General features: G+C 54.0%; 42 protein-coding genes (2 of these 42 running past the window's edge). 23 read left to right on the top strand and 19 right to left on the bottom strand.

Annotated elements, in window-relative coordinates; translation table 11 throughout:
• Nucleotides 1-993, top strand: the 3' end of a protein-coding gene (locus R3C20_14435; GenBank protein ID MEZ6041701.1) for an SUMF1/EgtB/PvdO family nonheme iron enzyme. 3546 nt of this gene lie to the left of the window's left edge; 993 of the gene's 4539 nt are visible here — the last part of the coding sequence; its start codon lies beyond the left edge, outside the window; it ends in the stop codon at nucleotides 991-993.
• Nucleotides 994-1082: 89 nt separating this feature from the next.
• On the opposite strand, the gene R3C20_14430 is transcribed toward R3C20_14435, so the two are convergent.
• Entirely contained in the window at nucleotides 1083-2660 is a 1578-nt protein-coding gene (locus tag R3C20_14430) for a sulfatase (GenBank protein MEZ6041700.1), read from the bottom strand.
• A gap of 908 nt (nucleotides 2661-3568) precedes the next feature.
• Between R3C20_14430 and R3C20_14425 the strand changes: the two genes are divergently transcribed.
• Together R3C20_14425 and R3C20_14420 are read left to right on the top strand one after the other, a co-directional pair.
• Nucleotides 3569-4522, top strand: coding sequence for a 3'-5' exonuclease (locus tag R3C20_14425; GenBank protein MEZ6041699.1), 954 nt, complete (start codon nucleotides 3569-3571; stop codon nucleotides 4520-4522).
• 853 nt (nucleotides 4523-5375) lie between these two features.
• Nucleotides 5376-7151, top strand: a complete 1776-nt coding sequence (locus tag R3C20_14420) for a GIY-YIG nuclease family protein (GenBank protein MEZ6041698.1) — start codon at nucleotides 5376-5378, stop codon at nucleotides 7149-7151.
• Nucleotides 7152-7831: 680 nt separating this feature from the next.
• On the opposite strand, the gene R3C20_14415 is transcribed toward R3C20_14420, so the two are convergent.
• The 4 genes from R3C20_14415 to R3C20_14400 all read right to left on the bottom strand — a co-directional run bounded on the left by R3C20_14415 (nucleotide 7832) and on the right by R3C20_14400 (nucleotide 13280).
• Complete coding sequence (locus R3C20_14415) at nucleotides 7832-11029, bottom strand: PAS domain S-box protein (protein ID MEZ6041697.1); 3198 nt, start codon at nucleotides 11027-11029, stop codon at nucleotides 7832-7834.
• Between the two features lie 149 nt (nucleotides 11030-11178).
• Nucleotides 11179-11505: a hypothetical protein gene (locus R3C20_14410; GenBank protein ID MEZ6041696.1), complete on the bottom strand. Its 327-nt coding sequence runs from the start codon at nucleotides 11503-11505 to the stop codon at nucleotides 11179-11181.
• A 216-nt stretch (nucleotides 11506-11721) separates the two neighbouring features.
• Nucleotides 11722-12627, bottom strand: coding sequence for a hypothetical protein (locus R3C20_14405; GenBank protein ID MEZ6041695.1), 906 nt, complete (start codon nucleotides 12625-12627; stop codon nucleotides 11722-11724).
• Between the two features lie 353 nt (nucleotides 12628-12980).
• On the bottom strand, nucleotides 12981-13280 hold the full coding sequence (locus tag R3C20_14400) for an IPT/TIG domain-containing protein (protein ID MEZ6041694.1): 300 nt from the start codon (nucleotides 13278-13280) through the stop codon (nucleotides 12981-12983).
• A gap of 835 nt (nucleotides 13281-14115) precedes the next feature.
• Here R3C20_14400 and R3C20_14395 point away from each other — a divergent pair.
• Complete coding sequence (locus tag R3C20_14395; protein ID MEZ6041693.1) at nucleotides 14116-14628, top strand: cadherin repeat domain-containing protein; 513 nt, start codon at nucleotides 14116-14118, stop codon at nucleotides 14626-14628.
• Nucleotides 14629-14764: 136 nt separating this feature from the next.
• On the opposite strand, the gene R3C20_14390 is transcribed toward R3C20_14395, so the two are convergent.
• From R3C20_14390 to R3C20_14365, 6 genes are all read right to left on the bottom strand, one after another.
• Complete coding sequence (locus tag R3C20_14390; protein MEZ6041692.1) at nucleotides 14765-16285, bottom strand: hypothetical protein; 1521 nt, start codon at nucleotides 16283-16285, stop codon at nucleotides 14765-14767.
• Nucleotides 16282-17523 carry a VCBS repeat-containing protein gene (locus R3C20_14385; protein MEZ6041691.1) on the bottom strand — a complete coding sequence of 414 codons (1242 nt, stop codon included), beginning with the start codon at nucleotides 17521-17523 and terminating at the stop codon, nucleotides 16282-16284. The genes R3C20_14390 and R3C20_14385 overlap by 4 nt, the downstream gene beginning before the upstream one ends.
• A gap of 213 nt (nucleotides 17524-17736) precedes the next feature.
• The gene (locus tag R3C20_14380; protein MEZ6041690.1) at nucleotides 17737-19824 is read right to left on the bottom strand and encodes a DUF4340 domain-containing protein; all 2088 of its coding nucleotides are present in this window, start codon (nucleotides 19822-19824) and stop codon (nucleotides 17737-17739) included.
• Nucleotides 19825-19934: 110 nt separating this feature from the next.
• On the bottom strand, nucleotides 19935-22655 hold the full coding sequence (locus tag R3C20_14375; GenBank protein ID MEZ6041689.1) for a Gldg family protein: 2721 nt from the start codon (nucleotides 22653-22655) through the stop codon (nucleotides 19935-19937).
• Nucleotides 22656-22747: 92 nt separating this feature from the next.
• Complete coding sequence (locus tag R3C20_14370) at nucleotides 22748-23509, bottom strand: ATP-binding cassette domain-containing protein (protein MEZ6041688.1); 762 nt, start codon at nucleotides 23507-23509, stop codon at nucleotides 22748-22750.
• A 406-nt stretch (nucleotides 23510-23915) separates the two neighbouring features.
• Nucleotides 23916-24635: a YggS family pyridoxal phosphate-dependent enzyme gene (locus R3C20_14365; protein ID MEZ6041687.1), complete on the bottom strand. Its 720-nt coding sequence runs from the start codon at nucleotides 24633-24635 to the stop codon at nucleotides 23916-23918.
• A gap of 259 nt (nucleotides 24636-24894) precedes the next feature.
• On the opposite strand from R3C20_14365, the gene R3C20_14360 reads away from it, so the two are divergent.
• The 9 genes from R3C20_14360 to R3C20_14320 all read left to right on the top strand — a co-directional run bounded on the left by R3C20_14360 (nucleotide 24895) and on the right by R3C20_14320 (nucleotide 36247).
• Complete coding sequence (locus R3C20_14360) at nucleotides 24895-26889, top strand: hypothetical protein (GenBank protein ID MEZ6041686.1); 1995 nt, start codon at nucleotides 24895-24897, stop codon at nucleotides 26887-26889.
• Nucleotides 26890-26965: 76 nt separating this feature from the next.
• Nucleotides 26966-27517, top strand: a complete 552-nt coding sequence (locus R3C20_14355) for an NUDIX domain-containing protein (protein MEZ6041685.1) — start codon at nucleotides 26966-26968, stop codon at nucleotides 27515-27517.
• 185 nt (nucleotides 27518-27702) lie between these two features.
• Entirely contained in the window at nucleotides 27703-28428 is a 726-nt protein-coding gene (deoC, locus tag R3C20_14350) for a deoxyribose-phosphate aldolase (GenBank protein MEZ6041684.1), read from the top strand.
• Between the two features lie 283 nt (nucleotides 28429-28711).
• On the top strand, nucleotides 28712-30193 hold the full coding sequence (locus R3C20_14345; GenBank protein ID MEZ6041683.1) for a sulfatase-like hydrolase/transferase: 1482 nt from the start codon (nucleotides 28712-28714) through the stop codon (nucleotides 30191-30193).
• 4 nt (nucleotides 30194-30197) lie between these two features.
• A complete protein-coding gene (locus tag R3C20_14340) occupies nucleotides 30198-31166 on the top strand; it encodes a MoxR family ATPase (protein ID MEZ6041682.1) in 969 nt (322 codons plus the stop codon).
• On the top strand, nucleotides 31163-32977 hold the full coding sequence (locus tag R3C20_14335; GenBank protein ID MEZ6041681.1) for a DUF58 domain-containing protein: 1815 nt from the start codon (nucleotides 31163-31165) through the stop codon (nucleotides 32975-32977). The genes R3C20_14340 and R3C20_14335 overlap by 4 nt, the downstream gene beginning before the upstream one ends.
• Nucleotides 32974-33810 (top strand): hypothetical protein, encoded by an 837-nt coding sequence (locus R3C20_14330; protein MEZ6041680.1) that lies wholly within the window; start codon nucleotides 32974-32976, stop codon nucleotides 33808-33810. The genes R3C20_14335 and R3C20_14330 overlap by 4 nt, the downstream gene beginning before the upstream one ends.
• A gap of 20 nt (nucleotides 33811-33830) precedes the next feature.
• Nucleotides 33831-35207 carry an aminotransferase class I/II-fold pyridoxal phosphate-dependent enzyme gene (locus tag R3C20_14325; protein ID MEZ6041679.1) on the top strand — a complete coding sequence of 459 codons (1377 nt, stop codon included), beginning with the start codon at nucleotides 33831-33833 and terminating at the stop codon, nucleotides 35205-35207.
• A 146-nt stretch (nucleotides 35208-35353) separates the two neighbouring features.
• Nucleotides 35354-36247: a DUF58 domain-containing protein gene (locus tag R3C20_14320; protein MEZ6041678.1), complete on the top strand. Its 894-nt coding sequence runs from the start codon at nucleotides 35354-35356 to the stop codon at nucleotides 36245-36247.
• A gap of 71 nt (nucleotides 36248-36318) precedes the next feature.
• Here the strand turns inward: R3C20_14320 and R3C20_14315 are convergent, their stop codons facing one another.
• From R3C20_14315 to R3C20_14300, 4 genes are all read right to left on the bottom strand, one after another.
• Nucleotides 36319-39513, bottom strand: a complete 3195-nt coding sequence (locus R3C20_14315) for a sigma 54-interacting transcriptional regulator (protein MEZ6041677.1) — start codon at nucleotides 39511-39513, stop codon at nucleotides 36319-36321.
• 587 nt (nucleotides 39514-40100) lie between these two features.
• Nucleotides 40101-40226, bottom strand: coding sequence for a hypothetical protein (locus tag R3C20_14310; protein MEZ6041676.1), 126 nt, complete (start codon nucleotides 40224-40226; stop codon nucleotides 40101-40103).
• A gap of 187 nt (nucleotides 40227-40413) precedes the next feature.
• Entirely contained in the window at nucleotides 40414-41757 is a 1344-nt protein-coding gene (locus tag R3C20_14305) for a DUF1501 domain-containing protein (GenBank protein ID MEZ6041675.1), read from the bottom strand.
• 4 nt (nucleotides 41758-41761) lie between these two features.
• Nucleotides 41762-43996 (bottom strand): DUF1549 and DUF1553 domain-containing protein, encoded by a 2235-nt coding sequence (locus tag R3C20_14300; GenBank protein ID MEZ6041674.1) that lies wholly within the window; start codon nucleotides 43994-43996, stop codon nucleotides 41762-41764.
• Nucleotides 43997-44486: 490 nt separating this feature from the next.
• On the opposite strand from R3C20_14300, the gene rpmF reads away from it, so the two are divergent.
• From rpmF to R3C20_14260, 8 genes are all read left to right on the top strand, one after another.
• Nucleotides 44487-44669 carry a 50S ribosomal protein L32 gene (gene rpmF, locus R3C20_14295; protein MEZ6041673.1) on the top strand — a complete coding sequence of 61 codons (183 nt, stop codon included), beginning with the start codon at nucleotides 44487-44489 and terminating at the stop codon, nucleotides 44667-44669.
• 5 nt (nucleotides 44670-44674) lie between these two features.
• The gene (plsX, locus tag R3C20_14290; GenBank protein ID MEZ6041672.1) at nucleotides 44675-45688 is read left to right on the top strand and encodes a phosphate acyltransferase PlsX; all 1014 of its coding nucleotides are present in this window, start codon (nucleotides 44675-44677) and stop codon (nucleotides 45686-45688) included.
• Between the two features lie 101 nt (nucleotides 45689-45789).
• Nucleotides 45790-46719: an ACP S-malonyltransferase gene (fabD, locus tag R3C20_14285; GenBank protein ID MEZ6041671.1), complete on the top strand. Its 930-nt coding sequence runs from the start codon at nucleotides 45790-45792 to the stop codon at nucleotides 46717-46719.
• 68 nt (nucleotides 46720-46787) lie between these two features.
• Nucleotides 46788-46976, top strand: a complete 189-nt coding sequence (locus R3C20_14280) for a hypothetical protein (protein MEZ6041670.1) — start codon at nucleotides 46788-46790, stop codon at nucleotides 46974-46976.
• The gene (gene acpP, locus R3C20_14275; GenBank protein ID MEZ6041669.1) at nucleotides 46966-47196 is read left to right on the top strand and encodes an acyl carrier protein; all 231 of its coding nucleotides are present in this window, start codon (nucleotides 46966-46968) and stop codon (nucleotides 47194-47196) included. The genes R3C20_14280 and acpP overlap by 11 nt, the downstream gene beginning before the upstream one ends.
• A gap of 192 nt (nucleotides 47197-47388) precedes the next feature.
• Complete coding sequence (fabF, locus tag R3C20_14270) at nucleotides 47389-48636, top strand: beta-ketoacyl-ACP synthase II (protein ID MEZ6041668.1); 1248 nt, start codon at nucleotides 47389-47391, stop codon at nucleotides 48634-48636.
• 263 nt (nucleotides 48637-48899) lie between these two features.
• Complete coding sequence (locus tag R3C20_14265) at nucleotides 48900-50204, top strand: beta-ketoacyl synthase N-terminal-like domain-containing protein (protein ID MEZ6041667.1); 1305 nt, start codon at nucleotides 48900-48902, stop codon at nucleotides 50202-50204.
• 156 nt (nucleotides 50205-50360) lie between these two features.
• A complete protein-coding gene (locus tag R3C20_14260; protein ID MEZ6041666.1) occupies nucleotides 50361-51224 on the top strand; it encodes a metallophosphoesterase family protein in 864 nt (287 codons plus the stop codon).
• 26 nt (nucleotides 51225-51250) lie between these two features.
• Here R3C20_14260 and R3C20_14255 read toward each other — a convergent pair whose 3' ends face one another.
• The gene (locus R3C20_14255; GenBank protein ID MEZ6041665.1) at nucleotides 51251-52552 is read right to left on the bottom strand and encodes a DUF5685 family protein; all 1302 of its coding nucleotides are present in this window, start codon (nucleotides 52550-52552) and stop codon (nucleotides 51251-51253) included.
• Nucleotides 52553-52785: 233 nt separating this feature from the next.
• Here R3C20_14255 and R3C20_14250 point away from each other — a divergent pair, with 233 nt between their 5' ends.
• Complete coding sequence (locus R3C20_14250) at nucleotides 52786-53424, top strand: hypothetical protein (protein ID MEZ6041664.1); 639 nt, start codon at nucleotides 52786-52788, stop codon at nucleotides 53422-53424.
• A 155-nt stretch (nucleotides 53425-53579) separates the two neighbouring features.
• Here the strand turns inward: R3C20_14250 and R3C20_14245 are convergent, their stop codons facing one another.
• From R3C20_14245 to R3C20_14235, 3 genes are all read right to left on the bottom strand, one after another.
• Nucleotides 53580-55724 carry an FAD-dependent oxidoreductase gene (locus R3C20_14245; GenBank protein MEZ6041663.1) on the bottom strand — a complete coding sequence of 715 codons (2145 nt, stop codon included), beginning with the start codon at nucleotides 55722-55724 and terminating at the stop codon, nucleotides 53580-53582.
• A 234-nt stretch (nucleotides 55725-55958) separates the two neighbouring features.
• Nucleotides 55959-56459 carry a DinB family protein gene (locus R3C20_14240; protein ID MEZ6041662.1) on the bottom strand — a complete coding sequence of 167 codons (501 nt, stop codon included), beginning with the start codon at nucleotides 56457-56459 and terminating at the stop codon, nucleotides 55959-55961.
• Between the two features lie 325 nt (nucleotides 56460-56784).
• A complete protein-coding gene (locus R3C20_14235) occupies nucleotides 56785-57408 on the bottom strand; it encodes a TetR/AcrR family transcriptional regulator (protein ID MEZ6041661.1) in 624 nt (207 codons plus the stop codon).
• A gap of 192 nt (nucleotides 57409-57600) precedes the next feature.
• Between R3C20_14235 and R3C20_14230 the strand changes: the two genes are divergently transcribed.
• Nucleotides 57601-57671, top strand: the beginning of a protein-coding gene (locus tag R3C20_14230; GenBank protein ID MEZ6041660.1) for a hypothetical protein. It continues 436 nt past the right edge of the window; the window shows 71 of its 507 coding nt (coding positions 1-71); its start codon is at nucleotides 57601-57603; its stop codon lies off the right edge, out of view.

The following is a 57671-nucleotide window of genomic DNA, read 5'->3' as shown; positions in this document are numbered from 1 at the left end:
CTCGTCGAAAAAATTGCCCGCTGGTATGCAAGTGATCCCAGCTCCGGTATTCACGGTGCAGCAGGGTGGCTGCTGAGACGCTGGGGCCAGAATAAACATGTTGAACAAGTCGATCACCATGTCGTGCCCTACGATCCCGATGGACGAAGACAATGGTTCGTCGAAGAGCTCGCAGGAGAATTCCTCACGTGGATTGTGTTCCGACCAGGCGTCGCCGGAATTGGTTCGCGATCAGGTGAGCCTGGTCGCAAAGAAGATGAAACTCTGCACGATGTGGAATTCACGCGCCCCTACGCCCTGTGTCAGTCCGAAGTGACCGTTCATCTCTGGAAGAAATTTCAGGAAGACACCGGACGCACCGACGGATATTTTGAAGAGCACAGTCCTTCGTCAGATGTACCAGTCTGTGGTCCGACATGGTATACCTCCATCCTGTTGTGTCGCTGGCTGACAGAGAAGCAGGGACTGCCGGAGAATCAGTGTTACGTCGCAGCCAGCACTGTGCCGGAAGAAGAATCTGTCCAGCTGGATGATGGAAATACCTTTCCCCGCAGCTGGCCCTTTCGGCCTGAAAAATCGGGCTATCGACTGCCAACCGAAGCTGAGTGGGAACGGGCCTGCCGTGCTGGTACCGACACCGCGTTTTCTTTTGGAAACGACGAATCTTTATTCGGCCACTATGCCTGGTGGAATGCAAATTCGTCCCGACATTCCCACCCTCCCGGGACCGTTCGGCCGAATCTGAGTGGCATGTACGACATGCATGGAAACATCTTTGAGTGGTGTCACGACTGGTATGGTCCATTCCCGGATGGATCCAACCCTACCGGAAACGACGACGGTACCGACCGCATTGTTCGGGGAGGTGGCTGGTTCAACTCGGCAGTCATTTCTCGTTCATCGGCCAGACACCACGAACAACCCAGCTACCGAGTTTATTACAGCGGTTGTCGTCTCGCCCGAACCCTTCCACCGATGGAAGACAACAGGTAGTCGCTCTTGTCGTTGTGCCGTTATCCATTCGTGGCCACGAATCATCGAGGGACAATCGCCTGTTGAGACGATCCCTGACTGTGAATCGCTTACTTTGATGATCTCTTCCCCGGTCGCTTTTTGGATGCGGTCGATTCTGAAAGGATTTCTTTCATCGAGGGTCCGTTCCGGGCAACCAATTCGTCGCAACGTTTTCGCATCGATTGCAGTGCCTCGACTACGGACGGTGAAGAAGTGGATTCCTCCGTTGATGCGAGGTTCACCAGTTCGTCCGGATCATTCTGCAGGTCATGCAGAAACTCGAACGGAGTTTCATCCTTTCCGTCAACAAAGTACCGAGCGTAAACCCAGCGATCGCTGCGCACGCCTTCCCATTCAGGAATGGTTGCCGGTACGGCCAGAAATTCACACAGGAAATCCGTCCGCCATCCTTCTGGCTTTTGGTTCTGCAGCAGCGGCAGCAGGCTGTGTCCGGTGTGCGCGGATTGTGCTTTCAGCCCGGCCAAGTCGATAATCGTTGGGCCGAGATCGCTATTGAGCACCATTGATGGCTCGACACGTCCGCGGTTTGATTGGGTGGCTCGCGGATCGTAGATGACAAGGGGTACCCGCAGTGATTCCTCATAGTGTGTCCATTTTCCGGCGAAACCGCGATCACCCAGATAGTAGCCATTATCGGCTGTGTAGATGATGATTGTGTTGTCGGCGATGCCCAGTTCACTCAGCTTGTTTCTCAGACGCCCAACGACATTGTCAATTCCCGACAGCATCCGCAGATAAGCTCGCATGTTGGTTTGATACTTTTCCGGGGTGTCCCAGCGCCAGAAAAATCGTTGACGGTTAATGGACGCTTTCAGGAAGTCAGGTTGAGCGTCATAGATCGAATCGGCCCGCAATCGCGGCAGCGGCATTGTCTGGTCTTCGTACATACCGTCCGTGGATTGCGGCCACGGGTAATGTCCGATACCCGGGCGGCGGTCGCCGTCTTCAGCATGAGGCGCATTGAAGCTCAGCTGCAGACAGAAGGGCTTTGCCGAAGGTTGCTGGTCGAGAAACTCGCACGCCCAGTCGCCAATGATATCGGTCTCATGCCGCTGACTACCATCGGGCTGCTCTTTGAAATAGGGATTGCGACCCAGTCGACGCCGAACGTCAAACATCTCTTCTGCTGAAACATCGCTCAGAGTCACATGTTCCTTTCCCAGATGGCCGGTTCGATAGCCAGCCGCCTTCAACACAGAGAAATGAGACGAACGACACAGGTCAGGGTCGAGTGGTCCTGGTTGTTTTCGATAAAGGTGTCGTCGCTCATAGCAACCGGTAAACAAACACGCTCGGCTGACCCAGCAGGTCGAGGTTGAGACGAATGCGTTCTCGAAACGCACTCCCGAAGTGGCCAGGCTGTCAACGTGAGGTGTCCGGACCACAGGATGGCCCGAACAGCCCATCGTGGTATTGCGCTGGTCATCCGTGAAAATGAACAAAATATTCGGCGGTTTCGCCGCGACGGCTGGTGTCAGAATTCGTGTCGCCAGAAGAAACACCAACACCACCCGCAGCGATGTACGTAAACTACTGGCATCACGCCATTCCATCGCTGTTTCGTGATCAGACCTGACGAAGGCAAGCCGAAGAGATGAATCGTGACTGGCGAATAATTGCAACATACGGATTGGCCTTCCGGGATTTTTTGGACGGTTCTTTTCGGGACACCAGTCTGGCCGCCCGCCGATCCATTCAGGAACGATCACTGCGCAATCAGACACCCACGGGCGGAGAACACTTTAACTGAAAGAAAGATCGATCGCGACGGACGGATCCAAACGCACACGATCCGGTGATACTCAAGGGCAGGCAAGAACGGTGAGACATGCGACCTGTACGCCTTGGTTTACGGAAAATGCTGGGTCGCACAGCTTGGCCCCGCCTACCTGCCTGATTGGTCAGTAGTGAGTCCTGGGTATTCAGGGGTGACTTTGGGCAAACCTCGCCTAATCCGAGCGACATGGAATTCTGTCGCAGTCGCACAATGTCGGGTGTATTGAAGAGTGCTTCGCCCTCATTGCGTTCGTGTTCATACCGGAGCAGTGCACCTGCTGGTACCTGCCAAAACGAATGATGCCAGAATCGGTTGCTTACTTGCTCATACGAAACAACCTGCATCCAGACACACTCGGCAACTTCTGGAAGATTTCACACGCTCCCGTGCTCAGTTTCATCCCCGGAAAGGAATCGACCCGGACCTGCCAACGTTGCAGGAACCTGACCCGGAATGGTCTCACCAATCCGGAATTTGCTTCCATTGAAACTCGCACTGGCCGAGCCAGTGGTACACTTCACGTCGCTGTAATCAGATCCCGATCAACATTCGACGTTGCCACCCCGCGGCACACAGCAGCACCTCAGAATCCTGTTTTTTTTTCGTCGTCGTCAGTGGTTCTAGGCTTGCGGCTCACAATCGGATGAACCAGATTGGTCTCGGAATCGAACGAGGACGGAACCACGAGAAGCCCAATTCGCTTACGCGAACGTGTTGCACTCGGGGCGCGATATCAATTCAGCAAGGTGAATCAGCATGGCAACCGGTATTGCGACTCGTCAAATCGAAGACACACCTGTTGCTGTCATCGACTTTGAAACAACCGGACTGACGCCAGGTTACGATCGCGTCGTCGAGGCTTCAGTTGTGCGCATTGATCCTGGTGAAAAACCAAGACTTGTGTTCGACACTCTGGTCAATCCGTCGCGTCCAATGGCTGCAACCGAGATACACGGGATATCGGATGCGGATGTCGCGAATGCTCCACGATTTCACGACATCGCTGGTGAAATGCTTGCCGCAACAAAAGACTGTGTCATCGCAGCGTATAACGTCTACTTTGACATCAAATTCCTCGCCTTCGAATTATCAAATGCAGGTGTTCGCCACGATCCGCCGCACTTCTGTCTTATGTATTTGCGTTCGATGCTTGGTCTTGGTTCTCGCTGCAAGTTGGAGGTTGCATGTCGGCAGCACGGAGTCGACTATTCTGCGTCGCATGTTGCTGCACATGACGCATTGGCTGCAGGGCAATTGTTCTGTAATTACTTGCCAGAAATCCGTCAGCAGAATGTTCGCACCTACGATGAGCTTGCAGCACTGAAGACCTACAAATTCAACAACAGCTTCGACCACGAACCTTTTCCTGACCCGACAGCATTCGGATTGCAACGATTTGATGCAGTGGTTTCAAGGGCAGGGTTCCGTGTTTCTATCGATCCAGTTCGGCAAGCGATTGCGGGATACTGGGATACCTTGAAAACAGTGCTGGCGGACTTGGAGATCACCGACGAAGAATTGGCGTACGTCTTGGCGGAGCGACGGCGTGGGGGCCTCAGGCCAGAACAGATTCGTGTGTTACATGCTCGGGCGTTTGCCAGTGCAATTTCACAATTCGCAAGTGACGAATGGGTCGATGACCGGGAAGTCAGGAGGTTACGTCGTCTTCACCATTGTCTTGCAAAGCTCGGCTGGGCACCGGGACAATGAGGACGAACAAGGCAGCAAATCGGGCGGCGATTTTCTTTAGGTGTTTGTCCGCCGCCAGGTTTACTGCGATTTTCCTTCAAGCGTCCGCTGACATGACAGTTGCGATGCCCCATTCGTTAAACTTCTGCGCGGGTTCGAATTGAAATGGAGTAGCGCCTCTTCACCATTGGGTTTGGTGTAACCGGCCTTAGCGTTCACTACTGCTGGAATGAGGCTTTTTCCACACGCATCCAGGGAGTAGGAGCGGCAGTAGCCGTAGAAAAAGGCAAGCAATACACTCCAGCGTCTGCAACACGCTAGCAATTCACATTTCAAGAAAGGTCAGCTCATTTTCAGGTTTCATTAATGAAGCCGAATCAATTGTCCCTCGTTCCGCATTCGTCGATTTGCTCCCGAGCCATGGCACGGCCATCGACAATCTCCGTTACCCAATGGTCCATACTCTGAGTGCGCAAGCTCACACTTGCTTGTCCGTGGGTCTCGTGCGTCACTAACCTGACTACGAGAAGGCCAATGCATTGAGAACCGTGGTTCCTACTGCACCCCGTTTGGTTTCTCCGCTGACTAAGTTTCGCAGTCCCTCCATCGTGCGTTTGGAGAACAACTCCCTCCATCGTTATTGCCATGACGTGCGCGTAACTCCGGAAAAGCATCAGGTTTCCATCAATGTCAACCTAATTGAAGCGGTTCATCTGCAGGATCGTTCGGTCAAATTACTGGTGCTCCACCCGGGAACTCAATTCTAGCGCTGAATAACTGCGGCTTAGATTCTTACAGTACCATCTATGATCTGTAACCCGTAGGATTTCGTCCCCTGTAGGCAATATTCTGTGGTTTGGAATGAGTTGCGGCAATGAAGATCATGATCGAGTGTGGTAACTGCAAGAAAAGACTGACAGTCGACCCAAAGTTCGCTGGACGCCGACTGAAATGTCCGAAATGCGAGGCTAAAGTCAAGGTGCCTGCGACAGAAGACAAGTCCGCGCAGGAGTCTTCGAAAGACGATGGAGTGTCACGCAAGGACTCTGAACTCTGGAGTGTTGCCACTGACAAACGAAAGGCTGGAAATCTCACTCGCGGCCAGATTCGCATTGCCCTGGCTGAGAATTCTATTCCTGCGGATGCATACCTGAAGCCGGAAGATGGCACAGCGGATTGGCAGCAGTTGTCGGTTTGCGCTGAGTTCAATGAAGACGCAGAGCAGAGCGATTCACGTTACTGCCGGGAGTGTTCCGCACGAATTTGTGTGCCTCCATCGTTCCATTCAGCCAAGCCACGGTGTCCTGAATGTGGCACTCGAACCGAGTTCATTAACTTCCTTCAAGCTGAACGTCCTCCGATTGACAATGTTCCTGTCGAGCCCTGGGGGAAGTACGACTTCATTGTCGTAACCATGACAGGCGTTCTGGTTTTGCTGTCGATCATCAGTCTTGTGGCTCTCATGACATCGCCATTCCTGGCGGTGCTGTTGAACTTCGCCTTCTTTTCTGGCGGTACATATTTATTTGCTATCACCTATCAACATCGAAGTGATTCCAGCAGGTATCGATCGCGATTGCAGCAGACGGAAAACTTGCTGGCAGAACGGTCCGATTCACTCCGCCGAATCACTCGAAACTACAACACGTTGCAGCGTGACCTCACAGAAATAAAGCAGCAACTGGAGGACGAAACTCGAAGTCGCTGCGAAGAGCTTATGGGCCGGACCCATCAGCTCCTCAAGGATGCGGAAGAAGATCGCGACACTGTGAACCGCGTGGCCAAACGCTATTTGGATGAGCAACTAAAGTGGTGGACCCAGAAGCTACGTGGGGACAACTATCAGATTCAGAAAGGCCGGATTGAAAAGGCCATTCAGTTTATCGAGAAAGAAGCATATATACTTCCTGAGCAGATGAAGAAGGACATATTTGGGCAACTGAAACGGGACTACGAATTAAGAGTTCGGAAAGAGGCCGAGATGGAGCGACAACGTTCTCTGAATCAGCAGATGCGGGCTGAGCAAAAAGCAATCAAGGAAGCTGAAGAAGCAAGAAAACGAGCTGCTGCGGAGCAGAAGGCGATTCAGGAAGCATTGAATGCTGCACTTTCGAAGGCTGGAGCTGAACATTCAGCAGAAGTCGAAGAATTGCAGCGGCAACTGCGAGAGGCAGAAGAGAGGGGGCAGCGTGCTATCGCGCAGGCACAGTTGACCAAAGCTGGTCACGTGTATGTCATTAGCAACATTGGCTCATTCGGTGCCGATGTGTTTAAAGTCGGTCTTACCAGAAGACTGGAGCCGCTGGACCGGGTCAAAGAATTGGGCGACGCTTCTGTTCCGTTCCCGTTCGACGTTCACATGATGATCTTCTCTGAAGACGCTCCCGCACTCGAACACGCACTCCACAAGGCACTCAGCCGTTTTCGCGTTAACCGTGTGAATTTCCGAAAGGAGTATTTTCGAGTCGCTTTAGAGACTATCCATCAATCGGTTCTCGAACTTCATGGGAACGTAGAATACATCGCTGATGCTGAAGCTCTGGAATATCATCGCACCATGGAAATGCCCGAAGAAGAGTTTGCAGACATGGAACAGATGGCAGACGCTCAGGGGATTGACTACGAATCCGACGAAGAAGACGTGGATTAAAATGGCTGAGGCGTCAGGCGAAGAATCCATAAAGGGCGTATTCACCACGTCTCCTTTTCCGATGCCCGATTCTGGGCGGCCAGGGTTGGATTGCAGCCGTTGCGGGGCTGAAGGTCATGAACGTTTGGCACTCGTTCAGCTCAGGCAGCCATTGCAGGCGTGGCCCGTGCCTTTCTCGGCGGGGTGGCCCGGTCCAACTTCGGTCGAAAGTGAATCATGCGGCCTAATGTGTGCCACTGGCTTTGCCGGTGTTTGTGTTTCCGTGAGTTTGATACGCTGGTGAGATGACAGATCCCAGCCACAATACCAATCGTCGTTTTGAAGACCGACGGCATTTGCATGAGCTCACATTCTCCTGCTCTCGTCGTCTGCCTCTGCTCACGAATAACGGCTGGAGGAGAACCCTGTCGTAGTCGCACAATGTCGGGTGGATTGAAGAGTGCTTCGCCCTCATTGTGTTCGTGTTCATACCGGAGCAGTGCACCTGCTGGTTCCTGCCAAAACGAATGATGCCAGAATCGGCCGCTTAGTTGCTCGTATCCTGCGAAAGACCTTCAAACACACCGGCAGACAAGCTTCGAATCGGAATTTCTGTCACTTGACATGGATGTCATTGAGGAAGAACTCCGCAGGGACAAACGCCGGAAGTGATGTCCCGACCTGATTTGGATGCAGTCCGCTCAGCCCACACCGTCAATCACAGCACGAACCTTCTTCGCCAGACCGACCGGGGTGTAAGGCTTCTGAATATAGGCGTCCGTTGCTACTCGAACTCCATGCAGCAGAACAGCATCGTCGGTATAGCCGCTGCAATACAGCACACGAATTTTCGGGGCGATGATTCGTACCTTGTCGGCCAGTTCCCGCCCGCTCATCTCCGGCATCACAACATCTGTGATCAGTATGTCGGGCTGCAGATCCTGCTGCAGCAAATCAATTGCCTCGGGGCCGTTTGATGCGGTAACGACGGTGTAACCAAATGACTGCAACACCACCGTTGTGATCCTGCGTACCGAATCGTCATCCTCTACCAGCAGAATTCGCTCGTCACCTTTTCCGGCGTTTTGATCCTGTTCTCCAGCAACACGATCCGCTTTCCATGACGTTTCCGGCTGTTCCGCCGCAGGCAGCAAAACCCGAACAACAGTGCCGCGTCCAACCTGACTCTCCACTTCAAGATGGCCGCCTGCCTGCTGAATGATGCCGTACGCGGTTGCCAGTCCCAGTCCTGTTCCCTTTCCCACTTCCTTTGTGGTGAAGAATGGCTCAAACAACTTGCTTCGGATCTCCTCCGGAATCCCAACACCGTCATCCGAGACAGAAAGCTGGATGAAGTCTCGATTTCCGGATGAACCCGACAGGCCGGACTGTCCTCCGTTAGTGCTGCAGATGCGTTGAGTCTTTAGACAAATCTGTCCGCCGTTCGGCATCGCATCCCGCGCATTGAGCACGAGATTCATAATCACCTGGCCAATCTGATTCGCATCTACGTAAACAAAGCAGTGAGAATCCGCCACCACTTTCACGTCGATGTTTTCACTAATCAGTCGCCGAAGAAGCTGATGTGACTGTGCGACAATTTCATTGAGATCAAGAACCACCGGCGCGATGACCGTTCGTCGACTGAAAGCCAGCAGCTGCGAAGTCACAGACGCCGCTCTGGTACCAGCATCCAGTATTGCAGAGACAGCATTTCGGTCAGGATCATTTGATTCCATGTCGGCAAGCAGGAGATCGGCGTAACCATTGATGACCGTAAGCAGGTTATTGAAATCATGGGCCACTCCGCTGGCCAGTCGACCGACCGCATCCATCTTCTGTATATGCAGCAACTGCGTCTCCAGTCGCTTGCGAGAAGTGAGGTCTCGGACAACACCGGTGAAATGCTGATCACCGCTCAGTAGGAACTCGGTGACCGTCAACTCCACGGGAAAACGGGATCCGTCTTTTCGATGTCCCTCAAACTCATGCTCTTTTGCAACCGCAACCGTTTCGTTCACCGCACTTACAAAGTCCCCGATACTTTTGTTAGCCTGTCCAACAGCTGGCAACAAAAGTGAAATATGTTGACCAAGCAGCTCTTCCACGGAATATTGAAAGAACCGCTCCGCCGTGGGATTGGCCGAACGAATGATGCCCTGCAAATCAATCGTAAATATCGCATCCGTCACACTTCCCAACACCGAACGCAGCAGGTTCATGGTTCGCTCGCGCTCACTGATATCGCGCAAACAAACCAGCACGGCATCTTCGCCGACATCACTAATCGAGGCAGATGTCACCGTCACCGAGCTGCAACTGCCGTCCAGGCGAAAGATCGTTCGAAGAACGTCCTCAGTCGGCTGGCACTGTGACACGAACGGGCTGGATTCAGCCTGCTCAGCTTCATCATGTTCAATCTCAACCAGGTCCCTTGTCGGCTTTTGAAGAAGCTGCGACGGAGAATCCGCACGAAACAATCGGACACTGGCAGGATTGCAAAAAACGACCCGTCCCTGAGCGCAGACCAGGATTGCTTCCGGAAGAAACTCCATCAATCGTCGATAACGTTCTTCACTCGTGCGCAACGATTGCTCAGTGCTCTTGCGATCTGTAATGTCCAGATTGGTTCCCACAACAGCAACCGGCTTTCCCGTTGCGTCGACATCAACCACCTCCGTTGCCTGAATGAATCTCAACTGGCCATCACGATGACGACGAATCCGAAACTCTCGACGACTCTGTCCTATCCTCTCAATGGTGTCGTTCAGTATTCGCTCCTGCTCCGGAAGATCTTCCGGATGAACACTTGAGCTCCATGTCCTGTAGTCCACAATTCGCTCGCCGGTTACCTCCAACCCGTAGATTTGAAACATCTGTTCGTCCCAGCGAACCGCGTTTGTATGCAGATTCCACTCCCAAATCCCCACACCAGTGGTCACGGTCGCAAGGCGAGTCACCTGCTGGCTTTCCGTGAGCCTCACAAGATTCTGATTTCTCTCCGAAATCACGATGTTGGGTACCAGCGCCGTGAGTACCGCCACGGCAAGAAATGACTGCAGTGTTCGAACATGCAGCCCGTCAGCCATTTGATCAGGTGACAATCCCTGCAGAAAATGGGTCGTTAAGAATGCGGAAAGAATTGCCATACTGAGAATCAAAACGGACACACTCCGCAGGCTCATTCGAATGGCTGCCCAAAGAGGAAACAGCAGCAGCAGCGATTTGCTCGGCATCAAAACTCCTCCACCCGGAACAAAGACGTACCAGGTAGCAACCGCCATCGCTGTCCAAAGAAGTGCGAACTCAAGAAGGCGTTTCCGCGAGAAGCCGCTGTTGCCGGAACGAAACGGATAAATCCATGCAATAGCCAGCGGGACAACCAACAGATTGGCCATCGCTCCATTGGCAGACCATGTAACCCACGAATCCAGGAAGGAAGTGCTCCATCCGGACTGGACCAGAGTGAAAGCGCCTCCTGCAGCTCCAATAGCGGGCGCAATGACGCCACAAACGGCCACGAACCAAAGAAACTCCCTCAGGCAATGGAACTTTGTTTGCTGACCGTTAAACCTGGCCAACAGAAAGACCCCAACGACAACCTGAATTAAGTTGGACAGGTAGAAACCGACAAGAGTCAGGAATGGGGTGCCTATGGAAAGATCAAACGCTGCGTTTCCGACAAATGCCGCAAACATCAGTCGGTGCCACGATCGGATCGACATCACCATCGATACAGCGAGCCACGCAGCCGACGGCAGCCAGAAAGGTATGTAAGAACTGTCGGACAGCGACAACTGCCTGCTCAGCCACGCCAGCCCCCAAAAAACAAAACCGAAATAAACAGCAAGCTGCCAGTCGGCCTCACGAGATTCATGCATGCTTGCGGATGAGTCCATCGAAACACTCATTGAATCTGTGGATGCACGTGCATCCGGACGGCCCGCATCCAGCATTGCATCAGATTCCGAAGGAAGGAGAAATTGGAGGGACAGTCCATTCCACGGTAAATGAAATGCCCGATGTGTACCTCATTCTAAGCCCGGATTCAGACTGTGCTCAAGCCATCACACTCAGGGTTAAACTCACTCCACCCCCAGCTATGGACCCTGCCAACCCTGCAGGAACCAGACCCGGAATTCGCTTCCATTAAAACCCATACCGGCAGGGCCAGTGGCACACCGGCGATGGCATCTTCCAGATAGGCTCGTATCCGGGGATCCGTCGTCTCGTCCATTTCCACCCGCAGACGTGCCCGTTGTATGTGACGTTCCCGATATTCGGCCAGAATGGCTTCCAAACTTCGCAGTCCGTTGAGCCCATGGGCATTCGGGTTCAGCAGTTCCTCAGTACTGGCCACATCATTAAACAACACATCAAATGGTCAGGGCTGCCGAAACACTCAGTCGTGCCGGTCAATCCGGCTGTTCATGAACAGTTGGCCGAATGGCGGGACGATATGCTGCTGAATCCCGCTTGGGCAGGATTGGCGGAACGGGCCAGCGACCTGCTATGAAATAGAAAAAAGCCGTCAGAGCGATTGCATCTGACGGCCTTCAGGATCGTTTGAGAAGTCCGACTCAAGCGATATTCAGCGGGCAGCGATCTGATTGCTGGCTGCTGGTGCAAACATCACGTCGACATGGTTCGCGACCTGACCGCTGGCAGTAACAATTTCCAGGCGAACCTGCACCGCTTCTGCGATCTGCAATGCTGGAAGTGTGGCGGTGACTTGAGCGTCAGACCATTGGCTGATTTGAGCATTGAGTCGCAAGCCACCAACCGTCAGTTGTACCAGGCCAGGAGTTGTGCCGAGGTTCGCTGCGTCCAGCGTAATATCCTGACCGGGCGATACCACGGGAAGTTGTGGTTCTGTTGCCGGACCACCGATCACGGGACCTGCTGGTCCGCGGGATGGCAGGAGTTCGATATCCAGTCGGGCCACCACTTTGTCTGTCGAGGTCCGTACGACAACGGTTGCCTGAACGGCATCCGTCAGTGGCAGCACAGGAAGCACGGCTTTGGCCTGAGTGGACGTCCAGTTTGTTACCTGAGCATGCATCACCAGACCGCTGATCTGCAGGGAAACAGCCCCCGGCCTTGGCCCGAGGTACTGCCCGTCGATTGTCACTGTCTGACCAGATTCCAATTGCGGCAACTGAACCGGGGCAGGTGCTGGAGGAGCAAGTTCGTGCCGTTGCACCGGGCGAATGGAACATGCTGGTTGCGAACTCTGAACCGGTGGAGGGCTGATGGGACGCCATTCGGGCTGATGAATCGGCTGGTGAATCGGCTGATGAATTGGCTGGTGAATCGGCTGATGAATTGGCTGATGAATCGGCTGGTGAATTGGTCGGCAGACAGGCTCTTTCACCTTGTATACGGGTGCCGGAATTCCCACGTGACCTGCTCCTGGTCGGCCGCAGTTACCGGCGAAAGTGACGTTCTGAAGAAGGGAGACGATAACCATCGTGACTGAAAGAATGACGTTTTTCATTGCTTTGGCCTTATCTGAATTTCGCAGAAAGCTGGACTTCACACCTCCTCATTTGCGCCAGATCGAATGTGTTACAGATGGAGAAGAGAAATTCGGAGAATTCCCCGGAGGTTTCTTCGTTGTGATGGGCTGGTCCCCCAAAAACCGCGTGTTTTTCGTGGCAGAATTCGATCGTCCGAGATGTAGACGAGGATCGCTGCACTTTGGTTGGGCGTTGCAGAGTGCGACCCGTGGCGTGTTTGAAGAGTCACAAAAAAAATCCGCCCGGTGATTCACCGGGCGGACTTTGCAGTCACAACGCGAACTTGCTTCAGTTGTCGGCGGACTTTTATCGGGAATCCTCTGAAGGATGTCTATCGAGAAGCCAGGGCCTGAAACGCGGGTTGTACTGATGGAACGAGTTGAGCTGTCAATTGATTGGCAACATTTCCATCGGCTCGCAGCACAACAACTGTCGCATTGGCTGCTGCCGCGATCGGGAGTTGCGGTATGACGGCCCGAACCTGCTCGTTCGTCCAGTTGGTCACCTGGGCGTCCAGTTGCATTCCACCGACCGCCACAATCACTCGACCAGGCTGGAAACCGAAAGCTGAGCCGTCGATCGTGACTTCCTGTCCGGCTGGAATTTCTACAGAAGGGGCAGGTGGTTCCACAGGATAAACAGGCTGTGGTGGAACGCAGGTGATCCTGCAGGTTTTCTGGCAGTGGCATTCGCCATGGCAGTGGCACGTGGGCTGATAGACGGGTTCACAGGGTCGAATTGTGCAAACAGGCCGATAGACCGGTTCACAGGGTCGAATGACGCAGACTGGCGGATGCACCGGCTCACAAGGGCGAATGACGCAAACCGGAGGACGAACTGATTCACAGGGTCGAATATGGCACACCGGCGGTGACGGAAGAGAGACTTCGCAGTGAATCGGTCGGTGAAAGGGTTCGCAGGGACGGATGTGACAAACAGGTGGTGGTGGAAGTTCACAGTGAATGGGTGGAAAAACAGGGCGAACATAGCAATCAGTCGGCGGGTGAACCGGGCGAATGCGGCAGTCTCCTGCAGAACTTTCAACAGCGGAGAAAGCGGACAGAGCGATCGTGGCAGCAAGTATGAGTTTCTTCATTGTTCTGATTCCTTGATACTTGTGAGAGTGAGTTTGAGAAGGTCTTGTCTTCACACACACTCATTTGCCTTGTTCGTGAAGTGTTACAACGATTTTTGGAATAGATCTCCAAAAGGCTTTCCCTGAACAAAATACCGCTTCAGCCACAGTGTGCTGAGGATTCTGCCTCGCCACTTCCATCACCAGGCATGCCAGCGGACAAATGCGGATCGGGATATCTTGAGCCCGGCTGTTGCGAATGAATGGCCATCTGGCGATGCACTGTTGGTGCGATGCGACAAGACGCCAGCAAACCGCGTCCTGCTCCACAGTCGTACCGTCATCGAAACCGAGGAATCCTGCTCGACAAGGCCGAAGGTCCACCGATAGGGTGACCGGGCCAAAAACAACCGTTGCCGCCTCACTGGATTTCGAGTCCCGGGCATCACATTCATTGGTGGTTCGCGTTTCCGATCGCGACGATGCAACGTTGACGGACGAAGCCATCGTTGCCATTTATGTCAATGATGTTGCAGAACCCGTTCTGATGATAACGACACCCATCAAAGCTGGTGCGACATCCGTTTCCCTTGCCATCCTGTCGGATAGTTTGTTCGATGCAACGACCGACCTGAATATCGCCGATCTTCAACTTCGCATGGGTGACGTGCAACTGAGCCCAAAGTCTCGCGGAAAGAAAGGCCCGGTTGTCAGCTACACTGATGTCAACGGGGATGGTCGACTCGATCTTGTGGTCACCTTTGAAGTCACGAGTGGATCGTTTGCAGAACAGACGGATGCAGAGATCACGCTGCAGGGAAGCCTGACGAACGGTTCGTTGTTCTCTTCTTATTCTTCCGTTGACATTTTGCCCGGGAAAGGAAACGGGAGAGGAAAGAAGTAGAAAATCCAGCCCCGGGGCATTCAAGACAGCCTTGGGGCCGGATGGGTTTACTGACTGCATGGCCAGCGACATGGAACTCGCACACGCGACAGATCGGTGGGTACCCGTGTCGAACGGAGCAGTGCGCATGACCCGATCAGCCTGTTCCCAGCCCGCGATCGAAAGCGTCAAGCTCGCGGGAGTAGGCCTCCATCGTAGTTTCAAGGGTTGATCGGCCGATCTTCCATGATGGTTCGTCTTCGGTAAATCGATTGCAGTGCTCGGTCAGTAATCGATAAAGAAAACGAAACAGGTGTCTTGGAACACGAAGTCGGCCAAATCGTGAAATCAAATCTTCCCGCGTGACATCATCGGCGAACAGCGACGCAATCGTGACGCCGTTGTTGTGGTCCTGACGCTCCGCATCACCCTTCATGCACGCTCGGATGCGATTGGTGGCCATGTCGAACAGAGATTCGCCAGTCCATTCCAGTGACTTAATCAGGTTTTGTTTATCCAGTCGGGATCGCTCGTAGAATTCACGTTCCTCGCGGTTCAGAAAGTACACAACATCGCGTGGCAGCAACATCTTGAAGCCAATGCCGGGATGCTTGAGAAACTTATTGTCGAACATAGACCAAAGAAAATCCCGCATCCGCTGAGCGGAACCATTGATCAGGTGCGGTTCGTCAACGCGGTCAACCAGGACAAATATACTGGTAAATCCAAGAGGCTTCAGGATCCTCTGAAGTTTGGACATCAGTTCGTACCGATCATCACTTCGGTCTCGCGAGGGCATGGGCTGCCCATCAATTTCTCCTGCGGGGAAGCTACTTAGTATCTGATGAAGTGATGCGGTTCCATGCTCCAGAATACGTACCTGTTTTGCAATCTGGCGGGCCTTCCACCAGAGTGAAGCCGATCTTTTCAGCCAGGGAAACCACCCGGCAAAGAGTGCCAGCAGGAACCATGGTGAAACAAAATTTTCGACCACAGATATACCGTCACGTGAAATGTTTCGCAGGGCGAACGCCAGCACAAGAAGTGAAACGAAGATGCCGACGGCGAATCTCCATCGAGCTGTGATATTCAGGAATCCGATGTTCTTACGGATACGCGACCAGCGGCTCCAGTGAGATTGATCTGACGACTGATCATAGAACGCGGCCAGCATCAGCAGATCACGTTTTCGCATTCGTGGCAGCTCACATAGCTGCTTCAGGTGGATGTCCGGATCTGAGGCATTTGGATCGGCGATTACGTTGCAAAGCCGCCGCGTACTGAGTGCCAGTAAGGCGTCCATATGATCCCAGAGACGCCATTCCTGCAGAGCATGATCCGGATGACGGCGCCGGCCCCGCAGGCGGTCCTGAAAATTGTCCAGAAACGGATTCAGGTCATCGTAGCTGATGATAAACGCACGCTCTTCCGGATGCCGCCTGTTGTGTTCGCGCAGGGAATTAATCAGCTGCAGTCGAATGGCGGTCTTACCTGCGCCTTTTTCACCAAACACAATTGAGGTGCTTGGATTGCTGCAGTCTCCCAGGATCTTGTCCCATGCCGCATGGTAAAGAGACTCAGAACAATGCTGTCGGAAGATGTGATCCGACTGAGCATCCTCCTGGCTGAAAGGATTGATTCCGATGCCGTAGTGTTCAAGAAACTGCTGAATCTTCATCGCGTATTTACGTAGAGTTTGACGTTATGGGTCGCTCGTCCACCAGCCACGATGTCGGGGCGTCCATCTCCCGTCAAATCGGCAACGACCAGATCTTCGGTTGCCATACCACCTGCGTCGACGACGTACTTCTTCCAGGACGTTAAAATATTCTGCGAACAATCATACACAATGACCCCGAACGTATCCGGCGTATCACTGTGCCCAAATACGATCTCATCAGACCCATCGCCATCCATGTCTTCAGTCCATAGTGCATGACCTCGCTGAAAACCCGTATCGATCACATTTCTCTGCCATAAGTCTGTGAATTTGCCCGATTCAGGCAGCTGGTAGAGCACCAGACTATGTCCATGCATAGGTTCGACCGTGACAATAAATGGTGTCCCGTCGAGCAGATGCCCGATTTTAATCTCCCCTGCGCCCTGATCTGTGTTCGCGTCGCCTGATGCACCGTGGCCGAGTCGAGTGGCCTTCCATTCCTCATGAATTCTCTGAACGAGCGTGATTCCTTCCTGGCTGGCCGTCAGCGTGTCCATCTTCTGATCCTGATCAAGATCCAGATGCCAGTGATTGTGCATCCTGTTGAATTCGCTGTTCAACTCCGTGGACATCCATCGGTCGTTTACAGGGTCCGTCGGTACCTCAAACGCGAGTAGTCGAGCACCGTTTTCAGCAGAGCCGTTCAGAGCAGATATGACTAACTGCGATTGCCCGCGGCCAAGCACGTCGGACCACCTTGCGCGATGCAGCCAAAGCTCTTTGCCAATGGAGTGAACTTTCCAGGGTTGTTCCAGCGAATCTGCTCGTTCGATCCAATGCAGTGTGCCGGACTTTGTCCAGCCCGCTCCCACTGCAAAATCGATGTGGCCGTCACCATTGATATCCCGGGGCGCGATGCAAACGTTGTCGCGCGGAGTCTGATCTTCAATCATCACATGCGATTGCCAGGATGGGTTCTCGTACCACAGTACCCGATTCTCGCTCACAGCGACAATATCCTGCTGCCCATCTTCATTGATATCTGCCAGTGTGACCGCGTAACAGACTTTGCCAATTTGTGAGTCGATGATACGCTCTGTGAACTGCGGGAATGGCTTCGTTCCGGCCGGGAGTCGCTTTGCTAAAGGTTCGTCTGCGAAAACGCAGTTTCCAAAGAACAGGCAGATAATCACGAAGCAGAATCGGCATGACGCGGGAACCCCTCTTCGACGATACAGGTTGGATTCTTGATGCACTGGGGACCTCCGGTTCGTTGCACGCCTGCAGATTCGGGTGTGATTTCGAAACATTGATGATCGAGCGAACTAACCTGATGGTAGTGATGCGACCCCGGACTTCAAAACCATACGTCCGGCAACTGCTTCAGGCCGAATGAAACAGCCCTGATCGACCGGGGGTCACCCGATGAATCAGGGCTGTATTATGTGTCAGTTGACGGAAACGGCAGATCAGTTCTGGCCTGGAATCGAGGACGCATCTGCCGGCGTGGCAGCATCTTCGGTCGCATCAGCTGCTTTCAGGCTTACGACATCCTTCCGCTCAATCCGAAACTTTTCCAGGCTGTCGGAAGTAATCACGTAATACCAGCGAGAGAAACGCTGAGACAATTCGTCTGCCTTCTTCTTTCCCTCTTCGACTTTGGTCGCTCTGGTTTTGACGTCTCTTTCCCAGGCTGTCTTTTTCGACTGGTATTCGGCCATGGCCTTGTCGAACTCCTGCTGAGCTGCGGCTTTAGGATCAACGGGCTCGGCAGCAGGAGCTTCGCCCTCTTTCGGAGCAATGACCGGGTCCGGAGTGTTGTCACCCGCGGGCGGTGTCGAAGGCTTCGACTCGTCTGTGGTTTCAGGTTCTGGGGAGCTCTTTTCATCCTCAACCACAGCCGACTTCGCGGGCTCATCCTTTGCTGTCTCATCGGCAGCGGTTTCGGAGCTGGCGGGAGGATCGGCAGGCTGTTGTGTGTTTTCATCCTGGCCCGGTCCGCATTCACTTTCGTCTGCTGGCTCAGAAGGAGATTCTTCCTTCGCGTCATTTGCCTCTTCGCTGCCGCTCGCTTCGGTGTCAGACTTGGGTGCTGACTCGTTGGCCCCAGCCTCTTTGGCGGGCTCTTCCCCGGACGGAGGATCTGATTTCTGAGCGTTTCCCTGGTCTGCGTCTGCATCGTCCTTAGGGGAACCGTCTGCACCTTCGGCTGCTGGCTTCGCGTCGGCGGCTGGCTTCGCATCAGCTGCTGGCTTCGCGTCGGCTGCAGCAGGTTCGTTCAGGATCGCGGGTATCTCGGGTGCAACAGGCTCTTCCGGGGCTGGCCCAAGGAGCTCTTCATTAAATTCAACCTTGACCAGCAGGTAGCGTCGAGGCCCGGCTTCTTCACCCGCCTGATTCTCGTCTTGCTCCTCCGGTTTGGCGGATGCTTCGTTATCCTTTTCGTCGCCCTCACCGTCACCCGCCGCGTCGTTCGCGAATCCGATTTCGATATCTTTTTCCGAACCACGAGCGACTTCGCCGAAGTAAAGCGTGTACTGCACGCCGGCACTTGTGCCTGCCTGCAACTCGCCTTCGTTGGAAACAAGACGCATACCTTCATCGCCGACACGAGCAATGTAGAAGCCCTGCTTCTGCATATCCCGCTGCAGGTATTCCTGCAGCAAAGGGTTTTGTGCGACTTCTCGAGACACGGTCAGATCCGCGTTCAGACCTTCTGGCTTCGGTCGGACACCCACGATCTTCAGCTGATCGAGGTTTGAGGCAATGGAAGTCACGGGGCTTTCGTCGAGCTTTTCAATCGCATCGTCCAGATCGGTCAGTTGCCACTTTCCAGTTGTCTTGAGATCTTCCTTGCGGAAAGTCAGCTTTTCACCTTCTTTGATTCGCCCTTCCTGCTCGTCGATGGAGTAGTTATCGACGACGATATTGACGAGATCCGTCTGATTGATCTTGAGCAAATCGGGCTCAATCCAGTCGCTGAACTTCACAGACAAGTCAGGCTGAAGCTGAGCGATATAAGTTGTCGACTTTTCGGGTTCCCGGACGTAGTAGTGATTTTCGCGGCCTTCAACGGCTTTACCTACGATCAGGTCCACCAGGGCATTTCCGCTTCCATCTCGAAGTGTGACTCGTGTTCCTCGTTCATCGACTGTTGCAGACCCTTCTGCGGCCGGATCAACAACTGAATAGTTCTTCCAGTCGTCTTTGGAACGACTCTGCACGGCCGTCTTCTTGACACCGATCATCGACGCAGCCGTCTTTGCAAGTCGGTCCTGTGCCTCTGCAGGGTAGTTGTGGTGTGACGGAATCACCCATTGTCCATCGTCATTCTGCTGAACCGAAAACGTTTGCGCTTCAGACGTCTTGTCGTTGAACCGTGAGACAGTCAACGATTTCGCCGTCAGCGGATCATTGAATTCAGCAAAGAATGCCTGGCCGACGTCGGCGTATCCATCGATCGATGCAGGACGAGATCCGTACCATGCTGAGACGGCCGCCAATGCGGAAACACCGGCAATCGCGGTGAAAGTCAGAGTGCGTTTTGTCGCATTCATGGGTTGACCTGAATTATCTGTGAGGAAGGACCTTTGAGATTCTGTGAGTGCGGTGGCATCGCGTCCGCCACCAGCAATTCTAATCCGAAGAACCACCAGCCGTTTCGAAACTACCGACGACGGTTAGGTGAGATCGTTTGTTGTTCAGCGAGGTTTCTCATGCCCAGAAACAGCAAACCGAAACACATCGGCAACAACGCAGGAACAGAATAGGCAAACAGTCGCACTCCGTTTTCGACGCGACGAATCTGTCGTTTCATTTCCAGACCCGCCTTCCGGATGCGAGCATTCTTTTCTCGTTCCAGTTCCTGCTCATCCAGTTCCAGCTTGCGATTCAGCTCTTCGGTTTTTTGCCGAAGCTGAACCTGCTTGCTGTTTTCGTCCAGTTCGTCGTTATCTCGAACTTCATCAATCTTCGCCTGCAGTTCTTCTCTTGCTGCGTCCAGACGGGAGTCCTTCATTTCCTCGGCTTCTTTTTCTTCGGTTGCCAGCTTCTTTCGCAAATCGCGAGTCTGCTGTTCAACGTAACGAAGTGTTCGCAGAGTCTCTCTTCTGGAACGCAGTGAAATAAACGCATCGTCTCCTGCAAGCTGATCCACCGCGTTCAGGACGAACGTCACATTGTCGAAGGCGATATCCAGATTGCCCCGATTACGCTCGAAAAAGAACCAGTCACTAATCATGTCAATGTCGGAACAGAAGATGACGTTCAGAGGTTCTTCTTTGGATTTGCTCGTGATATGAGCCGCAATAATGTGTGCATACTGATCGTCGGCACGTCGCGGGTTGGGTTTGGGCACCGCGGTTTGTGACATCGTGAAGGGGCTGAAAGAAGACGTAATGTAATCTTCCCATTTCAGCAGTCCCGATTCACCGCTGGTCTGCAGCAGTGATACAAACTCCTGATCACTCTTGCGATCCCGATCCACCATCGTGCCGGTATACAGGGCCACGATGTCATGCAGATCGCGAGTCACAGGGCTTTCTTCGTTGAAAGCGTTTTTCGAGTTTCCGGATCGTGAAATGAAAACATACTCCGGCGGAAGCGACGCGAACTGCCCATGAGGGTTCATCCGATCATAGACAATCTGGCCATTATCCCAGGAAATGTCGAGCAGGTTCATGAGTGATCGGAGTTCGCCATTGTCTGCTTTCTGTTCAGGAGGTGCGCCGCCGAACATAGGATTTCCCTGGCTGGGCTTAGCCAGCCTGGGAGCCATCGAAATGCCTCCCTGACCCTGAAAATTAATCGGGCAGGGATCGTCGAAGATGAGGGCTGGCTTGCCAGCCCGCACATATGCAAGCAGATTGTCCATCTGAGGCTGAGTCAATGCAGAGGGCATAATGGCCAGCAGAACATCGAAGGGTTCAGCGGCTTCTCCATCACTCTCCGCCGACTTCTCTGCAAGAATTGGCCGCGATGGATTCACGGAGATGACCTGATACTGCTTTCGGAGTTCGCGAACGATTTCCCAGTCGCGGCCTGAACCTGCATCACCGATGACATTGGCATCCGTCTGAAGGACGCCTACAGTCAAACGTTCTTTCTGCGATACTGTTCGAAGAGACCGAGTCAATTCATATTCAATGGGCAGGCCTTTGCCGAAGAACGGAATCTCAACGTTGTCAGTGATGCTCTGGACCACCGCACCCAGAAAGACTTCCGCTTCTTCAAACTTGCCGTCCTGCTCATACTGGATACGAACAGGGCTTACTCCCAGCGCGCGGGCTTCTTCCGCTTCTTCACTAAATGGCTCCACGTCAACAATTCGCACATCCAGCTGACCACCACCCTGCAGATCAAATGTCCGCAGCAAACCAAGAAGCTGGCGTCGAGTTTCGCTGTATTCCCTTGGCACTTCGGGACTTACAAAAGCCTGAATCGTGATCTGCTGGTCACTCGGAATTTCATCCAGTGTCGCCTTCGTTGCAGGGGTGAGTGTGAACAGATTTTCCGAGGTCAGATCCGCTCGAGCAGGGAACAAATTGAAGATGACCAGCAAACTGACAAACGTGACCAGCAAACTGACGGATCGCACAGCGAACTGGAACTCCATGTTGGTCTTCTGGCCCGCAGACCAGCGGCGCCGTGAAATCACGACCATGTTCAGGTAGAGCATGAACGCGGTCAGAAAGCTGAAATAGCAGACGCTGGAAAATGGCACGACGCCGATACTGAAGTCCTGCATCTGCTGAGGAAGGCTCAAGCTCTGAAGCGCTGTTCGAACGGTGTACAGACTGCCCTCGTAGCCCAGCATTCGGCTGCACCATTCAATCGCATCCACAGCACTTCCGATAAAGACCGGAACACAGCAGAAGACGACTCCGAGAACAAATGCCACCGTCGAGCTGTTCGTCAGTGCAGATGCCAGCATCCCGACGCTCAGTAGTGCCGCGCCGGAAATCCAGTATCCAACATAACTGCTGACGATCAGTCCCTGATCCGGCTCTCCCAGTGTGTACAGGATGAAAACATTCACAAGTGAGAACAGAATCGCAACCGTGTACACGCCAAGAACTGCCAGGTATTTGCCCAGCAGAATCTCGAATTCACTGGCTGGTAAGGTGAACAACAGCTCGTCCGTGCCCAGCTTCCTTTCATCTGACCATGTGGTCATGGTGATGGCAGGAACCAGGAACAACAGCAGAATATGAAACTGCTGACTCAGCTGATCCAGATTTGCCTGATTGGCAGTAAAGAAACGTGGGCTGAAGGCAAATACAGAGCCTGCCACACAGAACACAATGATGAACAGATACCCGAGGATACCTGAGAAGTAGCTGCGAAAATTTCGCCTGGCAACTGCAAATACAACGTTTCCGCGAACCATGGTGACCCTTCACCTTTATCGTTGAAACAACGTGAGATGTCTGAATTCGGAAAGCCGAAGAAACACGCCGACTGACACGCCGGGACCAATATCTATGCGGCAGTTAACTCTCGGAACTGCTTTTCCATTTCAACCTCGCTGCTACCGAGATCAGAGGTCGGTCCATCGAAAACGATCCGACCCGCACTGATCAGAATAATCCGATCGCAGACTGCCCGAACCTCCTGCAGGATGTGCGTGCTGAGCAGGATCGTCTTGGTTTTTGCCAGCTCTGTGATCAATTCCCGCACTCCATGGACCTGGTTTGGGTCGAGTCCACTGGTGGGCTCATCAAGAATCAGCACATCAGGATCATGCAGCATCGCATGGGCCATTCCCACACGCTGACGAAATCCGCGCGACAGTTTCGAAATCGGCTTTCGCCAGACTTCATTCAGCGAACACTTATCCGCAACCCAATTTAAACGTGCGGCCAGTTTTTCACCGCTGAGGCCTCGCACTGCACCAATGTACTCCAGCAGCGATTTTGGCGTCATTTCCACGTACAGCGGACCATTTTCAGGCAGGTAGCCCAACTGACCGCTCGCTGCAATTCGATCCGTCGCTATGTTCTTGCCAGCGATGAACGCTTCTCCCGCACTCGGCGAAAGGAAACCCGTCAGCATTTTCATTGTCGTGCTTTTTCCGGCGCCGTTCGGGCCAAGAAAAGCGCACACCTGACCGGCTGGTACCGAAAACGTCACATCACGCGTGGCTGCAAAATCAGCGTAAAATTTTGAAAGTCCCCGAGCTTCAATCATGGCGCTGCCCGTTGATGCATCGCCAGACACTTCTTTCTCCAAAGACACACTCATAGCAATAGTCTCTGTCTTCTTCAAAAATCTGTCTTTTTGAAAACACTGCCAACTTGTGGTCGACAGCTGCCTTTCGAAGATTCAGGCACCTGTTCTCCCATTCTGAAAAGGGAAATCCATCAACTTCCCTCGCGGGAACGCTTCCAGGCAAACCCAACGCGCGCAAACGCTGCCACAACGGCAGTTGCGTGTCGCTTCACGCGTGGTGGAAGCAAACAGTGTTCCAATTTCTCCCGACCGCGCATCATACGTTCGCTGGTAATCGGTTACCCAGTCAAAATCAGAGTGAAATGCAGATTCGACTCAACACCATGTCGTTCCGAAAATGATTCGTTCCCGCATGAGAGCGCTGAGGGGGGAGCGCTTTGCTGCGAAGCACGCGGACCGGCGTACTGACGGGGAAATCTCACTCAAGCCCCTGAAAGAGTCGACTGCCAATGCGGACCAGAGTTGCACCTTCTTCGACGGCGGGAACGAAATCCCCACTCATTCCCATCGAAAGGTGTGGCAGTGGGAGTGCGGTGCCGGAGCTGTTGGAGCGTTCGGCCAATTCATCTCGCAGCAGTCTCAATGCGGTGAACGCGGGCCGGGCTTCGCCGGGGTCGTCGGTGTCTTCGGCCATCGTCATGAGTCCGACGATCGGGACGCTTCCGGAAAACGCCAGGATTTCATCCCATGTGGATCGCAATTCATCAGGCGAGAAACCCGATTTGCTGGCTTCGCCGGTAACATTCACCTGCAGCAGTAACGACGGACACGATTCCGACCTGTTTTCGGACGCGATTTCAACGATACGCGCCAGAAGCCGGATGGAATCAATGGAATGAATCACGGATGCATGGCTCACCGCAAGTCGAGCCTTGTTGCGCTGCAACTGACCGATCAAATGCCACTGCATGCGCGGCATGAGATTCTGTCGTTCGGCCAGTTGTTGAGGTCGGTTTTCGCCAAAGACATCATGAAGAGACGAAAGGGCCTGCACCCAATCCCAGTTCGCGTACTTGGTCACAGCCACCACCTGAACGACGTCGGCTGCGTTCTCGCTGCGGGCTTGGGCAGCCGCGATTTGACCTCGAACATCACGAAGGTTGGTTTCAATTACGCTTCTTATCGTCTCGGGCGTCATGATGCGACTTTCCGCCGGGCAAGTTGCGGCACGAAAATGATGCAGGACCTGTCACTGAAGTCGGCAAATAAAACTCAGAATATACGTCCCGGAGCGAATTCCGGCAGGAGGTCGTGTGGAACCGACCTCAGAAATTCTCTCAAACGAATCCCCGGCAATCGGCGGATCCAGGCAAAGTCAGTACAACTCACGACTCAAACTTCGGGAATTAAGTTCTGGATCGTGCAGTCGATTTGCTTTGAACGGAAGGCATTGAAGCATGAATTACATCCATCACACCGCGGGACTGCTGTTGCTGGCCGTCATTTCCACTGCCAGCACCGGTGCTGCACAGGATGCAACTGCAGCACGAAAGCTTGCGGCAAAGCCAATCGTGGTGATCCGTTCGGGGCGACTCAACGCCAGAGGGATGAGAGACTACCTGATTGAACTCAACCAGGAGTTGAACATCGGCGAACGGCTTCTCGAAGCATTCAAAACTGAAGAAGCTGAACTTGCGATTTCGAAACATCCGAATCCCGTCACCGGCCAGATGGTCTTCATGGTCCAGGGGCTGGTTCCGGGTGTGGAATCCATTCAGTTCTCACAGGTGCTGGACGAAGCCGACTTCGAACGGCTGGTCCGGGCAGGGACTCGATCTCAGGAGGCCGGCAATGTCTCGCTGGAAGGGGCGAAAGGTAAATACAGGAAAACGATCAAAACCAGCTGGCGTGAAGATATCACAGATGCAGCAGAGGATTCAGAAACAGAATCAACGCAGGTCACAATTGGATTTGGAACCAAAGGAGCGGCTGTCGAAGTCAGGGATCTCGATGATGAAGGAGAAATCATCGAAGAGGGCGGCCGGCGTTTTCGTGAACGCAAATTTACGGTGACTCAATACATGCGTTACCATGACGGATTCATGTTCACCAGCAGTTATGAGGATCTGTTCAATACAGAGTTGCCAACCGCCGAAGCTTTGATTGGTGCAGCAGCAGAAGGTATGGATGGTGAAGTAGATTTCTATGTCGATCGAATTCCGGTTGGCTTCAAACACCTGTTCTGGAGCACCATTGGCGGCGCTGCTTCCGCCGGACTGCAACAACGGGACGAGGAAGATCCGATTGATTATGCCCTGCGGCGATCTGCCGGAGATATCGGACTCGAAGCGATTCACACGATGATTTTCGATGTGGAACATTTGTCCGGCCGACTTACCCTGGCCGATACGAATCAGCCGCTTCTCGGAGAACTTCGACTACAGGCACGCAACAACAGCAATTTTTCGAAGCGACTGGACGATTACACCTCCGGCCGGAGTCGTTTCGCGCCGATTCTCTCTGACGATGCTGCTTTCACGTTCCACACATGCGTACATTTTCCGGAAGAGACAGAAAAGGTCATCAATGCTGCCGCTGTCTGGCTGAAGAACCGCATCATTGAGGCATCGCAGGGTAACGTTGATGTTGCGATTGCAGGCAGTGAGTTTGGCGAATCCATGGAATCGCTGGCGACGCGTCGCGACCTCGAACTGCTGATGAAAGTGGGTTGGAATGCGTCCGCCGGGGCAGTGGTTTATGGTGGGCTGCAGGTCGACGACAATCCGGAGATGCTGAAGTCTCTGTTTGACCTGCTGACCAGTCCGCAATTACCACCAGACTTCACCGATCGCATCGCCATGTCAAAGTTGGGGGAGCATTCCATGATTATGATGCGACTCCCCGATTCAAAACCCGCATCACCGATTCACCTGACGCACCTCTACATCACACACGTCAATTCCAGCCTGTGGTTCGCGGCCGGCGGCGAAACCTCACATGAGATTCTTCGGCAATCGATCGAAAAATGCGGTGGATCGTCGCTCCGCACGAAAACACCACTTCTGACAGGAAAACTGGATCTGCAGAAATGGACCGCATGGCCACAAGACGAACCAACAGGGCTCGCCAGTCTGCCGATGTGGCTCGATGGGCAATTCGGTCGTGCTTTGAGCAACTCCGCGCGAGCCAGCGTCAATGGTCAAACAGTACCGGCGGCCAGTACGAGTGATCAACCCAGTCCGGATCTCATGAAGAGAGTCATCGACCTGGGAGGCAGTCAGGACGCCGAACTCTACGTGGACGCCGATTCCTCCGGCATACAGATGAGCGGAAAGCTTGGAGCGGCGACAGCCCGGTATTTTGCAGCACGCTGGCTTATGACCATGGAAGCACTCGTGTCGAATGCGACACTGCCAGGAGAATCGCCGACAGTTGAAGCTGTCACTGAGTAGTCAGCCAACACAAAGCTGATAACAATCCAGTGGTCATGTGACCGCTGTTTACCCCTTATTTCATTCGAACAAAATCATGGCACCATCTAAAGCTGATCAACCTCTTTTCAAGACCTGGACCTGTTGCCCAAAATGTGGTGCGAAGGCAAAGAAGCGCGGGACAAATCCTTTCCGCTGTTCCGAATGCCATTACACACACTTCTTCAGTCCCTGTTCGGCCGTTGGCGCAATTATTACGGATGTCGATGGACAGGTGCTTTTGCTGGTGCGAGCGAAAGATCCCGGCAAAGGGATGTATGGGCTGCCCGGCGGATTCGTCGATCCGGGTGAAACAGCAGAAGAAGCCCTCATCCGGGAAGTTCGGGAGGAAACGCAGCTTAAAGTGATGGACTATCACTATCTGGTGTCGTACCCCAATCAGTACGCCTACGGCGGTGCGATTCTGCCTGTCACGGATCTGTTCTTTGCTGTGACCGTCCGATCATTCGATAAAATGAAACTTCAGGAAGGTGAGATCGAAGCGTGGCACTTTTGTCACCCCACGACGAAAGAACTGAAGAACATGGCCTTCGAATCCAACCGCAAAGCACTGCAAATGTTTCTCAAACTGCGAAAGCAGAAAAAATAGACGACGATCGTTACAGTGCCCGATGATCCGGATGTCGCAACGTACCGGGATCGCCAGCACGGATTTTCTAATGCCAGGAGCGATGATCGTCTTCCGGAGCAACCGGGGCCTGAAAGTCCGGTGCTGCGGAGAATCAGGTCAATCCTCCCTCCAGCTTTAACCTCTGACAAATCAAACTTTCCCCAATGAACTATACCTACGAAGACATCTCACGCATGATTGACCATTCACTGTTGAAACCAACAATGACGGTCGATGATTTTGAAATTGGTTGCCAGCTTGCCGTGGCATACAAAGCGGGCAGCGTTTGTATTCAGCCGTATTACCTGAAACGCTGCGCTGAAATTCTCGCTGGCAGCGGCTGCAAAGCGAGTACGGTGATTGGTTTTCCACATGGCGGTCACACGACATCCATCAAAGAGGCGGAAGCCATCCGGGCTCTGAATGACGGTGGCGAAGAACTCGACATGGTCGTCAACATCAGCAAGGTTCTGAGCGGTGACTGGGACTACGTCCGGACTGATATCAAAGCAGTCATCGATGTCGCACACGCCGCAGGTCAAAAGGTCAAAGTGATCTTTGAGAACTGTTATCTGAGTGAAAATCACAAGATTCGGCTTTGTGAAATCTGCAGCGAATTAAGTGCAGACTGGGTCAAGACATCGACGGGCTATGGCACTGGCGGAGCGACCATCGACGACCTCAAACTGATGCGGAAGCATTCCGCTCCGGCGGTTCAGGTCAAGGCGGCGGGTGGCGTCAGAGACATGGACACCCTGCTACAGTGTCGCGAGATCGGCGTGAGTCGCATCGGCGCCAGTGCTACCCAGGCCATGCTGGACGACTGCCGCCAGCGTCTCGGACTGGAACCCATTGTGTTCGACTTCAAGGCTGACTCCAATGGCTATTAACTCATCTGGACTGACCGTAGGCAGGTAGCGAGAGCAATTGGGTTCTCTTCGGATAATTGTCCTGCTCCGACGAATTGACAGAGCATTTGTAACACGTTGACACTGTGGTCCGGCCTTTGACGGAATACAGGGCGGGAGACGTTATCCGTCGTTTTGACGCAATCGAAATCGTAAGAGGAAAATCGAAGAACGCCATGTTCTCTACCCAACCGATTTTATTTGCCTTGCTCAGGCGATAACCTTTGCAACCTGGTTTGATCCACTTTGAACAGGGAACGTGTGAATGAATCGTCGACTCTGGATTTGCAGATTGGTGTTGATGGTCTCCGCCCAGCTTGCATGCCTCGGCAATGCAGAGGCCGACACTCGCCCGGGTATCATCATGATCTTGTGTGATGATCTTGGCTATGGCGATCTGGGTGTCCATGGGCATCCCCACATCCAGACTCCCAATATCGACGCCCTCGCAAATGAGGGGATTCGATTCACGAATTTTTACTCAGCCGCACCGGTTTGTTCGCCTTCGCGCGTGGGCCTGATGACCGGCCGCAGCCCGAATCGGGCCGGAGTCTATGACTGGATCCCTGAAGTACGGGGCAATAAACCACCGCAGAAAGAGGATGCTCGCGAACTTGTCCATATGCGTCGAGAAGAAGTCACCGTGCCACAACTTCTCAGGAGGGCAGGGTATGCAACCTGCATGGCAGGCAAGTGGCACTGCAACAGTCGATTCAATCACGCTGCTCAGCCTCAACCCGGGGATGCTGGTTTCGATCACTGGCTGGCGACCCAGAACAACGCCGGACCGTCGCACGAGAACCCGGCCAACTACGTGCGAAATGGTGAATGGATTGGCAAACAGGAGGGCTTTAGTTGCCAGATTGCAACCACAGAGGCGATGACATGGCTGGAGAAACAAAACAAAGATCACTCAGATCAACCCTTCTTCATTTACCTGGCATTTCACGAACCGCACGAACCGGTGGCGTCACCTCGGGATCTGGTGGAAAAATATCTTCCCGTCTCACAAAACGAAGATCAGGCCCAGTATTACGCCAACGTTCATAACGTCGACCTGGCTGTGGGGCGAGTCATCGAAACGCTCGACAGGCTCAGGCTTCGGGAAAATACACTGGTTGTCTTCAGTGCGGACAATGGCCCCGAGACGCTCAACAGGTACCGAACGGCCAATCGGAGCTGGGGAACGACGGCACATCTTCGCGGAATGAAGCTGCATACGCACGACGGTGGATTTCACGTTGCCGGAATTATGAGCTGGCCGGCTGCGATCAGGTCCGGACGAGTCATCGACGCTCCGGCTTCCGCACTGGATATGCTTCCGACATTTTGTGAGCTGGCCGGCCAGCCACTGCCAGCAGGTCGAAATTTTGATGGCGTCAGTCTGGCATCGCTCATTTCTGACGACAAGTTGCCGGAACGCCCTCGACCACTTCTCTGGGCCTACTACAACGCCATCAACGACGCCCGAGTGGCAATGCGACACGGACCCTGGAAAGTGCTGGCTCGCCTGGATGGCGGCAGCGTACCCAAAATGGAAAACCTGACTCCCGAAGGCCTGAAGACCGTACGCGAAGCCCAGTTGACCGACTTCGAAATCTACAACGTCGAAAACGATCCCGGCGAGACGCGAAACCTCTACCACCGCGATCTGGCGGAACAAAATCATCTGATCGAGCTTTTCGAAAGCCACTATCGTGAACTCGTCGCTGATTCGCCCGCGTGGAAAAATCAGCAGGAACAATAGACTCGTGTCATTCGCTAATACATCAGAGTTGGCTCGCCGTGTCAGCGACCTTCGAAGTCGGACTCGCAAAGCTGTCGATCAGGTTGTTGTCGGGCTCGATGACGTCACCGACCAGATGCTGATGGCATTGCTTGCCGGTGGTCATGTACTGCTGGAAGGCGTGCCCGGTACGGCAAAAACAACGCTTTGTCGAACGTTTTCAGCCGTCCTTGGTCTGCACTACGAACGTGTTCAGTTCACACCCGATTTACTGCCGTCAGACGTGACCGGAACACAGGTGCTGGATCGGCAGACAAGCGACTTTGTCTTGCGGAAAGGGCCCGTGTTTTGCCAACTGCTGCTCGCAGACGAATTGAACCGCGCGCCGGCGCGGACGCAGTCGTCGCTTCTGGAGGCCATGCAGGAACGACAGGTGACCATCGAAGGTCATACATTGCCGTTGCCCCATCCGTTCATGGTCCTTGCCACTCAGAACCCAATCGAACAGGAAGGCGTCTATCGGCTACCAGAAGCACAACTGGACCGTTTTCTTTTCCGCATCCACGTTGGCTATCCCGCGAGGGACCAGGAAGTCAACATGCTGGAGCTGCATAGCCATCAGATTTCGATACCGTCTGCGGTCACGAATGCCGAAGAAATCAGCGGTATTCAGCATCAGATAGACACGGTCTACGGAACTCGCGAGCTCCAGGAATACATTGTCGATCTGGCTCGAAAAAGTCGCGAGCATCCGGACCTGGTTCTGGGAGCCAGCCCGAGGGCGGCGATCAGTCTGATGAAGGCATCGCGAGTTCATGCGCTCATGTGCGGTCGGGAATATTTGACCCACGAAGATATTCAGCGAGTCTGTTTGCCTGTACTGGCCCACCGCCTGATCATGAGACCTGAGGCTGAAATGGACGGACGTTCTGTTGACGAAGTCATTCAGCAGGTCATCCAGTCCGTCCCGGTACTGAAGAGCAGTTTGCAATGATGACCGCACGGGCCAGGTGGTTGGTGCTGCCGGGGGCTGTAGGGCTGTTTCTCGGCATGTTGCGGGGACAGATGGGGCTCGCCACACTTTCACTGTCTGTCCTGATCTGGATTATCACAGAATGGGCCGTCTTCTGCTGGCGCGTCTGGTACCAGTTGCCCGGGCTGCGTGTGAGTCGGACCGTCAACGGTCGATCCGGGACCGGCGGCGTACTCTGGTGTGGACGCCCGGTGCATGTGACTGTTAAGCTGGAATCCGCTTCGGGCTTCATTCATCCCATTCTGCGCATCAAAGATGTCCTTCCCGAAAATGTCGAGCTGCTCAGCGAAAGTCCCCGGGATCCTCAGGTATTCATTGAGTCTGCGGCTGCAGGCCGCGAAATGTCCGCTGCGAATTCAGCGATCGAGGCACGAACGGGTAATCAGCTTTCAGTCATTGTTGGCGTGCCCGAGATTTCGTGGTCGTACACGGCACGAATGCGTGGCGCAGGTAAAATGCTGCTGCCGGGTCTTCGTCTGACTATACAGGATGCACTTGGGTTTTTTCGGGTTGAACGGTTCATCGATCTGCGGCAGGAATTTCGCGTTCTTCCGAATTACGCCGAAACCGATTCACCCCAGTCGATGATCAAACGCACCAACGCCCTGTCGCAGCATGGTATTCACCGACTCCAGCGATCGGGTATGGGTTCAGAATTGCTGGAATTGCGGGAATATGTACCGGGGGATCCGCCAAAGTCCATTGCCTGGAAAGTCTCCGCCCGCAGAGACAAACTGATGACTCGACAGTACGAATCAGAAGTTCCCGTCCGGGTTCAGCTGATACTTGATGGAACCATCGGAACCCGTTTGGGAGGTTTCGGCCGACGGCTGATCGACCAAATGAACTTTGTGGCCTGCAGCGTCGCGAAGTCGGCGATCTCTGCAGGCGACCCGGTCGGGGCCGTTTTGTTTGACGAACGTGGTCAACGCCGGATCAAACCAGGGAATGGCGATAAGGGCTTCTACAGTCTGGTGGAAGCATTTTCTGAGTTCAGTGTTCCGCCACCAGCACCTCCCATCAAACTGACCCCCGAACTGCTGAACACGGCCACCAATGTTTGTGGAGAACGGTTTCCGGAATTGATGGATGATCGTTTCAACCAGGTGCCTTTTGCCTTGTTTCCCATTTCACCGTGGAAACGTCGGATCCATCACGTTCGCAGCATGCTGGCCGGAGCGTTTGCAGAAATCTTTGCGCTCGGGCCTGCAACCCAGGTGAGGCTGATTTATGACGACGCGATGATGGGCCTTTATATGCAGCATTTTCTGGTGCTGACCGGTATGTCGTGGATGGAACCTGTGATCCCGCCGCGTGAACGAGGATTTCATGACGGCATGGCTCGCATGGAACTCCTGAGCGACGCCGTGCGAACAACGGTTGCCCACGCTCGCGACAATGAAGTCCTTGTCATACTTTCGGATCTGCTCGATTGTGCTCCTGCAATCTCACATCTGTTGCCAGCCCTTCGCATGGCGCGAGGGCGGCATCATCGGGTCGCAGTCGTCTGCCCATCGCCCACTTTTGTTCGTCCCGGTCCTGCGAATACCACCCCCCGCAGAGATGATGTGGCAGATTTGCTGTTTGCGGCCGAACAAATTCGAAACCGTGAATTAAAGCAGCGAATGAACCGCGAACTTCGACGGTTGGGAATTGCCGTATCGATGTCCGGCGAATCGAACGCCATTCGAATGGTGATGGCCGAAACAGAACTCGCTCGATCAGGACGAACTGCTGGTTCAAGCGTCCGTGCTGCCGGAGTTCGAACATGACACAAACCCGTACTTCCTCACGCAGCTGTTCGTCCTATGCTGTCAACAAGAGCGGTCTGATGTTTCAACTGATCGCATACGTCCTGCTGACGCTCGGCACAGGAGTTCTGGTTGGAACGTCCAGCTTCGAGGCTTCACGCATTGCTGTGTCGCTGCGACTGATCTTTGCCGCCGTACTACTGCTTTCGGTGAAGCGATGGACGGGCACAATACTGCTGGTCTTCATTCAAATCGATCTTTTCTCCAGTGAATCGCGTCAACTTGGCGGCGGCATGGGCTACCTCGTGTCCGACATGCTGGTGTTGAGCCTTATCCTGTTTGTCAGCCGGTATCGATTACTGCGTCAAACAACAAGTTCGGGTTTGATGGCGATGCTCCGAAGCCTCTGGTTCGACGAACCTGAACCTTCAAGCAGTCCGAGAGCCTCAAACACCAGTGCCAGCGAACAGTCGGCTGCTGCTTCCGCCATTGGCAGGTCGGCGTTGTCCGCAGGGTTTGGCCTGACAAGGTTGCTGGCGGCATGTGTTGCAGCAGTGGTCATCCTGATGATCCTGCCGCCTTCGGCAGGGAGAGCCGAATGGCTGGTCAATTCGTCCGGGAATTCCGTTTTTCTCTGGCCGGGCCCTTTCCTCCTGACCTGCCTGCTGGGCCTGCTCATTTTATTGACCGAAATCACCTGGCGGCAGCAAACAGAATCGCAGTCCAGCCAGTATGCGCGTTCTGCATTTCTTAAGGCTCACAACCCAGACCTGCGCCGAATTGTTGTTCGACGACTGAAACTCCTGACAAAACGTCGGCCAAAAGCCAAAGTTTCGGACAGCGCCGAAAGCTAATGCCAGGAAAGTATCCCTGGATGGCATCGCACGAATTCCTGCGTCGATATAAGATGGCAGGAAAACTCACAGGGAACGGCTGTTTGAAGGTGCGAAACCTCCCGATTCTCTGCCCCAGGCAAAAAATCATGCGAAGCGAATCCGAAGTCCTTTTCGAAGACAACCCGTTCAACATCCCAGTCGCAGAACGCGTCAAACGCCTGCCACCGTATCTGTTCGGAGCGATCAATAAACGCAAATACCAGCTTCGCGTGGCCGGTGTCGATGTTATCGATCTGGGGATGGGAAATCCTACTGATCCGCCAGACCCGCTGATCGTTCAGAAGATTGAGGAAGCTCTTGTTGATCCTCGCAACCATCGGTATTCGGTATCGAATGGTATTGGCAACCTTCGCAAAGAAGTGTCGGCGAGATACTGGAAACGCTACGGTGTTCGGCTCGACCCCAATGACGAAGTGCTCGCCTGTCTGGGCTCGAAAGAAGGCTTCAGCCATATGTGCCTGGCGCTGATGGGTCCAGGCGATACAGCAATTGTCCCCGCACCTTCATTTCCGATTCACGTCTATGCCGTCATGCTGGCTTCCGGCAACGTGATCGCTCTCGACGTGCGTGATCCGGAGAAATTCCTCCGGAATATCGCTTACACCTGCGAACATCTGGTACCTAAACCCAAAGTGGTGGTGGTCAACTTTCCTCACAATCCATCGTCCACGATCATTGAACAGGATTTTTACGTCGAACTTGTGAGACTAGCAAAGAAGCACAATTTCCTTGTGATCAGCGACTTTGCCTATGCAGACATTTGCTATGACGGCTACGTCGCACCGAGTTTTCTCGCGACTCCCGGCGCCCTGGATGTGGGTGTGGAAATGACCTCGATGAGCAAGAGTTACAGCATGGCTGGCTGGCGCATCGGCTTTTGCTGTGGTAATCCTGAAATGGTCCGCGCGCTGGCCACCATTAAAGGCTACTACGACTACGGAATCTTTCAGCCCATCCAGATCGCCGCCATCGTTGCCATGCGACACTGCGACGCCGCCATCGAAAGTCTGGCCACTGAATACCAAAGTCGCAGAGATGTGCTTTGCGAAGGACTGTCTCGCCTGGGCTGGAATGTGACAGTCCCCAAAGCCGGAATGTTCGTTTGGGCGGAGATTCCGGAACCATGGCGGAAGATGGGGTCGATCGAATTCGCGATGAAGCTTTTGAATGAAGGCGGAGTGGCTGTCAGCCCGGGGCGTGGTTTCGGACCCGAAGGTGAGGGCTGTCTGCGACTGGCGATTGTGGAAAATTCACAACGACTTCGTCAGGCTGTCCGCCAGATCGATAAATGTCTTTCAGCCACGAATGTCGACGGCACTACGGCAACGGATGCATCCAGCGATGCGGCGGAATAGACTGTATGGACAACCAGTCCGTTTGTCGGGCGTGCGGCCACTGAAGTTCTGCAAGTCCCGCCCATACTTCGATGCAACTGCCGGTGCGAACAGCGGTTGTCGAAGTCCTGACGAAGCGTGAACAGGTTTGTCCGAACAGGAATCTCATGTCCGCCGAACAATACCTCAAGCCCGAAGTCATTCAGAACATCGCGCGACTCGATCTTCGCGCGAAGTTCATCGTCGAAGGCTTCCTGAGCGGGTTGCATACCAGTCCGTTTCAGGGGTTCAGCGTCGAATTCAGCGAACACCGCCGGTACAACCCGGGAGACGATCCGAAGGATATAGACTGGCTGGTTTTTGCCCGGACAGATCGTATCTACGTCAAGCGTTACCAGGCCGAAACGAACATCACGGGTTACATCCTGATGGACCTGTCTCGAAGTATGGCCTACACCTATCGACAAACACTGACCAAATTTGACTATTCGATTTGCCTTGCCGCCGCGCTCAGCTACTTGATGGTTCATCAGCAGGACCCGATTGGCCTGATGACATTTGACGATCAACTTCGTGCCTGTCTGCCTGCACGAAGTCGTCGATCACAGTTTGGAGATATCCTCGCTGTTCTGCAGAGATGTCAGCCCAGTGGTACAACCGACATTGCAGGCAATCTGCGTCGAATCGCTTCGATGATCCGGCATCGCAGTCTGATGATCCTGCTGTCTGACCTCCTGGCGGAGCCTGAAGAAATTATTGCCAGCCTTCGGATGCTTCGGCACGCGGGACACGACGTCATACTGTTCCACATTCTGGACGAGGCTGAGGTTTCGTTTCCTTTTTCAGGTAGTGTTGATCTGATCGAACCGGAATCTGATGAGCACGAAGTGGTGGATGCGGCCGCCATTCGCGCCGACTACCTGGAAGCACTTGCCGAATTACGCGAACAGTACCGTTCAACCTGTCTGAGCATTGGGGCAGACTACGTCGCTCTGGATACCAGTATGCCCTTTGACAAAGCTCTTCTCGAATACCTCTACCAGCGACAGGCTCGCTTCTGAAGGACAGGCACAATCTCTGTCGAATACCTGCTCCGCCGTTACGGCGAGATTGAGTATCGGAACGAGACGTTCTAGGAAATTCGGTATTTCTTGCACTTGCTGTAAAACGTACTGCGAGGCAGATTCAGGTGGCGGGCAGCAAGCGCTTTGTTGCCAGCTGCATCTCGAAGTGCTTTCTTCAGCAGTGCCGCCTCACCCGCCGGATCAATGTCATCGGGAATGATGACTTTGGCCGAGTACACTTCGTTTACTCGCTCTTTCCCTGATATCGTTTCAGACTGTTCTCGACCAATGACCATCGGTATCGGCTGTTCGTAAACAATACGCTTCCGAGTCGATTTCCGAATCTCCAGTGGAAGATCAGCAAGCGTGACGACGTCACTGTCGGCCATCACCACGGCTCGCTCCATCACGTTTTCCAGTTCGCGGACGTTTCCCGGCCATGTGTGCTGTTCTAAAGCTTCCAGTGCGTCGGGCTCGATCTGTCGAATTTGTTTTCGTGCCTTCTGTGATGACCGGCTGAGGAAAAAGAAGACCAGTTCGATCAGATCTTCTCTGCGTTCGCGAAGTGGCGGCAAAGTGACAGAAACCACGTTGAGCCGATAAAACAGGTCTTCGCGGAAATCCCCCTTTGCAATCATGGCCTCCAGATCTCGATTCGTCGCAGCGATCAGGCGAACGTCAACATGAACAGTCTTGTCGCTTCCCACTGGCTCAAAACAGCGTTCCTGCAATACCCTGAGTAATTTGACCTGTGTTTCGTGCGAAACATCCCCGATTTCATCCAGAAACAACGTTCCTCCGTTCGCAGCCTGAAATCGCCCTTCCTTGTCAGCATGCGCCCCCGTAAATGCGCCCTTCACGTGACCAAAAAGTTCGCTTTCGAGCAATGAACTCGACAACGCCGCACAATTGACACAGATCAGTGGCTTGTCGCGACGATCGCTGTTGCGGTGAATGACTCTCGCCAGAAGTTCTTTACCGGTACCACTTTCTCCCCTCACCAGAACGGTTGAAAGGCTACGTGAAACCTTGCGTACCTGAGTCAGCACTTCTGCCAGCGAGGTGCTGTTTCCGCGAATTCCTTCGCGATCGAAATCTTCGTCACTCGATGTGATCAGTGTTTGGCCCGCATCACGCTGCAACGACGTCAGTTCTGCGCGCAGCATCGCCACCTGGCGCTGCTGTTCTGCAATGCGATCAACCTTGACCTTGAGCTCAGCATCCAGGCGTGCCATCGTCTGATTCGCACGCGAACTATGCAATGCCAGCACGCTCATCTGTCCAATGGCATGAAGAAAAGCAATATCCTCAGCCGTGTACTGCGTACCGCTCTTGCGACGACCAACCAGAATCAAACCATGCAATCCGCCTTCATCCTCCAGAAAACAGGCCAGCTCAGCCTTCAGTTCATGCAGTAGCTGCTGAACGGGTGACATCGATACGCGGGAGATAGACGGTATCCGCTGTACAACCATTTCGTCAGCGCGAGTGATCGGAAGTCGCTCTGCCTTTAAGGTCGACGGCGCGCCGGGGGCTGATCGCACACCAATCAGCCGGTAGGCTCCTGATCCGTCACGCACATACATACATGCGGACGAAGCATCGATGACTTCCTGACAGGTGCGCAACGTGATTTCCGACATCACAGACGGGTCTGCAAGGTAACCAGCCGCGCGGTTGAGTTGCTGAAGGGTTCGGTCCAGCTGATACTTCTCACTGAAGAATCGGCGGTCTACCACGGACTGCAATCGATCGCGTACCCACAGGCTCAGCGAAGCAGCCAACAGCAGGATCAGGAACAGGGAAATCTGCTGAGCCGTCGATGAGTTCAGCGGCAGGTTGTAGGCGTGAGCGGCAACACCACCTATCGCAAGGCAGGTACAGAATCCTCCGGATACAAGAAGAGACATCATGGAGTACCGTCGGCTTTTCTCCAGGGTGTCGTCTGCCAGAATTAACCGATGCCGTAACATCCCGTTCGCATAGGCTGCCATAAAGATCATGCTGGCAGCGAACATTGGTTTATGTGCAGCTCCCAATGCAAAGGCGACGGATTCGAACATCGCCAGGAACAGCGTGTAACCAATGGGGATGGAAGCAATGGCCGCCGCGGCCAGAATGGTCAGTACCTGGCTTCGTTCCCGAGGAGCGTTGATTCGGAACAAACTTGTTGCCAGCACGGCTACCGTCAACATGAAGTAGATTGCAGCAATGCCGATTGCAATATGTACCAGGCATCTCAGGGCGTACAGAAGCCAGGTGGACAGAGTGACCAGGTCAAGGTCGGCTGTACCACCCCACGCAAGATACCTCGCCAGAAGAGTTGTCTTCTGAAGGGCGTTGAGCGTTCCGTCGACACCGGTGGTTCCGTTCAGACACCAGGCTGACCAGTAGACGATCACAAGAGCGACGGTCATGAAGACCGCAGGCCCGAACAAGATCCACTGAAAAGTACGACGACGTTCCCGGATGAATTCCGGTTCCACCGGAAACACCAGAAAGAAATTCAACACCATCGCGGGCAATAGCATGGCACAGATAATGAAAGGAATGTTCAGCAACGGTGAACCTGTGAGGATCCACCAGTGGAATCCCCCGACGAATGCGCCCATTGATGCACAGGACATCAGACAGAAGTTCTGTGCCACCCGGTCAAACGGACGATGCCAGTAAGCCGCCAGCGCAACTCCCAGAATGGCCAGCTGGCAAACAAACCAGAATATCGTCATCGAAATATCAACAATCTCGACTGGGTGCACCGGCAGATAGATACGGTTCGCGAGGGCCATTCCCCCTTTGTTCACACTATCCTGACGGTGGAAGCGGATCTCGACCATCCGCTCCGCTGCTGCATCCGGCTCTGTTCCAAATACCTCGACGATAGGAGGCACTGGCAATTCGCTGGGGTCAGAACCCGGGGAAAGTTGCCCACCCGGGGCAATCTTTGCAGATCGAATTGCGATGAGCTGATCGACAAAGTCCAGAAACGTCGTAACGCGTTTACCGTTCACTTCCACCAACCGATCACCAGGTGACGGCTGGGGTGATACCTCGTCTGGTAACCGCTGTTGTTGGATGGTCACTCCACCCAGACGGTGCTCTGTCGGCAGGGTTGGCAACAAACAACGCAGGCCAATGTCAGGAAATGTTGCGACGTACCACAGCACAACGACACTAAACGTCACAACAGCTCCGGTTGAAATGGCAACTATTGGACGCAGGTCGACTGCGTTCTCAGACAGTCTTGCAGACTTCCAGAGCAATGCAAAATACCCAAATTAGGCGTTTCCCGTCCATTTCGGCGCTCGGCGCCGACAGATTTCAGCGCAATCTTATCCGTTCAGCGCCGACAATTCAATAAATGAGATGTTCGGCGCCGTGATATTCCGCATGAACAACTGGTGGGTTTTCGACAAAAGCTGAGGCCCACAGGAGATCCAGCGGGCGTTTCGGTAATTCTTGCAGAAAAGCCTGGTAGATTGGCATTAATGGCACAATGAATGCAGTGTCCAGAGATACCCAGCTAGCCCTTCGGTCAAGCTGAGCTTAGTGTTGAACGAAGAATACACTTGCGAAGACGGTTGACCCATCCGTTTGAGCTTTCCCCAATTCCTTTCATCGTTCAGTCCCCGCGCTTTGCTCACTAACGAAGGGCTTTCTTTATGCGCATAAGGAAGCCCCTGAGGTTCAATACCGCAGGGGCTTTCTTCGCCGCAGGGGCTTTCTTCGGCTTAGCTATCCATTGAAAAACCGGGACATGCACGCAGGACTGGAAACCATCGTGTCTTCAGGTCTCCTGCTCGAGCCAGTCCCAATTTTTCAACGGACAGTTGGGTTAGGCCAGGCCCGGTTAGTATTCAATCTCACCAAAACACACTTCGAGCAATCGAGCGAATTCCTGAAGCTCCGATCGAATTTCGCTCTGTTCTCGCTGACTATCGTTCTGGCTACTGTTGCTGGTTTGATTCTGAGACATCGTAACTCTCCCGGGGCTTCAAACACCGAACCAAAAAACGGTTTCAACCGTTGACATTGGTTTCCAGGCGTCGTGTTTTCGGTTTTGTTACAGAATGGCGTTGATGCCGTACAGAAATGCTCAGTGCAAAGCCGGGTTGCGGTCGTCAACCATGCCCCCAAACCTCAGATCTGATCAGCTCTGTCGGCTAAATCAGTTCTCTGATCGGATTCGGATCGCTGACCAGGTGTGCCGGGCGACCTTGAGGTGTGTAAAGGACCGTATTGGGATCGATCCCCAACTTCCAGTAGACGGTCGAAACAAAGTTCTCCGGCGCAAGGACGTTCTCGAGAGCTGAGTGACCTTTGCGATCGGTTGAGCCGACTACTGTACCTCCGGGAGTTCCACCGCCGGCCATCAGAACGCTCATCGCATTTGCCCAGTGGTCTCGCCCGGGTGTGTTCTGGCCCGACAATGTTGAGATCGTCGGGGTGCGGCCAAACTCACCTAGTGCGACAACCAGTGTCGAATCGAGCAGCCCTCGTTCTTTCAAATCCTGAATCAAAGTGGCAACACTGTTGTCCCAGTCGGGCAGACGTTTTCGCAATGCCCCAAAGATGTTGGAATGGTGATCCCATCCGCCGTCGTAAACAGTAATGAATGGAACGCCGGCTTCGACGAGTCGTCTTGCCAGAAGGCATCGCTGTCCCAGACCGTTTCGCCCGTATCGATCACGGACTTCATCCGGTTCCTGGCTGATGTCGAAGGCCCGCTGTGCTTCGGGACTGGTGACGAGGTCGTAGCCCTGCTGAAAATAGTCGTCAAAGGATACTGCAGGATCCCCCGATGCTTCGTCGTTGAGACGAACCATTCGATCAATCTTCGATCTTAAATCGGTTCGTGTGGAGAACCGTGCTTCGGCCAGATCACGAGGCAGAGCCACATCTCGAACACGAAACTTGTCTCGGTTCGGATCGTCGCTCACCACGAATGGTGCGTACTTTGCTCCCAGAAAATTCGGTCCGCCTGACCGGCTCATTTGTGGCATGCTGAAGTAGTTTGGAAGTCCATTGTCTCGGCCCAGTTCTCTGGCGACCACTGAGCCCATACTGGGATGGAAACTGACGAATGCGCCGCATCCAACCGGAATCCGTGGCGGAGCTCCTGTCATCATGTAATGATTGCCAGCGCCGTGGTTGCCCTGATTATGCCGGATCGAACGAATCATTGCGTAGTCATCCAGCGTTGCAGCCAGCCTGACCATGTGTTCGGAATAGTTGACCCCCGAAACCGCTGTTTGAATGTGTGTGAATTCGCCGCGATATTCCACCGGCGCGTCGGGCTTGGGGTCGAAGGTTTCGAAATGCGTCGGGCCACCATCCATCCAGATCAGAATACAACTGGTGGCTTTGGCTTTGGGTCCGCCGCCCTTCCGCGTGGCTTCTCCGCGTGCCCTCAGGCTGCCCACCAACCCAGTGCCCAGCAACGCGCCAACGCCAAATTGAAGGCAGTCGCGACGCGTTGCTCCTTCGCAGTTCTTGTGCAAACTCATCAGATCAATCCTGCAGGACAAATTCAGGAGAATTCAACATAGACCACATCACATCTTCGATCACCTGACGTCGGTTGGCTCCCTCAGCTTCCAGCAAAGATCGAATGAACTCGATTTCCTCTGCCGAAGGGTTCCGTCCAAAGACGAGACGATAGATTTCAGTGGTGACTTCTTCCGGCGTTTTCTCGCTGGCAGCGAGTTTCGCGGCATTACTCTGATCGTTCGTCAAATCCCGATGCAGCTCTTCGTTGTTCATCAGGTGCAGGCTTTGGACAACGGTTTGCTCGGTGATTCGCTCACAGGGAGGGTCCTGATTCGGGTCGGGTCGACCGAACGTATCCAGAAACAGGGACGCCGTCCGATGTGTCCAGATTTGTCGGGCGTTCGTGCCCGGCGGCATCGCGGGGAAATCCTGGGGCATTCCCGTAATCTGCGCGAAGGCATCCAGTAGAACTTCAGCTCTCAGTCGCTGTCGGTAATGCCGCGAATAGTACCGCGTGTCCGTGATGTTGCGATCCGAAGGCAGAGAGCTCAGCTGGTACACATGCGAATTGGCGATGGTTCGAACCAGTTCGGCGATCGAGTATCCGGAGTCGCGAAAGTGGTCTCCTAGTGCGGCGATGAGTTCGGGGTTTGACGGAGGATTTGTCGCGCGGAAGTCATCCACCGGTTCAACGATTCCCCGCCCCATCAGGTCTGCCCAGATTCGATTTGCCATCACCTGAGCAAACAAATGATTTTCGGGAGAGGTAATCCATCTGGCCAGCACTGCTCTGGGGTCAGATTCGTCCTCGTTCACTACCGCATTGCCGAAGAGGGGTTTGGGGGTCATCACTTCGCCGGTGATGGGATGTTTGACAGTCCCTTTGGTACCGGGAAAGAAATATTCTTCGGAACCGGAGATCGGTGCAGAGATGCCTGTTCCCTTGCGACCGATTTTCGCGAAGTATGCGGCAAAACTGTAGAAATCGTCTTGTCCCCAGACTTCAAACGGATGGTGATGACACTTTGCGCATTCCAGTCGAACACCGATAAACAACTGGCTAACCAGAGTTGTCTGTTCTTCGGGGGTTCGACGGTCGCGATACATCGTTGGCGCTCCGTCTCGCCAGGTGCTGCCGGTGGATGCGATCAGGTCACGTGCGAACTGATCCCAGGGACGTCGCTCGCGAAACGCCTGTCGAATCCAGTTATCGTAGTTCAAGACTGTCTTGATGCCGACGTGATACGGATTGGGGCGAAGCAGGTCCATCCATTTGTTGGCCCAGTGGTCCGCGAAGTCTGGTTCCTGAAGCAACCGATCGATCAGTTGCGAACGCTTGTCCGTCGATGTGTCGGCCAGAAAGTCTGCAACTTCACTGGACGTAGGCACCCGTCCGCAGATATCCGTGGTGGCTCGCCGCAGAAACGTATGATCATCACAGATTTCTGAGGGCGTAATGTGCAGTCGCTGAAGTTTCTGCCAGACGAGTCCATCGATGAAATTGCGCTGAGGAAGGCTGGCGTATCGCTCTGCATCGACTTCACCCGGCATAGGTACCGCAGCCATGCAAACGGCAAACTGGCCCAGAAACCGCGCCATCAATGCCGCTTCTCCGGTGATTTGGCCAGCTTCGAAATTCCCGTTGTCGTCCACGCTGACGATGGGTGATTCATTGGACTGGAATTGACTCAGTGATGTAACGTCGCGGCTTGTTCCGTCATTGTAATGAGCAGTGACGGTCAGTGTGCCGGTTTCGCCGTTCTTCAGGACGACGGACTCGGGAGAGACCGTAACTCTTTCGAGCGTCGGTGCGTCGGGAGCCCTGCGGGGCATGCCCTGCCGAATCCAGTTGACCAGTACCTCGTGCTCTTTGCCGGAACGATCCAGTCGCCGGCCACCACCGTGGGGAACTTCCCCTGTTGGCTTTTGCAGAAACAAGCTGGAAGCTGGCGACGCCGCAAAGATACGACGCCCTCGCCCTTCTTTTACAATGGCGTCAAAATCGAATTGAGGATCGAAACCCAGAAGCGAAAGCTGCAATCCTCCCTGGCCTCGCGACTTTCCATGGCAGGGGCCGCTATTGCATCCGAATCGCGTCAGTATCGGCACCACTTCATTCTCAAAATCGACCGTTTCAGCAGGCGGATTCTGGAGCGACGGAGTCTCTGCCCCGAAAGATGGTTGAACTGCCACACAGGACATCGCAATGACGACCGCGGCACGGAGTGATGAGATGATGGCTGGGTTTGGCTTCATCGGGCAGACACCCTTGCCTGCAGTTGAGGGATGGGCCAGCAACTGCCAAAAGGCGAACGCTATGGTGGGAGAGATCGGCGGGCGCGGCACTTTACCGGTGAAACCAGATTCCTGACCGGGGCCGGATTCCTGGCGGAGACCAGATTCGTGAACGCAGGGTGACTATACACCCTTTAGTCGGCACTTGCACGTCCTGAGTCTCCTGGAATGGGTGATCCGCGGCCGATTCAGAGACTCGTCCTTGACATAACACACGCCGTTTGGCACGATTCCCGCTTCCCGCGCGGGGTAGATGCACATTTGTCAACTAAACTTGTCGGTGTCTGCGACTTTTTTCTTTCTGGTGGAAAGTGAGAGGTCGAAAGCTGTGATTCTGATGAGGAAGTCGGTCGACGGACGATTGTGTGTTTTCGACGTTTGCTACGATGACAGTCGTCTGGCGAATGAAGGCTGGTTGGTTAACAAGTAAATCAGATCTGGTGAGGCAGTCATGGCCGTTCCCAAGAGAAGGCAGTCAAAGTCACGATCGCGTAAGCGAAACAGCCACAACGCAGTAAAACCGCGGCAGTTGGCGAAATGTCCACAGTGTGCAACCATGGTTCCGACTCATGTTGTGTGCCCAACCTGCGGCTACTACCAGGGCCGAACCATGGTTGAGGACGCTGAGGATTAGAATTCATGCGAATCGCGTTGGATGCGATGGGGGGCGACTTCGCCCCGGCTCCCAACATCATTGGTGCGATTGACGCTGTTGGAAAGATCCCAGGTCTTGAGATCCTTCTGGTGGGCGATCGCGCGCCCCTGGAGCAGGAGATTGCATCCGCTGGTGGCGTACCCGATTCTGTGAAAATCGTAGAATCTGAGGGCGTCGTCGGGATGGAGGAAAAGCCGACCGTCGCGCTCCGGGAAAAACCGAATTGCTCCATCGCAAGATGCTGGCAATTGATGGCCTCCGGGGATGCCGATGCCGTTGTCAGTGCCGGAAACACGGGGGCAGTTGTCGCTGCCGGGCTGAGAACCCGTCTGTTCCTGAAAGGAATCAAACGCCCCGGCATCGCCGTCACGCTGCCAACGTTGAGCGGGCCCTGTGTGCTGATGGATGTCGGTGCTAACCCGGCTGCCAGGCCGGAACATCTGTATCAGTACGGCATGATGGGTTCGATTTATGCCCGGGAAATGCTGGGGATAGCGTCGCCGCGCGTTGGTCTGATGAATATTGGAAGCGAAGACGGCAAAGGAAACGAACTTTACCGTGAAACGCACTCCTTCCTGTGCAGTTCTCCTTTGCGTCATCTTTACGTGGGGAACGTAGAAGGTCGAGGCCTTTACCATGGTGAGGCCGATGTGCTGATCTGTGAGGGTTTCGTAGGCAACGTGGTCTTGAAGGTCAGCGAAGGGATGGCTGAGTTTCTGTTGCGGACTGTTGGCGGCGCGCTTTTGAAGACGTTGACCACGGAACGCGACCTTGCCGCCAGAACGCTCAGCGAACTGACGCAACAGTTTCGGTATCAGGAATCCGGCGGCGCGCCTTTGCTTGGCATTGATGGGGTCTGCATCATTTGTCACGGGTCCAGTGATGGCGATTCGATCAGCAACGCTCTGAAGATGGCGACGCAGATCAACGAGAATCATATCAACGCTCAGATCATGGATCATATAGCGGCCCATCCTTTGAAATCTGATCAGGCCTGATCTCTACGGGCCTCATTTGAATCCGGCCACGGATCTGCCAACCGCCATTTAGTCGGCCAGCAACTGCCTGCGGTAACCCGTTCATTGAAAGGTGATTTGTGATGTCTCGCACCGCACTTCTTTTTCCGGGCCAGGGGGCACAGCACGTGGGCATGGGACGCCGAATGGCCGAACAGTACCCGCGGGTCCGGGAAATGTACGAACAGGCCGGGCAAATTCTGGGCTTCGATCTTGCCCGGTTATGCTTCGATGGCCCTGCCGAGAAACTGGATTCGACGGATATCAGTCAGCCGGCACTCTTTGTGACCAGCCTGGCGGCTCTGGAAAAGTTGAGGACCGACAGTCCTGGTGTGGCCGAAAGCTGCGAAATGACCGCCGGCTTGAGTCTGGGAGAATACACCGCCCTGGTGTTTGCCGATGCGATGTCATTCGAAGATGGACTTCGAGTGGTCCAGCGACGCGGTCAGGCGATGCAGGCGGCCGCAGAGGCAACGCCTTCCGGCATGGTGAGTATTCTCCTGCTGGATCGCGAAAAGGTGGAGGAAATCTGCGAGCAGGCTTCTGAAACGGGCCGGGTTCGGATCGCGAATTATCTGTGTCCTGGTAATCTGGTTGTCAGCGGTGAAAAGGCTGGTTGCGAACGGGCTGCCGAGCTCGCAGGGGAGGCTGGAGGCCGAGCGATTCCTCTGGCCGTGGCCGGTGCTTTTCATACCGAGATTATGAGTCCCGCTGACCAGTCACTGGCCGACGCGCTTGCTGGGGTTCGCATTTCATCGCCACGCATTCCTGTGATATCGAATGTCGATGCCCGGCCGCATTCGGACCCGGAGGAAATTCGGCAACTGCTGGTGCAGCAGGTTATCAACCCTGTTCGCTGGGAAGATTCGATGAATTACCTGCTGGCGGAAGGTTGTTCAGACTTTTACGAAGTTGGCCCGGGCAAAGTGCTTAAGGGGCTGCTGAAGCGCATCAGCCGGAAGACTGCCTGTAACACGGTCAATGATTCGTTTGACGACACCGCTGGAATCTGACGGGCAGGACTTTGCCTCCGGGCTCCAAACGTCCTCTCCTGCTGAGATTTGGAATTGGAGACCGGGGTGTGAATGATCGGGTTTACATCATTTCGCAAACCCGATATATCTTCCGCTCAATTCGTGGCTTAGCAAAGGCGTTGCCGTTGCAGTCACAGTTGTTAATGACTGCAAGCATCTATTTGCCCCCGATTATTGCCCCGATGATGGCATCGAAACAGGCGTTCGGGATGGAGGAAGTGATCAGTGTCTATTGAAGAAAAAGTCATCGATATCGTCAGCGATCAGCTGAACGTTCCCAAAGAAGAAATCGTCCGCCCCAGCTCATTCGTTGACGATCTGAAGGCTGATTCGCTGGACATCGTCGAACTGGTGATGGCTCTGGAAGACGAATTTGACGTCAAGATTCCGGACGAAGACTACGACAAAATTAAGACCGTCGGTGACGCAATCACCTACATCGAAGGCAAATCGTAAGCGGTTTGCTCTGGTCAGATCGATAGATACCAGAAGACAGGCGGATGTCGCTGTGACCGTGTTTTGACGGCGCGGCATTCGCCTTTTTTGTTGAGTCTCTCCCGGCAGATGTTGATTTGACCTCGTACCCAGTCTGATTTGATGTGCATGTCCATTCTCTGTCAGTCCTCCTGAACCGCGGCGAACACCATCATGTCACGACGTAGAGTTGTAGTGACAGGGCTTGGCGTTGTTACGCCGCTTGGTTGCTGCGTCGAAAGAGTCTGGAAAGCTGTCTGCGAAGGTCAGAGCGGAGTCTCGCCCATTCAGCGGTTCGATTGTCGCGATTTCAAAGTGCGGTTTGGCGGCGAAATCAAGCAGTTCAACGCGGCGGACTATCTGGACTTTGATTCCCGCGATGTGAGGCGCATCGACCGTTTCGCTCAGTTTTCACTTGTCGCCGCCCATTTTGCGATTCAGCATTCAGGGATTGATTTCTCTCTGGGCGACCCCTACCGATACGGCGTTCTGGTCGGTAGCGGGATTGGTGGTTTGGATGAGATTGAAGATCAGCATTCTCGACTCTTCGATCGCGGCCCGGAACGAATTTCCGCATTCATGATTCCGAAGCTCATTATCAACGCGGCCAGTGGTAATATCTCCGTGCGCTGGGGTCTGCGCGGTCCAAATACCGCAGTCTGTACGGCATGTGCATCGGGAACGAATGCGATTGGCGACGCGTTCCGACTGATTCAACACGGTGTTGCTGATGTAATGGTCAGCGGAGGAACTGAAGCCGGGTTGACACCGATGGGCATTGCCGGGTTTGCCAGAATGCAGGCGTTGTCGACTCGTAATGAAGCCCCGCAGGAAGCCAGTCGCCCATTCGACCAGGATCGCGATGGGTTCGTTTTGTCGGAAGGAGCCGGCATTCTGGTTCTGGAAGAATTGGAGTTTGCCCGCAAACGCGGTGCGAACATACTGGCAGAAATCATCGGATACGGAATGTCTTCCGATGCCACGCACCTGACGGCACCAGATCCGCGTGGAATCGGCGCGGCGTACGCCATGAACGCGGCTATTTGCGATGCCGGAATCAATCCTGACGCAATCGATTACATCAATGCGCACGGCACCAGCACGCCGCTGGGCGATGTGGCAGAATCAAATGCGATCCGATCTGTCTTCGGGAGCCACGCGGATGGCCTGGCAATTTCGAGCACAAAAGGTCAAACGGGGCATCTGCTGGGGGCTTCGGGTGGCGTCGAGTCAGCGTTTTGTGTAAAGGCAATTGGTGAACAAAAAGTTCCGCCAACGGGGAATCTTGAGACTCCCGACGAAGCGTGTGACCTGGACTATGTGCCGCACAGTGCCAGAAACATGCGAGTTGGCAAGGTGATGAAAAACAGTTTCGGTTTTGGGGGCCATAATGCCTGCATAGTCTTTTCCGCCCTCGAATAGCTGCAACGCCGTGAATCGGCACGAACTGGCGTCTGTTGGCGTAATTTGCGGTAATCGCGATGAATCAAACTCTGTCGGTTGCTAAACTGCGTCGCGTTTTGCGGAGGTTTTAGGTTTGGCGAATGGGGATTCACCAAACCTGATCACTCAGAATGATCGAAATACAGAGTGATTAAAAACGGTCGCACGACTGCCATCAGCCGTTGGCATCTGCTGGGGATGCCACCTGGGTCAACGAATCTGTTTTGGGCTGAGCTATCTTCATGTCGAATTCGTCAGCACGAGAAGTTGTTATCACCGGAATCGGAGTTGTCTCTCCGCTCGGCATTGGTCGAGATGCCTTTTGGTCGAGCATATCGGAAGGCCGTTCCGGCATCTCCAAAGTTCAGCTGCTGCCATACGTTGGAACTCCTGACCTCGTCGGTGGAGAAGTCGCCGACTTCAATGATGAATCCACACGGAAGATTCACCTGAAGGCGCTCCGCAAGAACCTGAAGGTGATGTGCCGCGATATCCAACTGGGCGTCGCGTCGGCAATTCAGGCAGTGGCTGATGCTGGCATCGCCGAAGGATCCATCGCCCCGGAACGAATGGGCGTCGACTTCGGGGCAAATCTGATGTCCAGCCCTCCGGAAGTGCTGGTCGGTGCAGCTGTGAAATCGTTGTCTGAACGAAACGGCCGCATGTGTTTTGACTTCGATAAATGGGGCGAAGTCGGCATCACTGGAATGGAACCCCTTTGGTTACTGCGATACCTGCCTAACATGCCAGGGTGCCACATCGGAATCGCCGTTGATGCGCGTGGCCCCAATAATTCCATCACGCACGACGAAGCTTCGGGTTGTCTCGCAATTGCAGAGGCTGCCAACATCATTCGACGCAATCGTGCAGATGTGATGATCACCGGAACAACCGGGACCCGGTTGCAGGTTGCGAAAGCGGCACAGTACGCAAACTGGGATCCGTTGGCCACAGGTCCAGCTGAATCTCGATGTCGCCCCTTCGATCGAGACAGAACCGGAGAAGTTCTTGCAGAAGCTTCCTGCACCCTGATCCTTGAAGATCGCGCTCATGCAGAAGCCAGAGGCGCAAAGATTCTCGGGACTTTGCTGGGATGTGGCGCAAGTACCGTTATCTCAAAAGACGGAACAATTGATGAAGCAACGGCTGTGTATCAGGCTGCGTCTGCCGCACTCCGCAACGCGGGTGTCGAAGCTTCCGGACTTGGCCATATCTCTGCGTGTGCCTCCGGACATCCTCAGCGCGACAAGATGGAGGCCGCAGGTCTGCGTCGACTGCTGGGCAGTGCCGCAGACAGCATGCCGGTAACAGCACTCAAGAGTTACATGGGAAGCTCCGGCAGTGGAGCCGGGCTCTGTGAAGTTGCATCTTCTCTCCTTGCTTTGAAGAATGGTGTTGTCCCACGCACACTCAACTTTGAAAATTCCGATCCGGATGCTGCCCTGAACATCGTTCATGGTCAGCATCTGGCCAGCTCAAACAAACTGTTTCTGAAGACGAGCGTCACACGGATGGGCCAGGCGAGTGCCGTTGTGATTCAGGCGTAGTCAGGGCAAAGACTTAAACGATCGCGAACCCTCCATGGCAAATGCACTGGAGGGTTTATTTTGCCATCCCTCCGAGTTCAGGCGGGTCGTCCGCTAACCGCTCGACTGTCTTCCGGAGGTTCATATTTGTGACTGGGCGTGTGCAAAGGGATTGCAGTGTCGGTGTTTCCGGATACGAAACTACGTTTGAGTCTGCTGCAGATTTCCGATCTCCATTTTGGCCCCCCGTTTCGAGTCGAAGTCGCCGAAGCAGTGCTGCGACTGGCCCCCACGATCGCTGCAGACGCTGTTATAATCAGCGGAGATCTGACCCAGCGAGCCAGGCGAGAGCAGTTTGAACAGGCGAAAGTATTTTTGAGTCGGCTTCCCGCTGTTCCCCGGATGGTTATACCGGGCAACCACGATGTGCCGCTGTATCGATTCGTGGAACGTATGGTCGATCCTTATCGAAACTATCGAGCGATCATTTCAAAGGATTTGAATCCAGTACTCGTTTTGCCGTCTGCGATTCTTGCGGGACTGAATTCCTCAGCACCCCATACTGCGATCAGTAATGGCTGGGTATCCAGTCAACAACTGGATGCCTGCGAAGCGGTCTTTCAGAATTCCCCCGAATCGTTGCTGCGCGTGGTCGTTTGCCATCACCCGTTCATTCCGGCTCCTGACCGTCTGCGCGACAAGGTGATGTGGGGGGCTGGACAGGCATTACGACGTCTCCAGTCGATGGGGGTGCGATTGATTCTTGGTGGCCATCTGCATCGCGCATACACAGGTCGGTCTCAGGACTTTTATTTCCACGAAGAAACTGGTGGCAGTGGAATCCTGATTGTTCATTCCGGAACGACGACTTCGAGCCGTGGACGTGGTCGCGAACGCCAGGCGAACTCGTTGAATCACATCGAGATATTCGAGGGGCATTTTTGCGTAACCACCTATCTGCACAGTGGCACCACGGGTGAATTCGAACCGGTCAGCCAGCAAAAATTTGCGACTGCAGACCCCGGAATGGAAGCGTCATAGTCTGCCGTCGATTCTTACTGTGTGATTCATCCCGTTTCTTCAGATTCGTTCGAATCAGGCCGGACAACCACACCGAGTGAATCTGCATCAATAACCAGAATTCGCGTCTTATTCCCCAGCCAGAATCCACCTTCCGATCTCGCCGGAATTCTGGTTTCCTCAACCATGACGAATCCTTCTGGCGAAAGATCTCCATAGGTCAGTCCGTGTTTGCCCCGGAACCTTTCATAAGCGCATTCTCTTGTCGAAGTGGCTTTGTTCTCTCCGGCAGCCCCTGGCTTAGGCGATTCATAACAGCATGGATCGCATCCGCTGCCAGCCCAGCAACAGAAGCCGTCCGAGCAGCAATCACATCCAGCACATGCTGCGCCCTCCGCAGCGCCTTCGGCCCCGGCACAGGCGCATTCGCCGCATTCTCCCACTGCACAAAAAGCTTCGCAGCAATCGCATCGCGCATACTGATAACGTTTGGCTCGGACCAAACCCCATCGTTCGAGCCGTGTGGTCCGACAGATGTGATCGGGATGATGCAGGCGATGGTTGACTCTTCGTGTCAAATCCTCAAGGACCTGGCGACACACAGAATCTTGCGATGGTAAGGCCCATCCGGCACGGGCGAGTTCCAGCAAACAAGTGCGCAGGGAGTTCTCAACCTCCAGCGCATTTCTCAACGGATTGAATTCACCATAAATCTGATCGTGATGAAAGTCAGCTGCGCAATCCCATGCAATCAGCGCACGTCCTGTACTTCGACCGATCTTTTCGAAATCGTCTGCAATGTCATCGGTTGCGTTCAGTGCCATCGCAATGGATCTGAACAACAATGCGAATCCATTTCCTGTTGGCCGTATATAATCAGACAACTCTACTCGTCTGCCGGATTCAAGCTGATGATGTTCCATCAGGATGTTCTGAATCTGACGCTTGATCCCCGGGTTGGCAACTTCGAGGATTTCCGAAGCCATCCTGATTTGTCTTTGGTATTTGAACAGCAGCAAACGGTTGTGCCATCGTCCGTGATCTGCGACATCGTCGTTCAGTTTGATTCCGGCCAGCAGCATGCCGAATGCTGCTGACAGCGAAGCCGCTGCGTAATCGGGCTGCTGTTCCGGATTCTTCAGCCGTTTCAGGCGACAGCATTCCGGAGACGCCGAGGGCAGTTCCGGAATCAGTTGTTTTTCAATGGCCAGTCTGTAAACAAATGTTGCTTCGTAGCTAAGAAATGGCAAAGACATCATGCCAAACAGGCGGCGCTGTGTCTGGCAAATGCGGGCGTAGCTTTGCCGCCAAAGCGGCAACTTTGCTGCTGGTTTAAGAAAGCCAAACATCGTCTGCCACCTGAATGGTTCTCCTGGAAAATTCGGATGATCACATCGGAGTCGTCAATGCCCGGAAGCGTAGTGAAAGGCAATCGTCAAGAACAGCCATGATCCGTTCGGGGACGAATTCAAAAAACAGCTTCTGCTTCACGCTGGCTTAAGGTTGTTGTGTTAGAGTGGCTGGAGTCGCCTGAGCATTGGTTGTTCAGCCGAGTTCAAAGAAGATTGTGGAGAGATCGAATATGAAAAGAATCCTATACACGTCGGCCTTTGCTGGTTTACTCAGTGTCGCAACAGTTGTTCTGGCACAACCACCAGAAGGTGGACGGCCGGATGGACCACCTCCCGGCGAGCGTGGACCGCGGGAGCGAAATCCACCGCCACCCAATCCATTTATGGAAGCGCTGGATACGAATGGCGATCACGTAATTTCAGCCGAGGAACTTGAGAACGCGAAGGCGTCCTTGTTGACTCTTGATAAGAATGGCGACGGAAAGCTGAGTGACGAAGAGACTCGGCCACCTGCCCCCGAAGGAAGAGGTCCTCGAGACGGTGGTCCTCGAGACGGTGGTCCTCGAGACGGCGGTCCTCGAGACGGCGGTCCTCGAGACGGTGGTCCTCGAGATGGCGGTCCTCGAGATGGCGGTCCTCCGAGCCCCGAGCGACTCGTCGCGGAGGCAATGCGTTTTGACGCGGATGGTGATGGGAAACTGGGCCGGGACGAGTTGCTTGAATTCGCCCGGGACTTCATCACCCGCCGACCCCCTCAGGGAGCAGGTCGACCTCCAGGACCGGATGATGCGCCGGGTGGTCGGGATGGTCGAGGTCGCCCTCCTCGCGATGGCCGTCCTTCAGGGGAAAATCGACCTCCTTCCGAATAGCCCGCCGCCGTTTTGATTTTCAGAGCCAGGCAGCCGGAGCCAAGTCAGTCAGGGTTCGCGCGAACGATACTCTATAGATAGCAAACAGTATCCCGCGCGAATCATGGCTCTCCGGTTGCTCAGACCGGCCCCGATAAAGAAATACCCGGGAAGTTTCATCTTGCGATCCACTGCACTGCATCGACGACGACGTAGCCATCGGTTCCGCTGTTGCTGATCGTCACCTGTGCTGGTTTGTCGGATGAAAACGGAAAGGTCCCCAGCAGCTGAAAATGATCATTGCCCTCAGGAGGCTTTCTCTGATCGATGGTAATCGTCCTTGTGCCGGATACCGTTGAGACTTCAATCCTGACACTGGAAGATCGATTGGAATTAGGCGGCCAACAGATTCGTACATCGTACATCCCGGTCTTTTCCAGCGATGTTTGAAACGTTACGGATGCCTTGCCGTCTTTTGCGGCGTTATCATGTCGGTATCCATTCGCCACGTAGTAGTTCGATGCACTGCTCACCCTCCATTCGCCGGTGAAGATCGCGTCATCGTCATCGACGACGATGCCTGGCAGGCTCGACGGTTCAACAAAGGCTTTTTGAGAATGCGGATGTCCACCTGATGATGCACTCGCATATGTCAGTACCTGGCCATCCATCAGCAACTTCTCTCGGAGTTCATCATAAGCAACGTTCTGCACCGGAACCCTGTTTTCAATCGCCATTACCGCGGCGGTTGCTGCGCTCTGGCCGAGAATCATGAAGACCGGCTCCATTCGGATACTGCCAAATGCGATATGTGAGCTGCTGACGCATACGCTGACAAGTAGGTTTTCGGCCTGTTCCTGCCTGGGGATCAACGCTCCATAAGCAATTGCATACGGGCTGATTCCCACGCCGATGTCACCTTCATTCTGCACGTAACCATCTGGCGTGATGTAACGCTGCACGTTATGCGAATCGATCGTGTAGCTGCCCATACCAACGGAGTCCGGTGTTGGCTTCTTCTTCGTCAATTCATTTTCTGTCATGACGAAATGTCCAATCATGCGCCGCGCTTCGCGAACGTAGATCTGGTGAGGCCAGTGACCATTGTCTTTGAATTCGTCCGATGGCAGTCCCCAGTTCTGCATTTGTTCCCGGACTTCAGCCGGAACCCGCGGATCATTTGCCACAAAGTAGAGCCATCCCTGCTGGTACTGCCGATGTTCGTCCAGAATTTCCTGCCGACGTTCGTAAGATGCATCGGGATAGTCATAGTTCATCCCGATGTTATCGGTACTGAAGGGGCCATGGTTGTTTGTGTCAGTCTTGTGATTCGGCAGTGGATCAAACTTATTGAAAGTCTCACGCCACCCCGCCTCATAAATGCGCAGAAGCAACTCGTATTGAGCGGGGTCGTAGCCTTCCGGTTTGGGGAAGGGAATGCGGTTCTCCGGATGGTCCGTCGCGCAATATCGATAGCAGTAGGCCTGGACGCGATGATCTGCTTCGCCATAGTTTCCCGGCGGTTCTGTGCTGATTCGGGGCAGGACTCCGGAGGTCGGGTCGCCGGGAATAACATAGGGACTGATTTTTTGCTTCACGGCTCCGAAATGATGACGATGATGCAGAACACCCACCTGAACGCCATTCCAGTTTTCACCGTAGACCGAATTGGCTTCCCGACCAACGTGGTAATCCACACCAGCGGCTGCCATCAGGTCCCCTTCGTAGGTCGCATCGATAAACATGCGACCCGAATAGGTATTACCGGATAACATCGTGATGCTGGTAATTCTCGCTCCTTTCTTTTTTACGCCGTCGTTTCGATCGAGCCATTCGTTGCGATGAACGGGAATCCGGAACTCGCTTACAAAATCTTCAAAGACCTGTTCCGCGACGTGTGGTTCGAAGATCCACATCGTGCGATTCTCGCCATCAATGGCCGGTGTCCCCTGCCCTTTGTTGCCATATTCCGATTGGTCCTGCCACTTCCATGCGTCCGGCTTTTGATAGGCCTTCCAGATGCGATGATAAAAGTCGCGAGACAATCCACCGATGACGGCTTTGTTACCTGTGTCCGTAAAGCCAAGCCCCCCTGCGGTCAGGCCGCCCAGATGTTGATCCGGGCCGACAATGATCACGCTCTTACCCATTTTCTTTGCCTGCACAGCGGCAATGACGCCCGACGATGTGCCACCGTAGACAATCAGATCTGCTTCAAAAAACTCGGCGCGGGCGGCCGGATAAAATGATGCATGAAGGACGAAGAAGAGCGTCAGTAAGGCAATCTGAGAGAATCGAGTCAGATGGAGCGACGGTAGCATGTGGGTGGGTCTCTGCTGATGTTGAGTTGCAGGCCAAAATAATCGTGAATCCTGGCCGAAGCGAATGATTGTGAATCCCTGGAGGAAAGGCAACCAGCGTCGACCCATGGTCGGCGTAACGCGCCCGTACACCAACAAAAGAAGGCTCAGAATGCATTGCGAGAATGCTTCTGAGCCGTTCGGAGAATGGCTCAAACACACAGCTGGTAAAGCAACGCAGCTGCCGATTTCGGATTACGCGTTGATGGGAGCGCGGCCTGCCATTCGTCGCGCATCTGCGACCTGACCATAGTGCATCATGGTGTGCATGGACATCGTCACCAGGCAGGCTCCGATGGTGCCGAACATGGCCTCACGACCAGGTGGTGGATTCCGGGTCGGTTTCGCCAGATCTTCATCACTCAGGCCATCCAGGAATCTCAGAGTTGCCTCTCGAATCTCATCAGATTGTTTTCGTACGTCATCCCATGCCGGGTAATCTTCAGGATTCGCAGACGGCTCAGTCTGCGCACCAAAGACCTTCTTCCATTCCAGCAGCGGATTGTCGTTACCTCTGATTATGTGTTCGATAATATTTGACTCGGCATAAGCAAGATGGCCGAGAATCCAGAGCGGTGGATTTCCACCGTTCGCGGTCGGCATTTGTAGTGGTGCATCTTTCATGTCGTCGATCAGTTTCATGATCAACATGCGGCCTGCTTCCAGGCCGTGACGCAGATAATCAACAGTGCTCATCGTTTTCTCCCAAACAAACCAGTTCAGTGTGACAGAACAATCGACGTGACAGAACAATCGACCAGATCGGATAACGCCGACGGCCAGTTGACAAACCATACGGAGGGCCCCCTGCCGCGTAAGCGAGTGACGTTTTCAAAGGCTTTCAATGGCCATCAATCGCTTGCTGACGCATCGGACTCATTTCTTCAACGGGTCGTACGACAGGCGTACGGCGATGCTAACTGACCGTTGAAAAACCGGGACAGCGATGCAGGACGACCGGAAACCGTCATGTTTTCAGGTCTCCTGCTTGAGCCAGTCCGGTTTTCCAACAGGCTGCTAACTAAGAATCTTCACGTTCCACTGAGAGCTCCGATGGTCCTGCCCCCGGAATCATCCCAAGAACGTAGTCACGAAAATGATGGACACTCTTCCGAACCAGTGAAGGTTCCTGGCGAGTTCTGGCCAGCAGGATGGATCCTTCGAGTGAGGCGATGAAGTAGTCGGCCAGCGCCCGAGGTTTCGGGCACCCGTCGTTGGCAGCCAGTGCATCAGCAATGAGGCTTTCAAGCATGCCGCTCCACTGCTCGAAGTAATGAGCCGCTCGTTCTCGCACTTGTGGATGCGTATCAGAAAGCTCAAGAGCAAGTGTTCCCAGCAGACACCCTTTCGGAGATGTTGGTGACTCCAACAGGCTCGCCATGAGATTGAGGTATGTCAGTAGTCGGTCGACCGCAGAGGCTTGCTCCATAAAGCCGCTCGCGCGAGCACGCTCCACCATCGCCGTCATCCAGTGGTCAAGTGTTTCGCAGGCCGCAGCCTCCTTGGAGGGGAAATGATGAAAGAAGCTTCCTTTCGAAACGTTCGCTCGCTCGCAAATGGCGTCGACGGAAGTTCCACCGTACCCGCGTTCAAGCACGAGATCGCAAATGGCGTCGAATAGCTTTAGCCTCGCATTTTCTGACATTTCACCTCCATACCAACCAGTCGGTTTGTAGGGTACCGACTGGTTGGTATGGAGTCAAGTGGCAATCGGGAGGTTAATCCACAGACACCGAATCCGGATTCATTGTCCGAAACCGCTGCGGTTTGCGTTCGAGTCATTGATTGCCCAACAACATCTCGGTGAGGCTCGTGTAAAACCACAGCAGAGTTTGCCATGAAAAAGATCACTTCGGATTTGCACCCTATTCCGCACAAGTTGCTCGAAACCTATCCGACCCTCAACAG

The organism is Planctomycetaceae bacterium (genome assembly GCA_041398825.1).
GTDB lineage: Bacteria > Planctomycetota > Planctomycetia > Planctomycetales > Planctomycetaceae > F1-80-MAGs062.
The sequence above is the reverse complement of the archived record's forward strand: the minus strand, read 5'-3'. Positions and strand labels throughout refer to the sequence as shown.

Coding starts and splice junctions, on each gene's coding strand:
- rpmF (MEZ6041673.1), top strand. CDS start 44,487: ATGGCCGTTCCCAAGAGAAGGCAGTCAAAGTCACGATCGCGTAAGCGA.
- R3C20_14250 (MEZ6041664.1), top strand. CDS start 52,786: ATGAAAAGAATCCTATACACGTCGGCCTTTGCTGGTTTACTCAGTGTC.
- R3C20_14330 (MEZ6041680.1), top strand. CDS start 32,974: ATGACACAAACCCGTACTTCCTCACGCAGCTGTTCGTCCTATGCTGTC.
- R3C20_14325 (MEZ6041679.1), top strand. CDS start 33,831: ATGGCATCGCACGAATTCCTGCGTCGATATAAGATGGCAGGAAAACTC.
- R3C20_14240 (MEZ6041662.1), bottom strand. CDS start 56,459: ATGAGCACTGTTGATTATCTGCGTCACGGCCTGGAAGCAGGCCGCATG.
- R3C20_14320 (MEZ6041678.1), top strand. CDS start 35,354: ATGTCCGCCGAACAATACCTCAAGCCCGAAGTCATTCAGAACATCGCG.
- R3C20_14235 (MEZ6041661.1), bottom strand. CDS start 57,408: ATGTCAGAAAATGCGAGGCTAAAGCTATTCGACGCCATTTGCGATCTC.
- R3C20_14390 (MEZ6041692.1), bottom strand. CDS start 16,285: ATGAAGATTCAGCAGTTTCTTGAACACTACGGCATCGGAATCAATCCT.
- R3C20_14380 (MEZ6041690.1), bottom strand. CDS start 19,824: ATGAATGCGACAAAACGCACTCTGACTTTCACCGCGATTGCCGGTGTT.
- R3C20_14335 (MEZ6041681.1), top strand. CDS start 31,163: ATGATGACCGCACGGGCCAGGTGGTTGGTGCTGCCGGGGGCTGTAGGG.
- R3C20_14415 (MEZ6041697.1), bottom strand. CDS start 11,029: ATGGACTCATCCGCAAGCATGCATGAATCTCGTGAGGCCGACTGGCAG.
- R3C20_14425 (MEZ6041699.1), top strand. CDS start 3,569: ATGGCAACCGGTATTGCGACTCGTCAAATCGAAGACACACCTGTTGCT.
- R3C20_14345 (MEZ6041683.1), top strand. CDS start 28,712: ATGAATCGTCGACTCTGGATTTGCAGATTGGTGTTGATGGTCTCCGCC.
- R3C20_14310 (MEZ6041676.1), bottom strand. CDS start 40,226: ATGTCTCAGAATCAAACCAGCAACAGTAGCCAGAACGATAGTCAGCGA.
- R3C20_14370 (MEZ6041688.1), bottom strand. CDS start 23,509: ATGAGTGTGTCTTTGGAGAAAGAAGTGTCTGGCGATGCATCAACGGGC.
- R3C20_14265 (MEZ6041667.1), top strand. CDS start 48,900: ATGTCGAATTCGTCAGCACGAGAAGTTGTTATCACCGGAATCGGAGTT.
- fabF (MEZ6041668.1), top strand. CDS start 47,389: ATGTCACGACGTAGAGTTGTAGTGACAGGGCTTGGCGTTGTTACGCCG.
- R3C20_14420 (MEZ6041698.1), top strand. CDS start 5,376: ATGAAGATCATGATCGAGTGTGGTAACTGCAAGAAAAGACTGACAGTC.
- fabD (MEZ6041671.1), top strand. CDS start 45,790: ATGTCTCGCACCGCACTTCTTTTTCCGGGCCAGGGGGCACAGCACGTG.
- R3C20_14245 (MEZ6041663.1), bottom strand. CDS start 55,724: ATGCTACCGTCGCTCCATCTGACTCGATTCTCTCAGATTGCCTTACTG.
- R3C20_14255 (MEZ6041665.1), bottom strand. CDS start 52,552: ATGTTTGGCTTTCTTAAACCAGCAGCAAAGTTGCCGCTTTGGCGGCAA.
- R3C20_14360 (MEZ6041686.1), top strand. CDS start 24,895: ATGAATTACATCCATCACACCGCGGGACTGCTGTTGCTGGCCGTCATT.
- plsX (MEZ6041672.1), top strand. CDS start 44,675: ATGCGAATCGCGTTGGATGCGATGGGGGGCGACTTCGCCCCGGCTCCC.
- R3C20_14355 (MEZ6041685.1), top strand. CDS start 26,966: ATGGCACCATCTAAAGCTGATCAACCTCTTTTCAAGACCTGGACCTGT.
- R3C20_14300 (MEZ6041674.1), bottom strand. CDS start 43,996: ATGAAGCCAAACCCAGCCATCATCTCATCACTCCGTGCCGCGGTCGTC.
- R3C20_14365 (MEZ6041687.1), bottom strand. CDS start 24,635: ATGACGCCCGAGACGATAAGAAGCGTAATTGAAACCAACCTTCGTGAT.
- deoC (MEZ6041684.1), top strand. CDS start 27,703: ATGAACTATACCTACGAAGACATCTCACGCATGATTGACCATTCACTG.
- R3C20_14305 (MEZ6041675.1), bottom strand. CDS start 41,757: ATGAGTTTGCACAAGAACTGCGAAGGAGCAACGCGTCGCGACTGCCTT.
- R3C20_14405 (MEZ6041695.1), bottom strand. CDS start 12,627: ATGAAAAACGTCATTCTTTCAGTCACGATGGTTATCGTCTCCCTTCTT.
- R3C20_14430 (MEZ6041700.1), bottom strand. CDS start 2,660: ATGTTGCAATTATTCGCCAGTCACGATTCATCTCTTCGGCTTGCCTTC.
- R3C20_14375 (MEZ6041689.1), bottom strand. CDS start 22,655: ATGGTTCGCGGAAACGTTGTATTTGCAGTTGCCAGGCGAAATTTTCGC.